Below are 57,671 nucleotides of genomic sequence, written 5' to 3'. Positions count from 1 at the left end.
GCTTCAACCTTCGCACGTGCTACCGGTGGTATTGATGGTGATTGGTACTATTATGCTAACGTTCAACCAGGTACAAATGCCTATCCTTTTTCAGGCGTTGCTGATGGTAACTATATCATCCATCCAGATCTGCCTTCTCAACATGAGAAAAGCGACACTGAAGATGCTACCAAAATCAGCTACTACACACCACGTATCGCTGGTTTCCAAGCTGGCGTGAGCTACACCAATGATCAAGGTGATGCTGGAACAGCTGCTGGTTTCTCTGCAAACGACGACTCTTTCCAATATCATAACGTGTGGAGCGGTGGTGTTAACTATACCGGCCAATTCAGTGATGTTGGCGTTGCTGCGTCATTAACTGGTGAAACAGGTAAAGATGAAAACAATGATACTCGTAGCTTGAAAGCTTGGGCTGCTGGTGCTAACGTTTCTTACATGGGCTTCACCGTTGGTGGATCTTATGGTGATTGGAACAAAAGCCAGATCGTAGATGCTCCTGCTTTCAACGGTCTTGATGCTAATTACTGGACATTGGGTGGTGCTTACGCTTTTGGCCCTGCTGCTGTTAGTGTTACCTATCTCGACAGTGAATATGCCGACTCTGCTGGCTTTAACAACAATTTCCAAAATTTAGTTCTTGGCGCTGACTACCAATTGGCTCCTGGATTCGTTCCTTATGTTGAAGTTAGCTTCTTCAACACCAAAACCGATGCGAACGGTGCTGGTGGTGATAACGACGGTTCAGTATGGTTAGCTGGTACAGAATTGACCTTCTAATTTAATAGAATTGTCGACGAAAAGGGCAGCTTCGGCTGCCCTTTTTTATTTGTACTTAAAAATCTGCGTGACAAATCGGAGATATTTCGGTATGTATGGGGGATATGAAAAGATTATTTGCAATTTTATCCTTAGTTTTTGCGATGCACACATTGATTGGTTGTTCAACAGCCGATCTTGATGTCAGTCATTCCTATCCTCAAGACCCAGAAGATGTTCGCCGCTTACGAAACGGTAAGCTTACTGGGGATGAAGGAATAAGCTTTGGCGGCAAGAAAAAACGTGGAGATAGTGGCACAAGCAGTGGTCCTTCTATCGGCGTTAACAGCTATTTGTGGCGCGCAACGTTGGATACGATTTCTTTTATGCCATTAGTTTCGGCGGATCCGTTTGGTGGCGTTATCATTACCGACTGGTATGAAGATCCATCGACTCCCAATGAGCGTTTCAAATTGAATATTGCGATTTTAGATAAACAACTTAATGCTAATGGTGTTAAGGTTTCTGCTTTTAAGCAGGCATTGGATGATAAACATAATTGGCGCGACAGTGCTGTTGACCCGTCTATTTCGGGAGATCTTGAAAACAAGATACTAACCAGAGCGCGTGAATTAAGAATCAAAGATATCAATAGCAAATAATCCCAGATCAACTCCCTGTATGTGATCGATAATAGATAAACGTCTTTAGGGTGTTCCTGGATGGATCTGTTCAAAAGGTAATATATGGCAGTTGTTGAGAATTACAGTTTTCGTGAAAATGAAAAAAAATGGCAAAAGGCCTGGGACGATAAACAGGTTTTTACCGTTGATGAATCGGCGGACAAACCGTCCTATTATGTGCTGGAAATGTTTCCGTATCCATCCGGAAAAATCCATATGGGCCATTTACGTAATTATGCGATTGGCGATGTCGTTGCCCGTTATAAAAAGGCAAAAGGATTCCAGGTGCTGCATCCGATGGGATGGGATGCATTTGGCTTGCCGGCGGAAAATGCCGCCATTGAAAATAAAGTCCATCCGGCTCAATGGACATTCAGTAATATTGCGCATATGCGCCAGCAGCTTAAATCGATTGGCTTTTCCTATGATTGGGATCGCGAAATTGCCACATGTGCCCCTGAATATTATCAACATGAACAGAAAATGTTCCTGGCTTTTTATAAAAAAGGCTTAGCCTACCGTAAAGAAGCAACGGTCAATTGGGATCCAGTTGATAACACTGTCCTGGCCAACGAACAGGTGATTGATGGGCGTGGCTGGCGGTCGGGTGCTGTGGTTGAGCAGCGCAAATTAAAGCAATGGTTCTTACGTATTACCGATTATGCTGAGGAGTTATTGCAAGGGCTTTCTACCTTAAGCGGTTGGCCTGAAAAAGTGAAATTAATGCAGGAAAAATGGATTGGCAAATCATTCGGTGCTAAAGTCTGGTTTGTGGTAAAAGGCTGGGATGAAAAGCTCGAAGTGTTTACGACCAGGCCCGATACTCTTTTTGGTGCTAGTTTTTGCGCCCTGTCGCCTCAACATCCCTGGGCATTACAAATGGCCCAATCCAACCCAGAGCTTGCTGCTTTTATCGAAGAATGCAGTCGGCATGGTACAGCCACTGAAGTGATAGAAACACAGGAAAAGAAAGGCGTTGATACCGGCTATAAAGTCGTTCATCCGTTTGATTCTTCAATCGAACTGCCGCTGTATGTTGCTAATTTTGTCTTGATGGATTATGGAACCGGCGCTATTTTTGCCTGCCCTGCACATGATCAGCGCGATTTGGATTTTGCCAGAAAATATGGTTTGAAGGTCCTGCCCGTCGTTGCGCCCGTAGGTGTGGATCCTGCCTCTGTGACGATTGGAACAGAAGCCCATACAGAAGACGGCGTGATGATTCATTCGTCCTTCCTCAATGGGTTAACGGTAGAGGAAGCCAAAAAAAGAGCCATCGCTGAATTGGTTGCCAAACACCTAGGTGAAGAAACCATCCATTACCGCCTGCGCGACTGGGGAGTCTCTCGCCAGCGTTATTGGGGATGCCCCATTCCCATGATTTTATGTCCTCATTGCGGTGATGTGCCGGTTTCCGAAGATGCCTTACCCGTGACGCTGCCTGAGGATGTCGATTTTGAAGGCACAGGCAATCCCATAGCACGCCATCCTACCTGGAAGCAGGTGCGTTGCCCTCAATGTGGTAGTCAGGCAGAGCGGGAAACCGATACGTTTGACACGTTTTTTGAATCATCCTGGTATTTTGCACGTTTCTGTTCGCCTAAAAGCGATAAAGGAATTGAAGGAGAGCTGGCACAAAAATGGTTGCCGGTAGATCAGTATATTGGTGGGATTGAACATGCGGTACTGCACTTGCTGTACTCCCGTTTTTTCACCAAAGCATTACGTGATTGCGGTTGTTTTAACATTGATGAACCCTTTGCCGGATTATTGACGCAAGGGATGGTGTGCCACGAAACTTATAAAGACCCGCAAGGCAAGTGGGTATCACCTGATGATCTCAAAGGCGATGCTAAAACAGGTTATGTGCATCTTAAAACCGGTGAACCTATTACGGTCGGCCGCATTGAGAAAATGAGTAAATCAAAAAAGAATGTGGTCGACCCCGCCCATATCATTACCAGTTACGGTGCAGACACTGCGCGATTATTTATGTTGTCTGACAGTCCACCGGATCGTGATTTGGAATGGAGCGATGCTGGCGTCGATGGATGCTGGCGTTATGTCAATCGGTTGTGGCGTTTTGTGGCGCAATTGGTAGAGGAACATCCGCGTCCGATTATTGATATTGAAACCATCACGCTGGATAAGCATCTGGCTTTGCGAACCAAAACGCATAAAACCATTCATGCGGTATCGGAAGATCTGGAACAATTCCATTTTAACCGAGCGGTTGCCAGAATACGTGAACTTTCCAATGATGTGATGACCCATCCGCTTGAAGATGAACAAGCGCGCGCGGTTGTTTATGAAGCCATGGATGCCATTGTCCAATTATTTTCGCCGATGATTCCCCATGTGGCAGAAGAATTATGGTCGATGCTTGGTTACCGCGAGTGGCTGGTTAATAGCACGTGGCCAACAGCGAACCCAGCATTGATGGTGGATAACCAGATAACAATGGCAATCCAGGTGAATGGAAAATTGCGCGGTACGATTTCAGTGCCACCCAACACCGTTGATGCTGAAGTAGAAAAAGCAGCCTTTGCTGTTCCAACAGTGCAGGCTTTCCTCAGTGACAAGACCGTAAAAAAGTGTATCATTGTTCCTAATCGAATTGTGAACATAGTGGTGGTATGAAACCTTGTTTAAAAAGGCTTGTTGCGTTAGGGGGTTGCTTAATATTGACTGCTTGCGGTTATTTTGCGCCGGTTTATGGCACTCAATCAACAGATAGGGCATCGGTTGATAACGGTATAGCGGTCAATGAACTGGCTGCTATTAAGGTTAATCCCATTGCCGATAGAATGGGTCATAATGTGCGGACGCATTTAGAGGATCTACTTAACCCTCAATCGCTTGATGTTACACCCAAATATACGTTAGACATCAAACTTACCAGAACCGAAGATCCCTTTGCTATTCGTCCAGACCGAAGTGCGGCCAGTGTACAGATGCTGATTTTAGCGGAATATGTTCTTAAAAATAGAGAAACGGGAACCATCCTCGATAAAGGCTCCATTAAAACCAAAGGGAGTTATAACCGCCTGGAGTCGGAGTTTGGTACCTATACTGCCCAGGAAAATGAAACATTGCATATCGGGCAGGATATCGCCGAAAAATTTAGATTACGGTTGTTGTCGGTGTTTTATGATGAAAAGCAACGGGTGATAAAACAAGAGAACCATGTAAGTGGCGCGGAAATAAAAGAAGAAAAAGAAGAAAAAGAAGAAACAAGCGAAAGTGCTGAAGAAAAAACGGGAACGGTATCAGGGGGAGACTATGAAAATAAACCCTACACAAATTGAACAATTTATCGCATCACAACTTCACTCCATTAAAGTTGTATTGGTATATGGCCCTAATACCGGGTTGGTGAGTGTGCGTGCCAAAGGGATGATTCATAAAGTGATTGGCCAGGTTGATGATCCATTCCGTATGGCGACCATGACGTTTGATTCGATTAAAGATGATCCAGCAAGGCTTGCCGATGAAATGGGGGCTATCAGCATGATGGGTGGAAGACGTTTAATTCGGATTACCAATGCATTGCCTTCGTTATCTAAACCAATTCAGGAAGTGTTAGAACAGGTAAAAACGGATGCGTTGATTGTTATTATAGCCGGTGATTTACCGCCTAAGTCAACGTTGCGCAGCTGGTGTGAATCACAACCGCATGCGGCAGCGCTTGCTTGCTACCAGGAAGAAGGTGCAGCGTTGCGAAAAGTGATTGAGGATGAGTTGGGCAGTAAGGGGTATAAAATTTCAGCGGATGCTGTAACGTACCTCCAACAATCTTTTTCTGGTGATCGCTTGCAGGCGCTGAGTGAAATTGAAAAATTAATTACCTATAAAGGCAGCGAAAAACTGATCCAATTACATGATGCCCAGGCCGTGGTGGGCGATGCAGCAGAAGCAACGCTGGATGATCTCGCTGTTGCCGTTATGAAAGGCGAGCATGCCCAGGTTCAAACCATGTTATCACGTTTATTTTATGAGGGAATGCAGCCGATTGCTGTGATACGTGCTGTCTTGCGCTATGTTAATCGTCTTTTAGAAGCACGCTGCTCGATTGAGCAGGGGATTTCTGCCAAAGATGCGATAGCCCGCATGAAGCCACCCATTTTCTTTAAATATGCTCCCCAATTTCAAATACAGATTCAACGCTGGAAGGCGGCAACGTTAATTAAAGTGGTCCGCTCGCTGGTGCAGACCGAAAAAATGTGCAAGGAAACAGGAATGCCAGCCGCCTTGTTATGTCAGCAGATATTAATGAATATTGCATTGAAAGCCAATCCGGTCGGACGAAACGTTTAATTTACGCTCTATCAAAATGCCCAGTTTGTCTTAAGGCCTCCCCTACAACCATCGAAGCGGCAACGGCTACGTTGAGGGAGCGCATCTGGTTATACATGGGGATAATCACAGCATCATCCACATGTGCATGGACAGATTCTGGAACGCCAGCGGTCTCGCGGCCGACCATGAGGATATCACCTGGCTTAAATTGAAATTGACTATAGGGGGTGGTGGCCTTGGTCGATAATAAAATAATACGTGAATAAGCCGGCTGCGTGTTTCGCCAGGCTAGAAAATCGTTCCAGGAAGGATGGCGATGCAGCGCTGCATAATCGATATAATCCATACCCGCGCGTTTAAATTTTTTATCATCAAAAGGAAAGCCGCATGGTTCAATGATGTCCATAGGAATATCCATACATGCAGCAAGGCGAATTAAAGTGCCCAGATTTTGTGGGATATCAACTTGGTAAAGGGCTAATCGGATCATAAATGTGCGTGATAGGTTATGGGGAAAGCAATAGACTAAAAATTGCTCAAAACAGAACTAAGATCAAGCAAATTCAACGAGTAAGCCAGGTTAACTCATAAGGACCGTTCAACTGGTGATGGTGATTTACGGCCTTCTGCCACGCTGGTTTGCCAAAGAGGGGGGCGTTCCTCAACTAAAGGTGGTAGTTTCTCAATTATTCTGGGCCGCGTCCCTACAGATTCTAGAATTTCTGAAACGGTATCAATCCAGGCTGTTAGGTCTGAAATCTCTATTATCGTTTCTACAAAACACGTCATTGATTCTTTAATATTATCAAATGAACGAAAAAGAATGGTCGAAGCTTCGTCGCTGTTGTTGTGTATGCGGGAGCAGGTGCGATTAAAAATATCCTCACTTATGTTTAACTGAATTAATTGACAACAAAGAGCAAGGTTATCGCGAATCAGTGATTCAAATGGCTTGTTGATAGACTCATCGGCTAGAGGGATTTTGGCTAAATCATAATAAGTAGGAAGTTGCCCTACCGTTTCTCTCAGATTAGGAGCCTTTCTGTCTAGTTTCCTCGGCGTTGTAAGGTTAGGATTAAGGCAATGGCATAATAAAAAAGTATGGTTAATAAAGTTAAAAACCTGGGGCGCTTGCTTAATCGCGAACGCATTGATATTATAAGAGGAAATGCTTTGATGTTGTTCATCATTCTTTAGAAAGTCATGGAAAGACTCATTAAATTCTTTGATAAATTCATCATTGCCTTTCAAGATTTTTCTCTCCGTGAGTTGGTCTAAAAAGGGTTTGGTTTGTTTTTGAAGGGGCTGGCAAATAGACTTGAGATCTGTAATATATTCCTCAAGCAATTGCTTGGCGCTGCCGAGGATGCCTTGAATCCCTTCTAGCGTGACCACATGCCGAAGGTGAGGTTTGCAAATATATTCAAGCATCTCTACATCGTAAATTTCAAGACAAGGCAGTGAGCTGTTAATTAAAAAGAGTGTTCTAACGGGTAAGTTAGGGGTTTTGGCTGCTTTTTCTAACACATAACTCACCATATGATTCCATGTTGAAGCGTGACCCCTTTGTCGGGTATGTTTAAGCTGATAGGCCACTGCTTCCAGTGGAAACTTATTAAGAAAGGTCGAGCACTCTATGTGGTAGTTGGAAATATCTGCCATGAACATTTTTTTTAGGGCCAAATCTGAAATTCGTGCGTGCAGCGCAGGATTCTGATTGCACATGACGATGGCATCAATGGTCATTTGTGGATTATCGGTTTTTTTGACAACTTCTTCGATTAAATCAAGATTTATATCAAGCTGTTTTCTTTTAAGAGCATATCGTACCGCATGTTCAAGCACTTCAAAGTCACAATATTGCCTAAGTTCATTAGGAAACATGTCAAGAAGCAACATAACCTTGTCAAGTTGGTTACGCTTTGTGTGTGCATGCAAGGCATATTCAATGGGATGTGATAGGTCGTGATGGTTAATTAATTGATTGTCCCATAGGCCTTTTATCAACACATAATTAGAATCTTTTGCCATAAGATCTTGAATAATGTCGCGTTTGTGAACTTGGAATAGCGTGCATGTTTTTACATAATTCCAGTTTTTTTCTTCAATAGCATTCCTAAGAATCCTAAGGGAGAAATCTGTATCAACGCCGTTTTCCAGAGCAGGAGCGGAATGGGATCTTTCGCGTGTGCTGGTGGTAAGGGGGGGTACGTTAGTGAGGTCTTCGAGGGTCCGGGATTGTTTCATGCGATAGGTTCTACATAATTAGAATTGATTTTAAAGGTATGCTGTTTTGTACTACAAAGATAAATGAAAATTAATAGTTCAATGTTAGGTTTATACTAAAAGTTATGGAATCTATGCGCCAAATTAGCAAAAGTAAAGTCGTTTCATCGAGGGGGAGAGCTGCTTAATGATGAATAAGTGGGGGTGGTAAGTGAGTTTTTGCTAGATTTTTGTCAATTTATTGAATATAAATCCACTTAGAACTTATCTAATCTAAGATCAAGAGAAATTCGATGTCACAAACTCCTACACTCAATAAACCGACTCGTCGGGATTTTATCGTTTTGACTGCTAACACCATGGTTGGTATGGGCGCTGCAGCTATGGTATGGCCGTTGGTTGATTCGCTCAGCCCCTCTGCCGATGTGCTAGCATTGTCTTCAACCGAAGTTGATATCAGCTCTGTGCCTGAAGGCCAGGCCATTACCGTTATGTGGAGGGGGAAACCCGTGTTTATCCGCCATCGTACTGCTGCTGAAATTAAAGCCGCCCGCGAAGCTCCCCTTGCTGGAATGATCGATCCGCAAAAGGATGAAGACCGCGTTAAAAAAGGCAAGGAACAATGGTTAATCGCTGTTGGTGTTTGTACGCATCTTGGCTGTGTGCCGGTTGGGTATGCTGGAGATTATAATGGGTGGTTCTGCCCGTGCCATGGTTCCCAATATGATACTTCCGGAAGGATCCGCAAAGGCCCCGCTCCTAAGAATCTTCTGGTTCCAGAGTATCAATTTACTAGTGATAATGTAATTCGTATAGGTTAATGATCCATGACAGCATCTCATCAGCACGTTTCTAAAAATGGAAAAGGCATTAAAAACTGGATAGAAGATCGTTTTCCGATATTTGGTTTTATGAAGCACCAGCAGGAATATCAGGTTCCTCGTAATTTAAATTATGCTTATAATTTTGGCTCCTTAGCCGGTATTGCGTTGGTACTTCAGATCGTGACCGGTATTATTCTGGCTATGCAATATACTCCACATGTGGATCATGCGTTTGACAGCGTTGAGCGGATTATGCGTGATGTAAATTATGGGTGGTTGCTGCGCTATATGCACGCCGTGGGTGCATCGATGTTTTTCTTGGTGGTGTATGCCCATATTATCCGTGGCTTATATTATGGTTCCTATAAATCGCCGCGCGAATTCATATGGTGGTTTGGTATTATCATTTTTGTGACGATGATGGCTACTGCATTTATGGGATATGTGTTGCCGTGGGGACAAATGAGTTACTGGGGGGCTACTGTAATCACCAATTTATTCTCGGCGGTGCCAGTGATAGGCGATAAAATCGTTACCTGGTTGTGGGGTGGTTTTTCGGTTGATAATCCGACCTTAAACCGGTTTTTTGCCCTGCATTATTTGTTGCCATTTGTTATTCTAGGCCTGGTTGTCTTCCATGTGATTGCTTTGCACGTCCATGGCTCTACCAATCCAACCGGTGTTGAAGTGAAAACGCCTAAGGATACTATCCCGTTCCATCCTTATTACACGATCAAGGATTATTTTGGAATTGGGGTGTTCTTGTTGCTGTATTTCTATTTTGTATTCTTCTCACCCAATAGCCTTGGGCATCCAGACAATTATATCCCCGCTAATCCGATGGTAACTCCGGCGCACATCGTCCCTGAATGGTACTTCTTGCCGTTCTATGCGATTCTGCGTGCAGTTCCAGATAAGCTGGGTGGTGTTATCATGATGTTTGGTGCCATTTTGATTCTGTTCTTTATTCCATGGTTGGATCGATCGAAAGTACGCAGTGGCCGTTATCGTCCAATGTTGAAGCCGTTCTTCTGGTTATTCATCGCTAATGGTATATTGCTTGGGTATCTGGGCTCGCAACCGCCTGAAGGAATCTTCGTTCTGATCGCGCGTTTGGCAACCGTCTATTATTACGCTTATTTCCTGGTAGTCTTGCCGTTCCTGCCTCGTATTGAAAAAACAAGGCCGGTACCAGAATCCATCAGTGCCGATATTGAAAAGCGTAAAGCAAATAAGAAATAATTGAGGGTCGTATGAATAAGAAAGCCAGAATTCTGGTAGCAGTTGCCGCATCGTTAGTTGCTATACCTGCTATTGCTTCCACCATGAGCCATGCCTTGAAACCAAAAGAGATACAGTGGTCTTTTAAGGGTGCATTGGGCAGGGTTGATAAACAAGCTGCCCAACGTGGGTTTCAGGTTTATAAGGAAGTGTGTTCTTCATGCCATTCACTCAAACGTGTGGCTTTCCGTAATTTAGCGGATTTAGGTTTTTCAGAAGATGAAGTGAAAACCCTTGCTGCAACGTATAAAGTTCAAGATGGGCCTAATGATGCCGGAGATATGTTTGATCGCCCTGCACGCCCATCGGATCGTATTCCTGAACCGTTTGCTAATGAGAAGGCCGCGCGTGCAGCCAATGGCGGAGCCTATCCTCCTGATTTATCGTTGATGGTGAAGGCGCGTCATGAAGGTGCTGATTATATGTATTCGTTGCTGACCGGATTCCAGCAGCCGCCTGCGGATATGAAAATGAATACAGGCATGCATTATAATCCATATTTTGCAGGTGGCCAGATTGCTATGCCAGCTCCCCTTGCAGAAGGGGCGGTTACGTATCAAGATGGGACCGTTGCAAGTGTTGATCAAATGGCACAGGATGTTGTTAATTTCCTGCAATGGACTGCCGAGCCCGAAATGGAACATCGTAAAAGCCTTGGTTTAAAAGTCCTGCTGTTTATGGCTCTATTCACCATTATGTTCTACGTTGCTAAAGTGCGCGTGTGGTCTAAGGTTAAATAACGTAGCCAAGTAGGGTCAAATCCTGCCATAAACGCTGTGGGGAGGTTTGCGGGGCATTGCTCCAAACTCCCCGCTTCTTGCACCAAGCGCCTCCATCTTCGGCTCAAACGCCGTGCTTTTTCTCTATTGCTGCAAGTGTTGTTAAGAAGCCGCTGGGTCCCCAGCCCAAGTGAGCTGAGGACGATGGAATTTTGTCGTGGCGGAGAACAATGATTATGACCAATAAACTGCTTATTTACGCTTGTCCATGCCAACATAGGTGCGTGGTGTAGCGCCGCAGAATAACTGGCGTGGACGGCCGATTTTTTGCTCAGGATCTTCAATCATTTCTTTCCATTGAGCAATCCAGCCTGCTGTACGGGCTATAGCAAAGAGTACCGTGAACATTTGTGTCGGTATTTTCATCGCACGGTAAATGATACCGGAATAGAAATCGACGTTTGGATAGAGTTTCCGAGAAATGAAATATTCATCACTGAGAGCTATTTCTTCGAGCTTCATGGCAATTTCAAGCAAAGGTGATTGTGCATCACCTGTTTCCTTGAGAACCTCATAGCAGGTTTCACGCATTACTTGGGCGCGAGGATCATAATGTTTATAAACGCGATGGCCAAAACCCATCAGGCGGAAATTATCATTTGGATCTTTAGCTCGTTTGATAAATTCAGGGATGCGGTCAACGCTGCCAATTTCTTCAAGCATGTGGATTACAGCTTCATTAGCCCCACCATGCGCTGGTCCCCAGAGTGATGCAATACCAGCGCCGATGCAGGCAAATGGATTGGCGCCTGTAGAACCAGAAAGGCGTACGGTTGATGTTGAGGCATTTTGCTCGTGATCGGCATGCAGGATAAGGATAGTGTCCATCGCACGGGCTAATACAGGCGATACCTCGTAAGGTTCACACGGAGTACTAAACATCATATGGATAAAATTAGCGGCATAACCAAGATTATTTTGCGGATACATGAAGGGTTGTCCTTCGGAATATTTATAGGCCATAGCAGCCAGCGTAGGCATCTTTGAAATCAGTTGCAATGCTGACAATTCGCGGTGACGGGGATCATGAATATTAAGCTGGTCATGATAAAATGCAGATAACGATGCTGCTGCTCCCACCATGACGGCCATTGGGTGGGCCGATCGGGGAAACGCCTTAATGAGAGAATGGATTTGATCATGGGCCATGGTGTGGCGACGAATATGATCTTTAAACGGTTTAAATTGGTCTTCCGTTGGCAGCTCACCATAATAAAGCAAATAAGAGACTTCCAGGAAATTACTGTTTTTAGCAAGATCGGCTATATCATAACCACGGTAACGCAAAATGCCTTCATCCCCATCAATATAAGTGATGTGTGAACGGCACGATGCGGTTGACATAAAGCCAGGGTCATACGTGAAATAGCCGGTATCCTTATAGAGGTTGCGTACATCAATGACATCAGGACCTTCGGAGGCTGTGTAAATAGGAAGTTTGGCAACTTTGTCGCCAATGGTTAACGTAGCCGTCTGCTGTTGAACATTTGAATCTTTTTCTTTTACTTGTCCTGGCGCTGCGCTCATAACTGTCTCGTGTTTTCAATGAATTTCAAATCATTTTGTGCATTTTCATTTCATGCACAAACTCCCTTAGTCAAGTGTAAGAGAATCAACATCAAACCGCAATGGGTTTATTAAATTGGGTAGGCAGCTGTTTGTCTTTTGAAGCGTTCTAAAGAATTGAAAAAACAAGTGGCTTCCAATCTTAACGATCCATTAACACACTTTGGTGATACTGATTCAACGTCGTTTTGTACAGAGGGGGGATTATGGACTACAGTAAAAGCATGATTGGCGATACATCGGAAGTATTTATTAAAGGCAAATTTACCTTTGCCGATCACCAGGTGTTTCGTTCAATGTTTTCGTTATTGAATCAAAAAGATGTCAGAAATTTGGTTTTTGATTTTAAAGAAACCGAGTTTATTGATTCGGCGGCTTTGGGAATTTTGCTGCTTTTACGTGATGAAGCAGAAAAAGTATCCGTTGGCTTGACCTTGCGCAACCCAAATGGTCAAATCAAGAAAATGTTTAAAGTGTCACGATTTTATGATTTGTTCCAGATTGTGGAATAGATTGGTAGAGGAAATTCTATGCGTCTTCATAGTTATCACGTAGATGACCAGACTATTAAAGCCATTGAAAGCAAATGCACGCGCGTTCAAAAAGAGTTGCCGGGACTTTCTGAAGGTCGTGGTCGGGTGGTTTTGGTTCCGCAAATTACCCAGCGTGATTTATTGCGTTTGTCGCAAATGGCATTCAGCGGTTATGTGGAGGTGGGAGGTGATGCCGATAAAGTATCACAAACCATTAACCAGTCTCTTCAAAATTCGGTGAATAGTATTACGGTTTGCCTGACAACGCGCACGTTTACAGCCATCGATGCTGCTCATGTGCTGATTGATCAATTTGAGGTTGGCTTTGCCTTAAATCCCTTAAAGCGGGAAAAAATAATTACGGCGTTGCATGAAGGTATATTGCGAGGGATTATCTATAATCTTGAATTATGCCCCTGGGCTAAAGAATTATCCGACTTGCCTATCTTTTTTGACATGTTCTACACGCGTATAGCTGATATTGGATATGGTCGAAGAAGAATCACTGTCGTGATCGACGGCGATGCTGAGAATGTTAGCTTCACCGTAGCGATTGATCCTGCAGTTAGGGTAGAAGAAACCGATGATGAAAAACGCGCTCTCATTGAAGCGGTAGCAGACAAGGTTTCTATTTCCAATAATGGGCAGGCTATTACCGCTACCTTTAAAAATCATAATTAATCCAGCAATTGGTGCTTATGCTTCGCGATCTTTCTATTCTTATAGCCAGTCAGGATGACCAGCAGCTTATCCTTATGAAGGAGGCGCTTATTGAAAAAGGCTTTTCCAAGATTTCCATAGCCACATCAAGCAATGAAGCGCTCGACAAACTCTTTGAATACCATGTTGATCTGGTGTTTATCCAATCAGGATTGCCCCAGATTGATTTGGGATTATTTGTTCATCTGGCAAGGCAGCATCGGGATGCAAGAAAGATTGGCATTATCGTTATGTTGTCCCCCGAATATCCAACAAGTGAAAATATATTTTCCTTAGAAGTCGATGATATTATCAACATCATGCCAAGCAAAGAAGAAATAGGCTTCCGTATTGGTAAATATGTTGAAGTCCAAGCCATAGGTGAAGAGCTGGATTACGCCAATTATATGCTGAAAACCGAAAGAAATGAAGCTGGTTATCTACAGGAATCACTCTTGCCTGATGCCGCATTCTTGCAACGGCTTCGTGATGAATATGCTGTTGATATGGGAGTCTATGTTGAGCCTTCAGCCATATTGGGAGGTGACATGTGGGGAGCTCAGACTCTCACTGCAGAAAAATTAGCGATTTATATGGTGGATTTTTCTGGCCACGGAGTGATGGCCGCCATTAATACATTTAGACTGAACACGATTTTGCAAGAACATCCAAATGTAAATGATGATCCAGGCGCCTACCTGACACAGATTAATACATTGCTGTTGAAGATTTTGCCCAAAGGAAATTTTGCTACGATGTTTTATGGCGTTCTTGATATTGCCACTCATCAATTATCCTATGCGTGCGCGGCGTCGCCTAATGCTTTTGTCTGGTATGAGGATAAAGGCCAATGCCGTGTACTTGATGGTTCTGGATTTCCTCTAGGCATTACTGCTTCTGCCAATTATCAGACGCAGCAGATTGAATTCCCTAAAGGCAGTAGCTTAATGCTCTATAGTGATGCGCTGATTGAAACAGAAGACAGCAGGGGTATTTATTTTACAGAAGAAAAAATCCAACACTATATGGAGCAGTTAGTTCATGGAGAACTTAAAGTGACCACCAAACAAGCGCTGGATCTATTAATCCAGCACTTCCAGGATTACTACAGCAAGAAACTGGAAGATGATTTAACCGTATGCTTGTTGCAGCGGAGCTTGTGAACGGTTATACTCATGCAAGAATATTCATCCCATACATTGTCTCAATAGGAAAAACGCTATGTGCGGTATTATCGGAATTGTCAGTAATAAAAATGTAGTTCAGGCTGTTGTGGATGGACTGAAGCGCCTGGAATATCGGGGATATGATTCAGCAGGGGTAGCAACGTCTGCGGGGGGATATCTGGTCAGTCGGAGGATGCAGGGAAAATTATCAGCGCTTGAAGCGTTGCTGGTTCAAGAGCCATTACAGGGAAGTATAGTGATTGGCCATACACGCTGGGCTACTCACGGTGCACCGACCATTAACAATGCCCATCCACATAGCTCGGAGTTGGTATCTGTGGTGCATAATGGAATTATCGAAAATCATCAGGCATTACGGCAGGAATTAATGGCTAAGGGCCATCATTTTAACAGTGATACCGATACCGAAGTTATTCCTTACCTGATTACTCAATATATCAAAGAGGGAAAGTCACCCATCGAAGCGGCACAGGCTGCTTTGGCCCGATTACAGGGTGCGTTTGCTGTGGCGATCCTCTTTCGAGATGATCCAGAATTATTAATTGGCGCACGCCGTGGATCGCCGCTGGCGGTTGGTTATGGTGAAGGCGAAATGTATGTGGCGTCTGATGCCTATGCGCTAGCCCCTTATACCAAACGTTTGTCGTATCTGGAAGAAGGCGATATGGTGGTGGTACGCCGCGATTCGGTGCAGTTTTATGATGCAGCCGGTAACAACGTTCAGCGACAGGTGCGTATGTCATCCGTATCGGGTGACATGGTGGGCAAAGGAAATTACCGCCATTTTATGCAAAAAGAAATCCATGAACAGCCAACCGTTGTTGCTGAAACACTGAGTTATTACCTGCATCCAACCAGTGGTGAAATTGCCCTGCCAGTATTACCTTTTTCACTTAAAGATGTTGATAGGGTAACGATTGTTGCCTGTGGAACATCGTATTACGCAGGATTGGTGGCTAAATACTGGTTGGAGTCGGTCGCTAAAATTCCGGCTTCAGTGGATGTTGCTTCTGAGTTTCGCTACCGATGCCCGCCGCTATCTCCTGGAGGTTTGACTGTTTTCATTTCGCAGTCGGGCGAAACCGCCGATACGCTGGCTGCCTTGCGTTATGCCAGAGAAAATAAACAGCATGTGTTAGTGGTTGTGAATGCGGAAGAAAGCACCATGGCTCATGAGGCTGATGCTGTCTTGCGTACCCTTGCTGGGCCTGAAATTGGCGTTGCTTCCACCAAAGCTTTTACCACACAGATGACCGTACTGGCATGTTTAAGTTTAGCTATCGGTCGCGAACGTGGATCGTTATCGCCTGCTGAGGTAACCGAATACCAACAGGCTTTGGTAGGAATTCCTGCTAAAATGAGTGAAATTCTCAAGCGTGAAGATGAGTTTGTTGATATCTCACGTGCATTAGTGGATGCCTATAGCGTTCTCTATATTGGCAGGGGCACGTCCTATCCTCTTGCGTGTGAGGGAGCGCTTAAATTGAAAGAGCTTTCGTATATCCATGCGGAAGGGATTGCTGCTGGTGAATTAAAACATGGACCAATTGCGCTTATTGATCCCTCGGTACCGGTGATTGTGGTTGCCCCACACGATGCGTTATTTGAAAAAACCCTGTCTAATATTCAAGAAGTCGTAGCGCGTGGCGGCGATGTTATTGCGTTGGTGGATGAGCGCGATGTTTCTGCGTTTGAAGCATTGCCAGTCTGTCCGGTAGTTTTGCCGCAGATGCATGCGTTTATCACCCCGATTGTGTATGCAATTCCGGTGCAGTTGCTGGCATACCACACGGCGTCCTTTAAAGGAACCGATGTCGATCAGCCGCGTAATCTGGCAAAATCCGTGACGGTTGAATAATGTTTATTGAGGACGAGGCGATCGTCCTTTCAACGTCCAAATATGGTGAAAGTTCGGCTGTGCTAGTGATGCTGACCCGTGATCATGGGGTGTTTCATGGGATGGTTAAATATGTCCATTCCAAAAAAAATCGTTCTCTCTACCAGCCGGGTAATCGGCTGCGGATTCATTGGCAGGCCAGGCTTTTGGAACATTTAGGAACCATCAGCGCAGAAATGGTGGAGGACATTGCTTCGTGTGTCCTGGGGGATCATCAAGCTATACATGTGCTTGGTTCGATGGCTGCCTTATTGGCAACCGCATTACCTGAGCGTGATCCTAATCCTGAATTATTTGAAACGTCTTGGGCGTTGTTGAAGGCACTTAAAACACAAAAGCGATGGCCATCTTCTTATGTGGAGTTGGAAATGAAATTATTGCAAGATAGTGGCTTTGGTTTGGATTTAAGCAGTTGTGCTGTAACAGAAAAAACCGATGATTTGGTCTATATATCGCCTAAAACAGGACGTGCCGTCAGCCGTGAAGCGGGCAAGCCGTATCACGATCGATTGCTGCCTTTGCCCCGCGCCTGTATAGACATCTCATGCGCAGATGAATCGCAGGAGCAGTTGCGTGAAGCATTATCCGTGATGGCGTTCTTTTTGACAAAAAATATTTACATGCCACGCAACCGCGAATTGCCGTTGGCGCGGATGCGTCTTCAGGAAATGGTGAAATAATATGAGTAGGCATTTGCAAATGCCGGCTCATTATGGGATACTGGTAGAACTTCACAACAAAGGATTCTTATGCAAACATCTCATATCCCTTTAGCCGTTGCGTACGGTGATGGTATCGGCCCCGAAATTATGGAGGCAGTACTTGATATATTAAGTTACACCCAGGCACCTGTGCGCATTGAAACCATTGAGCTGGGCGAAAAATATTATCAGCGCGGTTATAGTTCGGGTATTCCAAAGGAAGCCTGGGGAATTATTAAACGCACAGAAGGCTTGCTGAAATCGCCGATCACGACGCCACAGGGTAAGGGATATAAAAGTTTGAACGTTACGCTGCGCCGGACCCTTGGTTTATATGCCAATGTGCGCCCGTGCAAATCCTATCCGTTTGTGGATACCAAACATCCCACTATGGATTTGGTGATTGTGCGTGAAAATGAGGAAGATCTCTACGCAGGGATTGAGCATCGTCAAACGGCTAATGTTTATCAATGTCTCAAATTAATTAGCCGCAGTGCCTGTGAACGTATTGTGCGTTATGCATTTGAGTATGCCGTCCAAAATAACCGTAAAAAAGTGACCTGTTTTTCAAAAGATAACATCATGAAAATGACCGATGGTATTTTTCATAAGGTCTATGATGAAATTGCTGTGGAATACCCATCTATTAAATCGGAACATTATATCATCGATATTGGCACGGCACGTTTGGCCACCAGACCGGAAATCTTTGATGTGATTGTTACCAGTAATTTATATGGTGATATTATTTCAGATGTAGCAGCAGAAATTTCAGGCTCGGTAGGGCTTGCAGGAAGCGCCAATATCGGCCCTAACTATGCGATGTTTGAAGCGGTGCATGGATCGGCTCCTGATATTGCTGGCCAGAATATGGCAAACCCTTCTGGTTTATTACATGCACTTATTATGATGCTGGTGCATGTGGGATTGCCGCAACAGGCAACCACCATCCACAATGCGTGGTTACGTACGATGGAAGAAGGTATTCATACCGGTGATATTTATAATGCTAAAACCAGCACTCAAAAAGTTGGAACCAAAGAATTTGCGCAAGCGGTGATTAAGCGTATTGGCCAATTGCCGCAAACATTGCCAGCGGTTCATTATGAAGATGCGCCGAAAAGGGCTAAAGAAGCTCCAACAACTCCGGGTATTACGAACGTATGTACGGGGCCATCGTGTGCCAAAAAATTAGTAGGTATTGATGTATTTCTGGATTGGCAACAAGGTGGGCCGGCCGATTTGGCAAATATGGTTACGCCATTATTGAAGGATCGTTTAAAACTTCAGTTTATTGATGTAAAAGGATTAATGGTCTGGCCAGGCGAAGCCCCTGATAATGTCAATGGGGACCATTGGCGGTTACGTTTTGTCAGAGAAGGCGAAGATAAACATGCTGCCACGGCCGACATCCTTCAATTGCTGAATTCGCTCCATGAAGGCGGACTTGAGTTTGTGAAGACAGAACATTTATATTTGTTTGATGATGAGCTTGGATTTACGTTGGCACAGGGTGAATAGGTTTGAGTTTGTGCGTGACTGCCCGGATATTTCATGAAGCAGTCCATTGCTGATTAATTCTGCCAAATGTGCGGCTGTTTGGTTTTGTTTTTAATAGAATCATTTAATGACAGCATGTTGCCTTCCCACCTTCCCGGCCTTCGGCCACCCCTCCTCTCCGGAGGAGGGTCAGATTCATGCCCTCTTTGGCATGAATCTGGGGTGGTGGGAAGGGGCTCCGGACAGGTATGAGCGCTTGGCCTTCACACCTCCCTTCTCAGCAGAGCCTCAACTGTTTCACCCTGCGCAACCTACTGTTTCGACACCCTTATAGGTCCCTCGGAACTTTTCTATAATCGGGATACGAAGGCTACCGACCAAATCTCTGCGGGACACCCAAATCGAATTTTCTCAATCAATAACATATTGATTTATAATGATATGAGGTTTCAAATCTCAGTAGCCGACTAAAACAAGAAAAAAGCTGCCGCATCTGGTTATGGCAGTTCATTTGTGAGTATATCCTTGGTCAATATTTATTTAAAAAGCACTTAAACTTAATAATAAAATAACCTCTGTATATTAATATTTGTGTATAATTAACAATATTAATAGATCAAATGGCAGATAAAATTACTTCAGAAAATTTAAATGACTTCACTCCTGATGTTCAGTCCGTAGCTCAGTTTCATATGAATCGTGCCCAGCGGTTGGGTAGTGAAGTGTCCCTGCAGAAAGCTGATAATGGTGCGTTGGAGGTTAGTTATTCTAAAAATGGCCAGGCTCAACCTGAATTAAACCGCCAGTATGACAATAAACAATTATCACAGACTGCAGAAAATATCCGTTTTAGCCTGGATAATCCTGAATTAGTTAGTGATTTTAAAGAGTATCAAACGGCACAACATAAGAAATTAGGTCAAACGATCAGTATCTCATTCAGTGATGATCAGCCTGGATTTAAAATGGCGTTTAAAGAGGATGGGAAAACCGTAGGAGAAAGTAATATTGGTTATGACCAAGTGGTTAAAGATGGGCTTAAACAGAAATACATAAAAGCGGCTGGTCGCGCTCGAGCCGAGATAGAGATTAATGAAAAGGAAAATGGCAGTCTGTCTATTAAAGCCTATTATAGAAACGGTGAAAATGAACGCGTTCGTGTGCCCCAATTATCTGCCGAATTTTCTGCAGACCACATTACCAGCTTACAGGACCCTAATAATGCATTAAATGATCCAAAGGCTCTTAGGGAATTCCAAGAGTTTCATAAAGGCGTAGCCAAAGAAAAAGGGCTCACGGCGACCTTTCAGCAGACACCGGATAAATTAGTGGTTGTGAGTTATAAGGATGAAAATGGTAAAATCAAAACCGAATATCAACAGAAATATGAGGCCAAAGAGTTAAGAAATCCTGGTCAAAGTTTTACCAATAAGACCCATCCTGAGATTGTTAAATATCATGAGGAAAAAGCTCAGGAAGATGGGCTCACGGTTTCTTATAAATATGAAAAGGGTAATACCAAAGTGTCTTATACGGATCAAAATAATAAAAGTGTCCGTGAGTTTAATTATACGCCCCAGAGCATGGATGCGGATAATGCATCGCTTATAGGAAAAGAATCATCTAATGCATCGCTTATAAGAAAAGAATCACCGGCACAAAGATCCGAGGCTTTTTTGGAAGAAAAGGCAAAATTAGAAGGGCAGGCAGCGCGCATTGAACAGACCAAGGATGCTTTAAAAGGGTATAAAGCATTTAATCGCCTGAAAACCGAGGGCCGTCCTGTTGATTTTGCGAGCATGAGCGATCAGGATGTGAAACTTATTTATGAGCGTACCGCAGCGAATAACGCGTTTAATATGTTACCGGATACCCATCCCAACTCCGTTTTAAACATTGGTGAAAGGCGAGGAAATGGCGATGAAAAGAATCTCAACGTGGAAAAAATGAGGGAGACCTTAACGGAAATTTTTGATGATCGTATGAAAAAGCCTGATGCCAAAATAACATTTTCACCTATTGATATTGAAACAAAGAAAATTGATTTAATGCTAGGAGAGGCGGGTCGTTACGATGCGGAATTATCAAATTTTGATGGCGACCGCATGAATAAAAGAGAAGCAAAGGCCATATCCAAGGATGAAGATGAAAAATTGAAGGAGTCTATCAAAGCTAATAAAGCTAGTCTTCAGTCGATGGATGGTAAGCTTGTTGAAAAGAACAAGAAACTGGAAGGATCGCGCCAGGAACTTTTTAGCAGCTTAGAAGGACAACAAGGACGCATGGATTATTTAGAAAAAAGCGGCATTGCCAGCCGACTTGGCGTAGAGAAACCAGGTGACGAAAAAGCCTATATTAATCGTATAGGAGAAATCGATAAAAGCCTTATGGCTGAAAAGATTAAACTCGATGAAAATAAAGCACATATGTCTGCGGAAGAAATTGATTTTTCAAAAAGAGGAATTGAATTATTAAATAAACAAAAATATGTTCTTTCAGAAACGATTGATGATAAGAAAACCGGAAGGTTTGATGATGTTCGGCAAGAAAAAGGCGAAGGCAAGTCCGGAAAACCTAAGGAGGTCCTGCATGAAAAAAGAAAAGGCGAAGAATATTCTACCTCCGTTCATCAATTTGCCAGGGTTTCTGTAGAATATGAGCAAATGGCAAAAGAACTGGGGAAAGAACCGGTATTGACCAAACTTCCTGAAGGGCGCGAGCCTAAACCGGTGGCGGCAGCAAAGCAGCCAGACAAGCAAAGCGCATCGCAGGAAGTGGCTGCCAATCCCAATCAACCTAAGGGGGCTTCACAGCAACCTTGGAAAGCGGCGGTTCGATCAACGACCTCTGATGCTAAGAAATCTCCAGCAGCAGAGATAGGAAACAACCGCACGCAACAAAGCGATAGTGCGAAAGAACAAACCAATCCGTTGGAATCAAAAGAATCTAAATCTAAAAGCAGTAAGGTTAAGGAGGCTAATAAGGCGATCAAAAGCCAAATAGATAAAATTACAGATAAACTTCCTAACGGGCTTCAGAATCTTTCACAAGAGGTTAAGCATCAAGTGGATAGGATTAAGAGAGATATGAGAAAAGAGAAATTTTCGGCAACGGATGCGCACGTTAAGTCCAATGCCACTGAAGTTAAGTCGACTGCGAAGAAGTCTTCTGCTAGTAGATGAGGTCGAACCGCCTAATCTTTTTCTGAAGCAAGATTGAGCCTTCCATGATGGTAGACGGCCATGACATCACCATGGATGCCCATGATGATATCAACATTCTTTCCAGCCAATTACAGGCCGGGCATGATGTGATCCTCAACAGTGATAATAACATTAACCTGCTGGCACTGAATGCCGATAACAGTTACGCCGAATCGCATAAGATGAACAGCATTGTATGAAGAATGGCATCACAAAACCACCGGTATTTCTGGTCCGGCAGCGACTGCGATTGCGTTGGCTGTTGCTGTAGCCACCGGTGGTATGGGCGCTCCTATGGTCGGTGCGGCAAATGGGACAATGACAGCGGCGATGGCTAATGCTGGGTTTTCTACGTTGGTAAGCCAGGCAGCAGTCGCCCTTATCAATAACAAGGGTAATATTCTAGGTGCTTTAGAGGATATGGGTTCTTCTGAACATTTAATCCAATTAGCAACATCCATTGTGGGTGCGGGTATCACCGCGGGTATAACCAATGCTGCCGGATTAAGTAATGGTGTTAACGCATCGCTCCCCAGCAAAATAGGCTATAACGTTACCAGTTCTGTTGTTGGCAATACCGTCAGTAATGCGCTGCATGGAGAAAACCTGCTGGATGGTTTGGATAAATCGGTATTAGAAGGTGTTGTGACCTCATTTGCGCAAGAAGCATCGCAATATATCGGCAGCGAATATAAAGACAGTATCTTAAAAAATGGTGGTGAAACACCTGATGCGTTTTTAGCCCAAAAAATTGCCCACGGTTTAGTGGGGTGTGCAACAGGTGCTATTTTAAGCCAGAATTGCCAAGCAGGTTCTGTTGGCGCCATAACGGCAGAAACGGTGGCTGATCTTTTATCCTATTCTGAAATGCAGTCTTTGTTGAATGACCCCAACATGGATGCCAAAGCATTTGCAGATGGAATGACAAAGATTGAAGACAATGCTGAATTAACTGGAAAACTAACCGCAATTGGGGTGGCGTTAGCCACAGGGGAAGATTCCAACGGCATCTCAACCGCTAGCAGCGCGGCCAACACGGCTATTGATTATAACCTGATCCCATTATTGGTTGGAGTCGGATTGGTTGCATTATCAGCGTACAATGTTTATGATGCCTATAAGACAAACGGTGCCTTAGGAGCTTTAAAAGCCGCCGGAGTAGAACTCGGTATGTACATGGTTGGTGGCGTACTAGTCAAAGGATTCATGGTAGCTGGCAAGGTCTATAAGGCTACACAAGCGGGTGAAGCGTTCGCTGCTTGGCTCGGTAGTGATTCAGTTACGGCTAAGTTTGTTGCTCAGTTTGTTAGTAATGGAGAGGAGACAACAGGTAGGGTAGTTGGTGAAATTTCCAGTACATCAGGTAAAAACATCATCTCTGGAACTATAAGGGTTGGTGATGATTTTGGAAAACTTGGAATTGCCGTTGAAGACCCTCAAATTGTTATTACAAGCTTAGATAAAGGAGGGCATTTTCTATCAGCACAAATCAATCGAGGCGTTAAGGTAGAAGACATTTATAATACGATTAAAAAACCAACTCTGGTATTTGAGCAAGCAAATGGCAGGTATCTTTATTTAACCCAAACCACAGCGGTTGTTATTAGTGATTCTGGTAAGCTCATAACAACGTATGGCAGCAATCTTTTTGATGCTTCAATAAAAAATATAATTAATTTGGCTAAGTGATTTTATGAACAATGAGAATGATATAAAAGCAGCTCGGTGGCTTTGCCCTCTACTTAAAAAAGAAATAAATGAAGGAACATGTCTTGATATTAATTATCAAAGATTAGAATTATTTAAAAAGGATATTCTAAAAGATATTATGAAAGAAAAAAGATATACACTATCCGATGTTAATAATACGTGTGAAAACTGTCCAAATCTCCCCCTATAATAGTATTACATGGTGATCATCGCACCCATTACGCCAAGAAACGAAGCAAGGAATGTATCCGTCGACATCAGCACAATCTCACTAATGCCGCGCATCATATCGGTTACTTTATTGGAAAGGCTACCGGCAAAATTATTTTGAAAATAAGTATAGGAATGTCCTTCCAGATACATCAGCATTTGCTGCTGGATATCCCGCCTCAGATTCGGCAGTAATTTAAGCACTATATAATCGTAGAAACGAAACGTTACACCAATCATCACAGACAGACCTATATAAGCACAGACAGGACCAATCACCGCATGAGGCAAGTGCTACAGGTCGTTTGAATATTGGGTTACGGTATCGATCAATAATTTTAGCACATAAGGCAATAGCGAGACATGCGTCGCCCACGAAAGAGCAACCATAAAAAGTCCGCCCAAATACCATTTATAGGGCTTCATGAAATGAAGAAAAAAGGGAAATAAACGTTTGGGTAGTGCTTCCATAAGAATGCCTCTAAGCCTTTGGTTTTACTTGATTTTAAGAAAGAATGGTTTATAATTAGCCATAGGTAGGGGACACCACGTAAGTGGCGTCCCCGGTTAGTTAGAATGACTTCAGAGTTTTTAATATCTCTAAAATCAGTCTTAGTAACAGCAAGGCTAGCTTCAATAGCCTTGCTGTTCTTTTTTGAACTGGTTCTGACATAAGTTTTTCCTATATCTGATTATCCAGCCCTGCCAAGAGGCAAAGACTACGGCTTAGCCATAGACCTATGGTCCTGCAAAGCAGGACACCTGTGGAACATCCACAAGTGGAAAAAACTTATCATATTTGTATTTATATGCAATGCATTTAAATTATAAAAAATATTTCATGCAAATATACCAACCACAGGATTTACTATATTTGTCAGGATGATCCGCTTCAGCGAAGTATGCGAATGATTTGATCTTCCGTGTAACGCTTTTTCATAGTCTGCTCCTTTTAGGTTAAAGTTAACAGACTCTACTTTTTTGTGGACCAATTTTTGGGGAGCACGTCATGTGCGGTTTACTTTTATTGCGTGAGATTGAGGGTGGCGAAAATACCTCAGATGATTCTGCTTATTGCAGGAACAGGCGGTACGCCAGGTTATTGGTTTCATCTACATAATGAAAAGCTAGGGTTTTAAGGAAATCCTGAAAAGCTTGTTTCTCGCTCTCGGGCACTTGCATGCCCACTAAAATCTTACCATAGTCGGCGCCTTGATTACGGTAGTGAAATAAACTGATATTCCAGTTTGGATGCATGCTGGAGAGAAAGCGCATTAACGCACCCGGACGTTCAGGAAATTCAAAGCGGTATAATTGTTCATTACCGGCCATGGGGCTTCTGCCGCCAACCATATAACGCACATGCTCCTTCGATAAATCGTCATCTACTAAACTGATGGTGGCAAACCCATATTCTGTGAACAGAGTGCTGATATCGGCGACTTCACTGTGGTTTTCGGTAGCTAGGCCAATAAAAACATGCGCCTCCTTTCCGTGTGAAATACGGTAACTGAATTCGGTAACACTGCGCTGGCCGATGATTTCGCACATGCGTTTTAAACTGCCATGCTCCTCGGGAATGGTAACAGCAAATAGAGCTTCGCGCTCTTCGCCAACTTCTGCGCGTTCGGCAACAAAGCGTAAGCGGTTAAAATTCATATTTGCACCACAGGTAATGGCAACCAGCGTTTGGTCTTTAAGTTTGTGCGTGATGGCATATTGCTTTAACGCGGCAATCCCCATAGCGCCGGCGGGCTCCATTATTCTACGGGTATCTTCAAAAATATCTTTAATAGCAGCGCAAACGTCATCGGTATCAACCAAAATAAAATCATCCACCAATTCACGGGTCATTCTAAATGTTTCTTCACCTACTAGCTTGACGGCCGTGCCATCAGAAAATAATCCAACATCTGTGAGCTGTACGCGCTTGCCTGCTTTGACCGAGCGCACCATGGCATCGGAATCGGTCATCTGCACGCCAATAATTTTAATGTCAGGTCGAACCGCTTTTATATAAGCGGCGACGCCAGAGATCAATCCACCGCCGCCGATGGCCACGAACACTGCATGGATAGGGTGTTGGTGCTGGCGAAGAATTTCCATGCCAATGGTTCCCTGTCCTGCGATGACATCGGGATCATCAAAAGGGTGGACAAAGGTGTAATGGTGTTTTTGTTCAAGTTCAAGTGCGTATAGATAAGCATCGGAATAACTGTCGCCCTGTAATATGACTTCACCGCCCAATGAACGCACGGCATCGGATTTCAACTTCGGCGTCGTCACGGGCATCACAATCACAGCTTTACATCCCAAACGCTTTGCACCCAATGCAACGCCTTGGGCGTGGTTGCCTGCGGATGCACAAATCACACCACGGGACAATTGCTCCTGCGAAAGCTGGGCCATTTTATTGTAGGCCCCGCGTAGTTTAAAACTGAAAACGGGCTGGACGTCTTCGCGTTTAAGCAAGATAGTGTTGCCTAAACGTTGTGATAATTTAGGGGCAATGTCTAATGGTGATTCAACAGCGACGTCATAGACTTTGGCTGTTAATATCTTTTGCAGGTAGTTCATTAATACTGTGTTCATCCATAGGCTCCAGGATGTATTTATCCAACGCATCGCTGCTATCTTAGCGTATTCAATTAAAATTAGGTAAGCAAAAATGACTAACCGGACATATCGTCCATCCTGACCCTTGGCTTCCCCTCTTATTTAAAGAAGGGAAGCGCTCCTGTATGTGTCATTTATCTTAGTGCGATACAACCAATTTTATGGGATGATTCAGATGCTTCCTGTGTCAGCAGATGGTGCCATTTTTTGCCATGCAACACATTCATAGCGACATCCGTTGCGGGTTGGCATGGGGAAGAGTTGTCTTGCCTGTCGATACGGTGAAGTAAGTTATGGTGCAATTTTTCACCAAGGATTAATTGTTGTCCAGGCCAAAGAGGAAAGCGGTTAGTATCGCGTATAGTGTCGATTTTGCCCTCCCTCGTTGCTTTGAGGAATTCATCAACACTGCATGTCCCAAATGCTTTATTGACGGTGCCATCGCTATTGAAAAGTAAACGATAAAGTTTGAGTGTGGCTTCGAGATTTGTCGTATCCGTGACCCTTTCAAAGGTTTGTGCAAGTCTAAATGCGGTTAGTAATTGTTTGGCTGCGTTTAATACCTGTGCTTCTTCGCCCAGCAACGCGCCAATTTGTGAATCACAATCACCTTTACCTAATCCGCCTTCGATAATGGTGATACCCGTACGCTGCGCGATATCTTCACTGACGCCGTTATACCACATACCAGTACCAAACCAAGATGGGGTGGCCGTGCCTTCGGGTAAACTCACATGTTTAGAATTGATTCGAAAATGAGTCACGCGTTGGTGGGTGAGTTCATTTAGTCGGCTGATATCTGTTTCGGTCAGACCAAAAAGGTCCATTAACAAGGATTGCGGTGTTTGACCCTGGCGAAACGCAGTTAAATGCGTATTCAGTATGGGTAAAGAAATGCGTTTGCCGGTGATTAGCTCAAGGACTTTTTCTGTCACACCATGTTCAACTTGAATGCGGGTGTTGACTTCCAAAATCATCACTTCTTCGCTTTCGGGCAAGACCAACATCTCTAATGTGCCAAGGCCATTATACCCATCAGCAGCTAGTTTCTCGGCAATATCTTGGGCAGCCTTATTGATTTTTGAAATCAGTTCGGCAGAATAATCACCTGTGATGACATTCATTTCAGCAAATTTCTGTTTATCAATTTGCGCGGTGCAGTTTCGAATCCCTAACGTAATTGCCTGGGCATTGGTAGCGGCAAACTGTACTTCAATGTGGTGAGAATTCCCACGTAAGCAGCGTTCGGTTAAAACCTGGCCATCGTCAAACAGATGTTCGCCATCACGTATGGTTTGATAAACCGTTTTAACATAAGAGTGATAATTATCGTCAGGGAGGAGTGAGCCATCATATTTAAAATTATAAATGCCTCGTCCACCGCCACCGGCAATGGCTTTAACCATGACATCACCCCCCATTTCCAGGACTTCCCGGAAATAGCGAGTATATGGCTCATGAAGGCGATGGGTATCACAAAAGCCACTTTCGATATAGTCGCTTAGTTCTTGGGTAGTTACATTGTCGTTTTTAATATATTTTGGGTTAAAGTCAGGCGCAACCTGGGCGACTAAATCGCGGAAACTTGCTTTTCCACCAGCTTGTTTCATTGGCCTACTTGCTGGACCAGCAAACACAATATCATCATCGGCTACTTCGTCTTCCATTCGCTTAACGAAATCATCTTTCTCTGATAAAAATCCCCAGCCAGGATGAAAAACAATGGTCTTCATTGGATTTGCTTTGGCCAGTTGTTTAAGTACTCCAAGAATTTCATCCTGGTTGGTATAACTGGAAACTTTAATGGTTGTGCCGTCTTCAGCATGCTGGATGATGGGAGTGGTAATGTCGCCTGGAGTATATAATACCCGCACATCATAGCCATATTGTTTAAAATCGCCCAGAAGTTTTACGGCGCAACCTGAACGGTTGCCAATGACATGAATAGCGTTATTATTGTCATGGCCTGCACGTTGTCTGAGAGTGAGTTGAGCGGTGTGATAGCCTTGTTGTGCTTGCTTGGTTAGAGCAGGTTTGGAAGCCGGCGTTTCAGAAGATGATTCGGGCTGTTGTCCGATTTGTGCAATCCTATTGTTTACCTGCTGAATGTGATCGTCAAGCCGTGCAAATTCGCCTTTAAAAAAGGCATCTATTTTTTCTGGGAGTGGCGATCTTTGTTGTGCATGATCCGCATGTTCAATTAATTTCATATCCTGAATGTCGTTTTGCTGGAATTGAATGAGCGGTTTTCCAATGCTCACATTATCGCCCTTTTTCACTAGCACATTAGACACAACCTGGTTTTTGTCGGCCCGTGCTTCAAGCTGCATTTTCATGGCCTCTATCGTATAGAGCAAATCGCCTGCTGATACGCTTTGGCCTGGCTCAACATGTACCATAATGATCTGTCCAGGCATTTTTGAACAGGAAGTGGCGCTTTCAATTTCTTTTTTCACTTCATCGATGATGCTTGATATTTCATGCTGCAACAGAGAGGGAGCAATAGCAGGATTCATTCTTGTTATGATCGCAACCAGATAAGATCTAAAAAATGCTAAGGCATTATCAATTCGTTGCCCTTGAGGGAATAGAAACTGAGTGCCGTGTAGTGATAATGAGTCATTGACCCACCCCTTTTGCTGTTCATAAAGGGTGTGTATAGCCTGAATGAATGGCCCTTTTAATGCAGCGGCATTGGGATGGCGACCTTCTGCCAAGCATAATTCTAAAAGAGAGCCGGCCATATGATAGACATCTTCCTGATGATTATGGGCATAGTCTAAGACGGAATATTGAATATCCAATCCCTCCTTTGCCAGCAATAAGGCTGTATTTTCCTTTGTTTTCTCTAAATCCTTTTGGCTCGATACCCATTGTTGACGAACGAATTCCACGCTGTCAGGTTCGCTGCTTAAGCCTTTTTGGAATTTGCTAAGTGCGCGGTTATACTCACTGCGGTTTGCATAAAGAGAAGGATCCGGTTCGTGGAACCAAGGTCGCATGACCCGATGGGTGTATTCGCCATGTCCCAATATGATAGCGCAAAAAATGCCGCTGTTGATGGTTGTTTCCTTCAGCTCGTCAACGAGCTGGTCAATCTGAAAGGCCTCGCAATCGAGTATCTGTTGTCCGTGTAGAGACGATAAGGCTTCAACGGCACGAGTAGTCCATTGGGGATCTTTGATACCATCTGGCTTTTCATGGGTAACATTACATTTATTAAGACAGGCTAAGAGCTCCGCCAGTTTCTCTTGTTCATTGCCTGGAGTGATTGCTTTTTGAAGGATGGAGAGTGCCTGAAGTGGTGTTGGTTTAATGAAGCCGTCTTCTTGCAGGCGTGTAACGACTTGTCTTGTTGGGGGCAGCGATGAAACGAGTCCATCTGTCAATAACCCCTCACGTAATGGTAGGGCGGCTCTAACAACGTGATGGACGGGCGAAGGCATCTGCCCTTTAAGAAACTCTTTAACGACATCAGTTAAGCCCTTTAGGAAATAAGTGGATACTTCTTCGTCTGTCAATAGTGAAATAACTTTGTTATTTAATGTGTTAGAATCCTTGCCCTTTTGCAGAAATCCCTGTTGGATCATGTTTTTCAGAAGGTTTAATGCGGCAATTTGTTTGTTTTGAAAACCAGGTGTTACGGCAAAAGGATTTCCCATTAAACGACCAACTGCAATGAGAGCATGGCCGGCCAGCTTGACGGCTTCGTCATGAGAAAGTCCTAGTTGATCAGAAATTCCAGCCGCCTGTACTGCGCTTTCAAAACTGGCAAGCCCACCTCCTGGAATTTTGAAGAATCTTAAATCCTCACCGCTGAGGTTAACCTGGACGCGCCTTACCCGGTAAGCATCCATTAGTTGGTCGGTGATCTCACCTATTTCGGCAAGCTTGATCTGTTGTTCTTCCGTTAGGCCAAGATATATATTATAGGTTTCTTTTAACACGTTGCATACATCAAGCGTGCTAGCGAAACCGGTTTCAGTCCCACGTCTTTCTACGGTATCGATGGCAATGGGCCAGTCTTGCTCGTGGCACACATGGATTGCAGCTGCATAGGCGTCTGCAGCAAGGCCGGTATCATGCAGATGTAAGCCAAGCTTGGTCGTAAGGCCTTCTTCTTTGAAACGGCTAATAATCTTTGAGAACAGCCGCGCAGATGAGGTGGAGTCCAGTTCGCCTGCCATATCTTTCAGGCTGATCCTGAATGCATGCTCAGGAATGTTATATTGTTCTGCAAGTTTGGCTGCGGCCACGACTTTTTCAATGTAGAATTCGTCTGGGTACGGGTTAAAATCTTTTTGCAGCGGATCGCACTCCGCCCCATTTCCGTAAGGAATGGCGACTTCAATGCTTATTGGAAAGCCGTGATTGCGAAGCTGGGAGACCATGTGTACTGTTGATTCTACTTCGCCTATGACTCCTTGGGAGTCGAATGCCTTAATGCGCAATAATTCAGGGTTGTCACTTTTTAAATGGGAGCCTGCGGTATTTTCAGCAAGCTGGGTGAGGATAAATTGGATTTCTTCCAGGCTTTTGGGACCAAGATTAAACCCGTTAGCGCCACGAAAGAGTGGCCGTTGTGTACAATCAGTGGCGGCCTGGCGAACCTGGCGCATGACTTCGAGTGCATCCGTGTTGCGAAAAACTAAATCTACCTGCGGTTGGGCTCCTCCTGTTTCGATGGTACCAAAGGCAACCATTCCACTCGGGGATTTTAATTGGCTTAAGCTGTTCAAACGTGCAAACATCTCGAGTGCATTTGGGTCATTGAGCGGAATGCGGTTTCCGTAAAGCCCCTGACTGCAATCTCTAAAAACATTAATAACCTCTACTGAAAACTTTCCCATGTGAATATCCCATCGTCTAAAAATTGAACCGCGCCGTTTTTAACGTATTTGTGACAGCAAAGCAACTGGAAGATGGTTAATAAATTTTATTCAATTAGAGATTGAATAAATTTAAAGATAGATGAGATAAATAGATCATCAATAATCCTCTATCATAATGCAAAAATAGGTGATCATTCCAAGTGGATTCAAGGCAAATTTCTGCTTTTATTTTTTATTAAAAGTTGATTTTAATAATTCAAATTAAGGTTTCATGGAATGCTAAATAATTGTCACAATAGCCTTGAAAATTATTTTTGAATCGAGTAGAACTCCGTCACAAAATTTTCATATTTAGGAGGGACATCGATGACAAAATTAAATTTTAATGAAATGACTGCGGATGGGATTAATCATCAACTGATGAGTCTGTTAAACGAGGCTATTGGTGCAGAAGTAGTTGCACTTGATAACGCATTTAGAAAGTTAAGAAGCCCTCAAGAGAAGCATGAATTTATTGACCGGCAATTTTCTGAAAACGGATATCAATTTGAACGCTGGATGCGCTATTGCTGGTTGAGAATGGAGTTGACGTATTTGGGCAATCAAAAGGAGCTGCATAATGCTATTAAAGGTGAACGTCAACGATGGAAACAGAATGAATCGGGGACACCACTCCCTTATTCGATCGCCAGTACGATTGCCCAGGCGAAAGAGCAAGGTGCACCATTTGAGGATGTGTTACACCACATCGCGGCCTTACGTTTGTGCGTGGTAAACACGGAACATCCAACAGATCCTATGTCTCAGCATGCACGCGATATCCTTGCTGATATTGCTAAACAAGTGGAATATGGTGAAGATGCCGAATATGGGCTGATGGACAACGTGAGAGCGTTACTGAATGTCGACTCCATCCCCCATTCGAAACGCACCATCGAAGAAGAAGTGAATCGTGGAATAAAAGTGATTCAACCACTATTTGAATCCCTGCCGAAAACCGTGAAAGAAGTACACCGTGCGCTTAAACGCTATTATCCAGAAGCATACAAAGACAATATCGAATTAGTATGGAAATCGCTGGAAGGTAATGGCAATCATCATGCCTTTATAGAAGATGCGTCATGGCCTGGGTTTGATGCCGATGGTAATACGAATGCAACACCGGAAGAATTATTAAATGCTATCAGGATCCATCGTTTGCGAGCCGTAGAGCGTTATAAAATCAGAATTGATGAAGTGATAGAAGGGCATGAGAAAATTAAAACTGATGCGCAGGAGACGCTCATTGGTTTCATTTTTGATTATGCTTACAGCGTTTCAAACGATAAGCGAAAAGAAGTAAGAAGTAACTTTAAAGCGTGGATGACCCACCATCAAGACAGTCAAAAAAATATTGAAAATTATGAGGCGATGAAGAATTACCTTCAGACCGGTGGCGTGAAAGAGAGTTTTGTTTCTGAGATGATACAGTGTTGCGATCAATTAATCGCATTACAGAAATTCAGAGGCGATTTTGAAAAATTAAAAAAGGAACTGGATACCTATCGTACCAATATTTTAAGTGACTCCAATCGTATTTATATTGGGGAACATTATGCGGTTAACTATTTTATTCAGAAATATGCGACGCTGGTTGCAGAAAACAAAAGCCTGCTTGATCAACATGAAAAGCTTGCGTGGGATGTGCGATTGTTGGGAGTGCAGTTGCGCAGTTATGGGCTTACCCTGGGTAAAGGGCATATTCGTCAAGATTCTGGAGAATTTAAAAATACCTGGAATGCCATCATCGGCGATTTAATTACGCATAAAGAATTAGGGCATAATCGTTTATTAGAACCATTTAGGGTGCGTGCTTATAACCATGTTGAGGCGAAGTTGCGTTCTCATTTTCATCAGCAACTCTTGTCTGGCTCTGATGAAGCGAATCAACTTCTGGATCAAATTTATAAACTTTATAATACTGGCCAGTATCTCAATGGAGATAAATATAAAAATCATCCAGATTTCAAAGTGGTGCGCCGTGAACTTCACCGTATGGAAATTGCCGTCATGCACCATGATATGGTGGATAATTTGATTATTTCCAATACCAGTAATGTATCAAGCATTGGCGAGGTAGAATCACTACGTGAGATTTTTATCCACGGTGGTCATTTACAGGAAAAACGTGATCATATGCCTCGGGTAGTCCCGCTGCTTGAAGAACGCGAAATCCTGGCTGAGTATGAAACATTGCTGTCGGATGCGATACGCGCGCGCATTGCACGAGAGCTTGTCAGATTTAAAGATCATGAAGCGGTAAAGCCAGTCATTGAGACGCTTCAGCTGAACCAAGACGCAGCCATTCAAACTCACTTTTTAACATTATCCCGTGATGGTTATAAAGAGCTTTTAGCACTGCACAGCGACTTAAAAGCTTTCCTTGCTGCACGTATTGAAATGGAGGTGATGCTTGGCTATTCCGATCCAGAAAGGGTATCAGGGATTGCTGAACTTCCCCATATTAAAGAAACGGAAGAAAATATTTCACAGTTAATCGCTGATTTTGGTGTGAGTGAGCGCCGATTCAAAGGACCAGGCAGTGATGCCAACCGGGGAGGCGAAGGTATGGTGTCGGGCAAAATGACAAAGCAGGGCGATGGACGAAGCCGCCGCCTGGGAACGCCCCGTTCTGCAAAATATTTTCGCTCAGAGCAATTTGCACTCACCTTTGTCGAGAAAACATCGCAAAGAAATACGGAAATAACCTTACTTGATAAGGAAACCAAAGCACTCATTGAACAATTAAGCCAGATAGGAACTCAGCGCTATGAATTTGTCCATAATGCTAAAGGCGGGCTTGGCAAAATTCTCGGGTATTTATTTGCTCAGACAAACTGGTTGGTGACTCTGGGTAATTCGAGTTCTAGGGCAACGCAACGTGGTATCAGAGAAGGCAGCGGCGACCGTACCGCTTCGGTTCAGACCAATGGAGATTCGCCCATTGCTTATGTTGATCCTGCGAAGCCACGCGCAATTACTGCTACCCAGCTCAAAGATATTATGCGTGATAATATGCATTTAATATTGGGATCAGTGCTCTCCTTCATAGAGCTAGAAGCCCAACGGGAAGGATCAGTAAAAAAGGTGTATGATGCATCTTCTGCTGTTCGTGATATGTATCATAAAACGCTGCTTGGTCTTGCCCGTTCGGATATGGAATTTCTGAGCTATTCGATGTTTCATGCGTATCCAGCAATCCTAAGTCATCTTACGGATCCAGTCGAACGAGCGCGTTATGCTGAAGAGGCTCGTACCTTAGTGGATACGCATTTCACTAAGGGTGGCTTGAAAGATTTAAGAATGGAAGACTTGATGAAAGATAGGGATGGCCAACTGGCTGCAACGGAGATGTTGGCAAAATTAGTTGCTTTATTATGGGTAGAGCGTGATCGCGGGCTTGAACAATTATTTGAGCTTAATAAACAACTATTTCCTCAAAAACAGCCACCTGAACGTTGGGGGCGTCCATCTGATATTTTATACCCATTTGAAAAGCTACAGAAACAGGAAAAAACCCTTGCCAAACAACTGGATCCAGTTAGTTATGCTGTGTCGCATGTCATCGCTGATGTGAGGGAGGGAAAGAAACTGGATCAAACTATTCCGGGTCTCAATGGCAGCCATAAGGAACATCAGCAACACTCTGAACTAAGTGGGGTTGCTTCGATGTTAGGTGATTTAGTTTGTGCAGCAGCGGCAGGCCGTGCGCTTCCTCCTTCGTTTTATTCACCACTTCTGTTGGATTGGCAAAAATCTGAGGTTAACAGGTAGGCAATAAAAAAGAAGGGAGTGTTAGAAAAATCTAACACTCCCTTTGCATCATCATGACGTGTATGCATAAAAATATCTTTAGGTAAAAGGGGGGGGATAGGTATGAGAAGTCATGTTCCGGTCGCTCATCCTCTCTAACCAGATTTCTTCATAATCAATCCGCATCATTCATGTGAGCAGTGAATAAACCGTGGTTTGTCGATAAAAAATAATTTATAAGAACATGTTCATTTGGCAAAACAGGGAGAAAAGCCTATGGATATTTCATCATTCGCCATCAGAAAAGCTACCGCAACGGACCGACCCGCAATTTGGAATATTTTCCACGAAGTAGTGAAGGCGGGAGATAGCTATACGTTTGATCCCGCTATTTCAGAAGAGGAGGCCATGGCCTACTGGCTAGGTACAGACAAACAGACCTATGTGGCTGAAATAAACGACCAGATTGCGGGAACCTACATCCTCAAATCTAACCAGCCTGGCCTGGGGTCGCATGTTGCCAATGGCAGTTACATGGTGGGTGGACATTTCAGAGGGCTTTCGGTTGGAAGGAAATTAGGGGAGCATTCTTTAATAGAAGCACGAAAGATGGGCTATCTTGCCATTCAGTTCAACATCGTCATCAGCACCAACACCCCCGCCGTGGAATTGTGGAAAAAATTAGGTTTTAACATTGTTGGTACCCTTCCAGATGCGTTCTGGCATCAGGGACTTGGGGCATTTGTCGATGCTTATGTGATGTATCGGAAGTTGTAGGTGAGTGTGTGAAGGAAAATCCAATAACCCGTGTTTCGCTTTTTACCTGAAAAGGAAATAGAGAATTTTTCCAGAAACGTTTAAATAATTCTAGCATGAGGTTGGAGTGGTTCAAACTTTTCCTGCTTCGCTGAAGCTACGCAGGATTACGCAGGATTACGCAACACCCTGCATCGCAAAACCTTCAACGGGCAAAGCCCTGCGAAGCTTTAGCGAAGCAGGGTGGCTGGGGCGGGAGGATTCGAACCTCCGCATGACGGTATCAAAAACCGTTGCCTTACCACTTGGCGACGCCCCAACAAATAAAAAAATGCTTAGTGGGATTACCACTATAATCGAATGCGAATCTTAATACAATACCTTCGATAAAGAATCAAGTGCTTTGCCCCATCGACTGCATTTTTATCCAGGAAAGGAAGGCGGAATGGCCTTCCTGTATGGGCAGAGCAACGATACACGGGCACTCATAGGAGTGAAGATCGATCACGCGTTGCTCGAGATCGCGATAGGATTTTGCGGTAGACTTCAGGATCAAAACCGTTTCTTCCGTTTGCTCCATCGTTCCCTGCCACTCGTAAACAGAAGTCGCTTGCGGCAGAATATTAGCGCAGGCGGCTAATTTTTCCTGAATAACGCTTCTGGCGATTAACAATGCTTCCTCTTTTGTCGGCACTGTAATATAAATAAGATACGCTAAATGTTCTGGTGGGTATGCCATATGATGTTCCAGTATGTAGTTAAACGACTGCTGTTAATGATACCAACGCTGCTGGGTATCATGATACTAAATTTCGTAATTGTCCAGATCGCTCCTGGAGGCCCCATAGAAAGGGCAATTTCAATCATGAAGGGGCATAATGATGGAGCATCAGCACATATTTCGGGAGCCAGTTCGGACTCGTCGTCTGCACCTTCGGTACAAGTGCAATCCGTGAATGATACCTATCGCGGTAGGCAGGGAATTGATCCTGAATTAATCGCCGAACTGCAAAAAATGTATGGGTTTGATAAGCCAGCTTCAGAGCGGTTTTGGAAGATGTTGAAAGGCTATGCCCAATTTGATTTTGGTCAGAGTTTTTATCGTGACACGTCGGTGATCGCCTTGATCAAAGAAAAATTACCTGTTTCGATCTCTATTGGCATGAGCAGTACCTTGCTTATTTACCTGATTGCAATTCCACTGGGTATTGCCAAGGCCCTGCGCGATGGCAGCCGTTTTGATGTATGGAGCACGGTGGTGACCACGGTAGCCTATGCGATTCCAAGCTTCTTATTTGCGTTGTTACTCATTGTGCTGTTTGCTGGGGGCAGTTTTTGGCAGATATTCCCGCTGCGCGGGCTTACGTCTGAAGGCTGGCATCAAATGGGGTTGGGGATGAAAATACTGGACCTCATCTGGCATATTGCCCTACCGGTGATGGCCATTGTGATTGGCGGTTTTGCTACGCTGGCAATGCTGACCAAAAATTCGTTTATGGATGAGATAGGCAAAGCTTACGTGGTGACAGCCAGGGCAAAAGGATTGACGGAAAAGCGCATTTTATATCACCATGTCTTTCGTAATGCGATGTTGATTGTGATTGCTGGTTTTCCTTCAGCCTTAATTGCTGCCTTGTTTACCGGGGCCTTGATGATTGAAGTGATTTTTTCGCTCGATGGCTTAGGGCTGCTAGGCTATGAATCGGTGATTAATCGCGATTATCCGGTGGTGTTTGCCACATTGTTTATCTATACATTGATAGGCTTGTTAAGCAATTTACTGGGTGATTTAATGTACAGGGTTGTTGATCCGCGTATTGATTTTGAAAGCAGGGCATAAGAGTCGCGTATGAAATTTTCTCCACTGACACAGCGTCGAATCGCTGCCTTTAGATCCAACCGTCGCGGCATGATAAGCCTATGGGTGTTTGTCTGTTTGTTTGGTTTGGCGCTGGTGGCAGAGCTGATTGCAAATGATAAACCTGCCATGGTGTATTATGAGGGAACATTTTATTTCCCTATTGTTAAAACCTATGCTGAAACCACGTTTGGCGGCGAATTTGAAACAGAAGCCAATTATCAGGATCCTGCCGTCAAGGCGCTGATCAAGGAGCATGGCTGGATGATTTCGCCGATTATTCCTTACAGCTATCAGACCATTAATTATGCGTTGCCTAAACCTGCGCCAACACCGCCTAGCGCGCAAAATTGGTTAGGGACCGATGATCAGGGGCGCGATCTCCTGGCGCGTTTAATTTATGGATTTAGAATTTCAGTGTTGTTTGGTTTGATCCTTACCCTCGTTAGCTCCCTAGTTGGTTTATTTGCTGGAGCGATTCAAGGATTTTATGGCGGTTGGGTGGATTTATCCTTCCAGCGTTTTATGGAAATCTGGTCGGGTTTGCCGGTATTATACGCGTTGTTGATTCTTTCAAGTTTTGTAGCCCCTGGCTTTTGGTGGCTGCTTGGCATTATGTTGTTATTTAGCTGGATGAGCTTGGTTGGAGTGGTGCGCGCAGAATTTTTGCGGGCACGTAATTTTGATTATGTTAAAGCAGCAAGAGCATTGGGAGTGAAATCAGGACGAATTATGGTGCGGCATGTCTTGCCCAATGCGGTGGTGGCCACATTGACCTATCTGCCGTTTATTTTAAGTGGCGCCATTACGACGTTAACGGCACTGGATTTCTTAGGTTTGGGAATGCCCGTAGGTTCGCCCTCGCTGGGTGAGATCCTGTCCCAGGGAAAAGAAAATATTCAAGCTCCCTGGCTAGGGATTACTGGCTTTGCTGTCCTTGCGCTCATGTTGAGTTTGCTAGTGTTTATTGGCGAAGCGGTCAGAGATGCATTTGACCCCAGAAAATCTCTGGCGTAACGAGAGGGCACATTAGCCTTTAGCGTGTAGCGGTAGATCGACATTAAAGGCGATGGATAAACGTTCAGATGTCCCTTTAAAGGGCATAACATAATGTTCCATGTAACTTGGGAACATTAATAACAATCCGGTTTCAGGTTTGATGACCAAGGTGTTGCCTTGCCCTTTCAGTGGAACCACAGCGGCGCGTGGGCGGGGGTCGCACAGGATAAAGCATCCTGCATTTTTAGAGGTATTGAGATCATCGGGGATTTCGGGGTAATACACACCGCTTACCATGCAATGCGGGTGCATGTGTGGAGCGCTGATACTCCCTTCTCTCAAAATGAGCGACCAGCCCCAAAGCTGTAATTTGAGATCACCCAAATCAGCCAAAGGAAGAGAGCTTTCCGATGACCAGTATTGCCGAAGATAATGCTGGAGATTTTTAACCAGCAGCGCGTGGAATTGTTTAACGGCAGGGCGATCAATCGTAAAAAAATCACTGGTGGAATGGAATCCTTCTTTGACCGAATTAGGGTATTTGGCTTCACGCCCTTGTTGTTCTAATTCACGGATAATAGCACTTAATTCTTTGTTCATGTCGTCAACCCCTTCGTGACGTGCCTGATAACACAGGGTGGGGAAGGTCGAAAGTGCGTGGCAATCGGCTTTGATCTGTGGGGTGATATCAAGTTTTGACTTCTTGCTAGAAATGATTTTGGTCGTGCTCATAATCGTGATATCCTTTTTCGCGTGTGTCACAGTATGCCAAACGAGAGTAACCAAAATCTTAAGAGAAGACGACGTAATTTTATGCGCAAAATAAATATCCATCTTATTTCTGATTCTACCGGTGAAACAGTAAGCTCGGTCGCACGAGCCACGCTTGCCCAATTTGATGGGATTGAAGTGGAAGAACATTTATGGCCACTTATCCGCACCACCAAACAGCTGGATCATATTTTGACGATGATTGAAGATGGTGATGAATTGGTGATGTATACGCTGGTAGAAAAAGAATTACGTGAACATCTGGCGGGAGCCTGTCTTGAAAAAGGCATTACCTGTATTCCGGTGCTGGCCAGGGTGCTTTCGGATTTGTCGGCATTTTTTGGGGTAAAAATTAAACAACAACCTGGAAAACAACATGAATTGGGAGAAAAATATTTCTCGCGGGTAGAGGCAATCAATTACACGTTGGCGCATGATGATGGTCAGGCGGTTTGGGACCTGGACGAAGCTGATGTGGTGTTGATAGGGGTTTCGCGTACGTCTAAATCGCCTACGTGTGTGTATCTGGCCTATCGTGGGTATCGGGCGGCCAATGTGCCTTTTGTCTCGGGTATTTCTTTTCCCGATGAAATCTTGAAATTAAAAAAACCGTTGATTATCGGACTAACGATCAGTCCAGACCGTTTGATTCAAATCCGTAAAAACCGATTGCTTGCACTGAAGGAATTTGAAAATACGTCCTATGTGGATAATGAAGAAGTGAACAAGGAAATTGGTGAAGCACGGAAATTATTTGCCAAATTAAAATGTCCGGTTATTGATGTGACCAGACGTTCAGTTGAAGAAACGGCTGCTAATATTATCCAACTTTACCAGGAGTTGCGGGGGGGCGACCAGCATGCTCGTACTACTGTCACCGGCTAAAACACTGGATTATCACCAGCAGGCTCCGTTTAAAGATCATACATTGCCGGATTTTTTGAAGGAAACATCCTCGCTGGCCTCTGAGCTAAAACGCAAAAAAGTAAAAGATTTACAGGAATTGATGGGCGTAAGCGAAAAAATTGCGACCGTGAATGTCGAACGCTTTAAGGCTTTTAACGTTCCTTTTCCAGAAACTGAGGCTAAACAGGCGATTTATGCTTTTAATGGTGATGTGTACGCAGGATTAAAAGCGTCTGAATGGTCGTATGAGCAATTGTTGTTTGCGCAGGCACATCTGCGTATTTTATCAGGATTTTATGGCCTATTGCGGCCGCTTGACCTGATGATGCCTTATCGACTTGAAATGGGCACTAAACTCAAAACAAAACGTGGCAAAGACCTCTATCAATTTTGGGGTGATGGAGTGACGCTTGCTATCAATGGCGATCTAGAAAAACAACAAAAGGAGGACAAGGTCATCATTAATCTTGCCTCGCTGGAATATGCCAAAGTAGTGAGCCCCAAAGCGCTCATAGCAGCAAAAATCGATATTGAATTCAGGAATAAGGTTAAAGGTGTTTATCAGGTCGTAGGGTTACATGCTAAATACGCCAGAGGGTTAATGGCCAGTTATATCTGTAGACATCAGCTCACACACCAGGAGGCGCTTAAAGATTTTGCTGAAGAAGGTTATCGGTATGATGCGGTACAATCGACCGACACCAAATGGATTTTTCTGGGTCAATAAGCTAGTGTGTTGTAAGGCTGTCTTTGACGATGGTTACCGTTATGATGCCCGCAAAATCTTCGGGCCGTTTGCCTTCGCGCTTGGTTCCCGTAATATCTTTCTCAGCCTTAGGTGACCCGTGGCATAGTAGGCACGATTGTGCATAATATTCCGGATATGCCACACGCACGATGTGTTTGCTGCCATCTTTTAAATGGTCAACAACCGGCTTTCCCTTTGGATAGAGGGCGCCTTGAATACGTTTTTCAATGGCATATTTTTCCCATTTATCGGGCCGGTTCCAGAAACTTCTGAGTGAAGAATAGGAATTGGTGATATGGATCTCGACATTGTCCTTCGTTTTAGCAGCAAAGGCTTTCGCTACTGCTTTGGTAAACTCGTCCGGGCCAAATTCTTTATAGGCGACTTCCTTTTTGTTAATATGGGGAAGGTTTTTATCGATGGTTTCTTTCATGGTCAGTAAGAGGCTGTCTAGTTGAAAGTAAAGAACCGATCCATGATCAAGCTTATCCATTTCATACCCTGAGATAACAGAAAACTGATCGCTGATTTTGTCTGTCACGACCGAACTATCAAGCCCTTTATCCCCTTTTTGGGGGTCATTTATGATGATCTGCTGGTCGGATATAACTAATCGTCCGGCATGAAGCAGTTCAGCAAGTGCTATGGCTATAGCGGAATCCCCTTGGTCTTCTATGCGATTTTTAGAAAATTCAGCAACGGCATAAGCCTGGGATGGATTTAAACTTCCACAGCTCAGTAGGAAAGCAAGAAAAGCGACTAATGGAAAACAAGAGGATTTATGAAAAAGGCGCATACAGAGACCTGGTTGAGACGACATTAACAGTACATCCCAAAAGGCTAATACCTAAACGTTAACAGACCCATAAAATGAAAGCGGTTATTCCCGTTCGTCTATCCATGCCAGCTGAATGGCTTCTAGGATTTTTTCATTGCACCGATTGGGATCGTCACTAAAGTCTTCTAGGTCCATAACCCATTGATATAGATCAGTAAATCTTAAATTGAGGTTGTCGACCTGTGGGTATTTTTCCTCCAGGGCAATTGCGATATCATAAATGTCGGTCCACAGCATGGTTATTCCTAAAATGAGATTGATTAAAGATGCCGATAAAGATAGTATAGCGGGCTTGATAGTAATACCATTATAGAGGCTTTCGATGCAACTGGATTTCCGTGAAATTGATCCGTTATTGGATCAGGCATTAATAGAAGATATCGGGCGTGGGGATGTAACATCCAATGCCGTTGTCCCTGAAGATGAGCGTGCAAAATTTAATATTGTCAATAAGCGACCGCTTATTGTGAGCGGCTTGACGGTGATTATCCGTGTGTTCCAAAAGATTCAGCCGGATATCATCATCGATATCCATAAAAATGAAGGCGAATATGCCGAAAGTGGGCAAATACTAGTGTCGGGCGAGGGCTATGCAAGGGCTATTTTAGCCGCAGAGCGGGTGGCTATTAATCTGCTCCAGCACATGTGTGCTATTTCTACTTTAACTAGGCAATATGTTGATGCCGTTTCGGGGACGCATGCTACGATTCTTGATACTCGAAAAACGACCCCTATCCTCAGAATGCTAGAGAAATATTCTGTTAAGGTTGGTGGAGGGGCTAACCATCGCTACCGTCTTGACGATGGTGTGTTGATTAAAGACAATCATATCGTGATTGCTGGAGGGGTTAAAGAGGCGGTGAATCGCGCGCGCGCGGCTTCTTCGGTGATGGCTCGTATTGAGGTGGAATGTGAAACCCTTGAGCAGGTTCAAGAAGCTCTCGATGTTAAAGCTGATATGATTATGTTGGATAATATGTCTGTGGAACAGATGGAGCTCGCTTGCCGTATGGTAAAAGGCCGGGTACCTGTAGAAGCTTCAGGTAATGTGACTCTTAAAACCGTTAAGCAAATTGCTGAAACCGGTGTTAACTTTATCTCAGTAGGTCGCTTAACCCACTCTACGCCTAGTGTTGATATCAGTCTTGATTTGTTTAAGTTCGATTAAAAACAGCACGCTTTGTCAATTTACTTGTTTTGCCCAGACAAGTGCTGGTGGGGAGCGGGGGGGGTGACTTCCTAGCTCCCCTTTTATTAGGGGGCAGGGCAAAAGAAACGGTGGTGGGGGTGCAAGGCACTCCTCCTCACATTTACATATTAAACTCCATAATATTAGCCAAATATCAACCACCCGTGTGTAACATGAAGCCATATAATGAGGTTGAGGGCTCCGACGATGGACACAGATATATATGGATTTCAGCAATTGCCTTTAGCTAAAATGGAGTTGGTCAATAAGAATGACCACCAGTTTCGTGTCTATGATGCTTCTGGGAAATTTATTACTGTTGAAGCCCATTCGGTTAGAGAGGCTTTGGAATTGGCTAATGTAAGTAAGCCTACACAGATCATTCCAGTTAATATGTTGATCAGTGATCTGCTGCAAAAGGCTGAAATTCGCCCTATAAATCAGAATTTTTAGTTTTTTTATTCAATTTTGCGCGGATCAGCCCTTTTTCTGTAGTGAGGGTCAAAAAATAACCATTTGAAATATAATGAGTTTTGAAAAAAAATCAAAAAAAATCAAAAAAAATCGCTTTTAGCTGTTGACAGTGGGGAAAGAGTTGGGTATACATATTAACCCGCACTGAACTGAAATTGAAAGTGTGGAGCTGTTTGAATAGTGAAGAAAATTCTATTGTTTTTCCTAACAATTAAAAAAAGTTTGTTTGAAATAATAACAAACTCCGCGAGTATAAATTTTACTCTGCATATGAGCCATAATCTCAAGTGTCGATTGAACATAATAAGGGCATTTGGTGGATGCCTTGGCATTAGAAGGCGATGAAAGACGTGGCACGCTGCGAAAAGCCTCGGGGAGATGCGAGCAATCGTTGATCCGAGGATATCTGAATGGGGGAACCCACCTGTTTATCAGGTACCCTGACATGAATACATAGTGTCTGGGAGCAAACCCAGTGAACTGAAATATCTAAGTAGCTGGAGGAAAGGACATCAAACGAGACTCCGTTAGTAGTGACGAGCGAACGCGGAACAGGCCAGTGGCCTAAGGTGGATAACTGGAACAGAATGGAAAGTCTGGCCAAAGAAAGTGATAGCCTTGTACAGGTAAATAACCTTAGGTCCTTGAGTAAGGCGGGGCACGTGAAACCCTGTCTGAACGTGGGAGGACCATCTTCCAAGCCTAAGTACTCTCTAATGACCGATAGTGCACAAGTACCGTGAGGGAAAGGTGAAAAGAACCCCGATAAGGGGAGTGAAATAGAACCTGAAACCAAATGCTTACAAGCAGTAGGAGGGGACATTGATCCCTGACTGCGTACCTCTTGTATAATGGGTCAGCGACTTAGTCTGTCTAGCAAGCTTAAGCCGTTAGGTGTAGGCGTAGCGAAAGCGAGTCTTAAATGGGCGTTAAGTTAGACGGATTAGACCCGAAACCGTGTGATCTAGCCATGGGCAGATTGAAGGCGCAGTAACATGCGCTGGAGGATCGAACTCATTACCGTTGAAAAGGTACGGGATGACCTGTGGTTAGGGTGAAAGGCCAATCAAACTCGGAAATAGCTGGTTCTCCGCGAAATCTATTTAGGTAGAGCGTCGTATGTTTACCCTCGGGGGTAGAGCACTGGATGGGCTAGGGGGTCCCAAAGACTTACCAAACCTAACCAAACTCCGAATACCGAAGAGTATAGTACGGCAGGCAGACCATGGGTGCTAAGGTCCGTGGTCGAGAGGGGAAGAGCCCAGACCGCCATCTAAGGTCCCCAAATCATGACTAAGTGTGAAAGGATGTGAGGAAGCCATGACAGTCAGGAGGTTGGCTTAGAAGCAGCCATCCTTTAAAGAAAGCGTAATAGCTCACTGATCTAATCAAGCTACCTTGCGCCTAAGATGTAACGGGGCTAAAGTCATGTACCGAAGATGCGGATTCAGGAATTCCGCGTGAATTCCTGAGTGGTAGCGGAGCGTTCTGTAAGCCTGTGAAGGTGTACCGCGAGGTATGCTGGAGGTATCAGAAGTGAGAATGCTGACATGAGTAGCGACAAAAAGTGTGAGAAACACTTTCGCCGAAAGTCCAAGGGTTCCTGCGTAAAGTTAATCTGCGCAGGGTTAGTCGGCCCCTAAGGCGAGGCCGAAAGGCGTAGTCGATGGGAACTAGGTTAATATTCCTAGACCTGTGGGTAGTGACGGATCCCGTATATTGTGTGTGCTTATTGGATTGCACATGCTATGAAGGGGTTCCAGGAAATAGCTCCCACGTATAGACCGTACCCGAAACCGACACAGGTGGACTGGTAGAGTATACCAAGGCGCTTGAGAGAACGATGCTGAAGGAACTCGGCAAATTGCACTCGTAACTTCGGAAGAAGAGTGGCCTGCATTTGGGCAACCAAGTGTGGGTGGCACAGAGCAGGGGGTAGCGACTGTTTAACAAAAACACAGGGCTATGCAAAATCATTTAAGATGATGTATATGGTCTGACGCCTGCCCAGTGCCGGAAGGTTAAAAGGAGGAGTGCAAGCTCTGAATTGAAGCCCCGGTGAACGGCGGCCGTAACTATGACGGTCCTAAGGTAGCGAAATTCCTTGTCGGGTAAGTTCCGACCCGCACGAATGGCGTAACGACTTCCCCACTGTCTCCAGCATCGGCTCAGCGAAATTGAATTCTCCGTGAAGATGCGGAGTACCCGCGGTTAGACGGAAAGACCCCGTGCACCTTTACTACAACTTTGCAGTGATATTAGAGATAGTTGTGTAGGATAGGTGGGAGGCTATGAATCAGTGGCGCCAGCCATTGTGGAGCCAACCTTGAAATACCACCCTATTTATTTTTGATATCTAACCACGTCCCATGAAACTGGGACTGGGACCCTGCATGGTGGGTAGTTTGACTGGGGCGGTCGCCTCCCAAATCGTAACGGAGGCGCGCGAAGGTAAGCTCAGGCTGGTCAGAAATCAGCTTTTAGAGTGCAAAGGCATAAGCTTGCCTGACTGCGAGGAGTACATTCCGAGCAGAGACGAAAGTCGGTCTTAGTGATCCGGTGGTTCTGTATGGAAGGGCCATCGCTCAACGGATAAAAGGTACGCCGGGGATAACAGGCTGATGATTCCCAAGAGTTCATATCGACGGAATCGTTTGGCACCTCGATGTCGGCTCATCACATCCTGGGGCTGGAGCAGGTCCCAAGGGTTTGGCTGTTCGCCAATTAAAGTGGTACGTGAGCTGGGTTCAGAACGTCGCGAGACAGTTCGGTCCCTATCTGCCGTGGGTGTAGGAAATTTGAGAGGATCTGCCTTTAGTACGAGAGGACCGAGGTGGACGTACCTCTGGTGCACCTGTTGTCACGCCAGTGGCACAGCAGGGTAGCTATGTACGGTCGGGATAACCGCTGAAAGCATCTAAGCGGGAAGCCTCCCTCAAAACTAGATTTCCCCATTAAGATCGTGGTAGACCACCACGTTGATAGGCTGGGTGTGTAAGCGCAGTAATGCGTTAAGCTTACCAGTACTAATAATCTGATTGGTTTAATCGCTTTAATCTGAGATTATGAGTTTCATATGCAGATTAAAGTTTATACCCCACATTAGGAATAAACTTAGAATTTTCTTCACGCTCAGCTAATCAAAACACTTGGTTAGCCTGGTAGTTCTAGCTAAGGTGACACACCCGATCCCATTTCGAACTCGAACGTGAAACCCTTATGCGCCGATGGTACTTCGTCTTAAGACGCGGGAGAGTAGGTCGCTGCCAGGCTTACCAAGTGTTTTTTTTATTTCAGATTATCAAAAAAATCTGGCCGGCTGTTTGTGTTAGTGACTTTAACATGAGGGAATATTATGGCCAAAGCGCTGAATAAGAAGCGGATGCTTCACTCAAAATTAGCAATCATTGTTGTTTTTTTCTTAGTTATTTTCTCGAAAACATGGGATGATACTGAGAGCCCCTTGCATGATGCTCTCGATCTTATTGGCTATGGACTGATAACCGTTTGTGCCTTAGGACGCGTTTATACCAGTGCATTTTTAGGGGGCTTTAAAAATGCTGAACTCATTCATTATGGACCTTTTTCAGTTGTGAGGAATCCACTGTATTGTTTTTCACTTTTGGGTGTTACGGGCATTGCCTTTATTTCTAATCATCTGGTTATTATTCTTGCTGTGCCTCTTTTCTTTTTATGGATGTACCATCTTCTTGTTAAGCGCGAAGAAGTGTTCCTAAAAGAAAAATTTGGGCAAGCGTATATTGATTATATGCAAACGACTCCGCGCTTTTTTCCTAAGTTTTCTTTATATACGGCTCCAGAAACGGTGTTAATGAGTCCACACTTTATTAAGAAAGCGTTTGGAGATGCGTTAAGTTGGTTTGTCGCGTTGCCGATAATCGAATTTATTGAATACCTTCAGACTAATCATATTGTGAAACCACTCTTCACCCTGATCTAAACACATCGCTGCTTTTTGCTTTATGCTCCGTCCAAGACGTTAATATTATTTAACTTTCAATGTGTTGCGAATTTTTTTTTCTTGGATTATAAAAGCTCTAAATGAAATAGAGGTTTTATGTCTAAAGCAAGCCAGTGGGTAAATAAGGTTGGTGGTCCACAGAGCAATCGTCAACATGAAGGTTTTAAACCAGGATATAGGTTTCCATTTGCAGAGCGCGCGTTGGTTAAACGTAATGCCATTCGAGCGATGTTTGATGCACAAGGTATTTTAGATCAGAAATTAATATCCGCCAACTTGCCTCCAGTAAATAAATTTAGCATTGGACAGCCGCATTTACCGCCCTCATTTTACGATCAGTCATTGAAGCCTATGAATGCTATTGCTGCGCGTAGAGGTTATAGTAGTGAAATAGGAGAGAGGGAAATAAGAACGGATGCTGCCGCTTATGTAGTAGGACACTTTCCGCAACTGAAGGAGATAACGGATTATAGTAATATTGTTATAACCGCAGGTGCATCGTGTGGCCTAACGTTAGCAATTAAATGTCTTATTAATACTGGGGATAAGATTTTGCTTTTTGTGCCTTATTTTGCAGCCTATGGAGGCCATATAGACCAAAATGTGGATGGGGCCACCATTCTAAAGTTACCTACCCATACAACTGGTTATAAGCCAGACTCTGAAGCGTTAAGAAAAATGCTGGGAGAGCATCAGCCAAAAGCGATTATTTTTAATAATATTTGTAATCCAACGGGTGTAGCGCTAACTGCGACCGAAATGTCGGCGTTTGCCGACGTATTAAGAGCCTTTCCAGACACTTGGATAATCTCCGATTTAACCTATGCGGATTTGGCGACCGATCCCAACCTGGGAATTAGCTATAATGACACTACATCGCTTTGGGAAGCGGACACGAGCGGAATGCCGGAACTACTGACGGTTGCCCCTGATTTGGCCAGACGGACGATGTGTGTATTTTCAAATTCCAAGGGACTTACCGGTGATCCTGGAGCACGATGTGGTTTTATGTGGGCTCCGCGTTTTGCAACCTATGTTGATGGCAGTGATGTAGTCGACCCCCGGACGAATGAAAAATGTGATATCCCAAAGATGCTTTCTACCCTTCAGCTTCATATGATTACCTCTGTTTCTAAACGGGAGCAGGCAAGTTTATGGAGGACATTACAAGCCGAATTAGGCCTCGGTTCTGAATCTGAGAATAAGCAGCAGGCGCTTGAGAGATCAAATCGCCTAAAGGCATACTGGGATTTATCTCAAATTATGTCGGAGGAAATTCCTAAGGCTGGGTTTAGGCAATTGTCTAAGCCTGCCGGTGGATTTTTTACCTTTATTGAATTATCAGATCTTCAGGGTAAGGTTATGCCGCAATCGGTACGCAGCTTCAATGGTCTAGTGATAGAAGACTTACACGCTGAGCTTGATAAAAAAATTATCGAAACAGATGTGGATGCTTGTAATTTTCTGTTATTTGTGGCTAATGTGAGTGTTGTTGCTGGAAGCGGTTTTGGAATGGATCCTCTGGCCATGACTGCACGGGTAGCCTTTGCCACAGAAACAGATAAAGCACTTCAATTTTCTGAACAGGTCAATTATGCAAGAAACCTATTATTAAAGGTGAATATAGGGGTAAATCATCATGAATGCGCAATGTCACAATGAGGGAAGAGTTACGTAAAATAGGCATTCTTCATGGGGCTTTCATAAAAAGTTGATGAAATTACAAAATTCAATTGCTATATACAATGGGGATGATACAATTCAGTCCGCTGATGTTTGTTTTTATTAATCATTTTTGTATTAATCGATTGAATTAAAAGGATTTTTTATGACTTTTCCTACTGCGCCAACTCCGGCTTCATACTTGATGAGTGGCTATTCATGGACAGGAACGGCTGGTAAATCTGCTGATGTCAGCTTTTCATTTGCTGATATGGCAGGAGACAGCATGAGTGCGTTTACGTCCGAGCAAAAGACCTCAGCGATTGCGGCCATGCAGGCCTGGGCTAATGTTGCCAATATCACCTTTACCGAAAACAATCTCCATAATGGTGCGTCCGCTAATATTTTATATGGTAAGGAAGACCTTCCGCCATATGTATTAGGTGAAACAACACGCTATAGCTATGGCAATAATAAGCTCGCTTTTGCGGATGTGGCGATTGATATCCAGGAAACAGGGTTTACGCCAGGAGGTTCTGGTTATCTTACCATGCTTCATGAAGTCGGCCACGCGCTTGGTTTTGATCATCCTGGCAATTATGGTCAAGGTGAAACCCCACCATTTGCACCTGTGGCAGAAGATAGTACAGACCTTACCGTGATGTCGTATTATAATGGAACCTATACGCATTATAACGATATCAATCCAACAGGACCTATGCTTTATGATATTGCGGCCATGCAATTTTTATATGGGGCCAATCATAATTATCACAGTGGTAACGATACGTATGTGATGGATGGTCATAAAGCTGCCTATGCTCTGTGGGATGGTAATGGTGTTGATTCATTGGATGCTTCCAGCTATTTAGGCGATAGCGTCCTAGACCTGCGTGAAGGTAAGGATAACGTTAATCATCTGGGACAATCAGCTGTGTGGTGTGCATTTGGGGCTAATATCGAAAATGCTACTTCAGGGGCAGGAAATGATCTTATTAATGGGAATAGCCTCAATAATAGCCTTTCTGGAAATGCCGGTAATGATACGATTTCAGGTAATGAGGGGAATGATACCCTTTCGGGTGGCATAGGTAATGATAGTCTGCAAGGAAATGCGGGCAATGATTCTCTTTTAGGAGGCGATGGGAATGATTTCCTTCGTGGAGGTAAAGACAATGACTTCCTTCAGGGGAATACGGGTAATGATATACTCTATGGCGATATCGGCAATGATACCGTATTCGGTGGTCAGGGAAATGATATGCTTCATGGGGGTGACGGTATTGATTTTTTGTATGGCGATAAGGGTGGAGATACCTTATTTGGTGAAGCCGGGAATGATTATTTTGTCTTTAATAACGCCGATGGAGGCCATGATTATATTCAGGATTTCGCCGGAGCTGGTTTCGCGTTAGGTGATGTGATAGAAATTTCTTCGCAGCTGGTAAACAGCATCGATATGATCATGCATGATATCAGTTATAATAGCACCGGCGCTGATATTAATTTGGGTAATGGTAACATCATTACCCTAATTGGCGTTACACATGGCCTGACAAATAGTGATTTTATGCTTATTTAAAACGGTCATTGTTCCTGGTTTCGTCTGCCCCTCAAGGCGAAGGGGTGGACGAAAGGGGGGGGTGAAGTTAAATGGGTTGCATTGCCGGTAAGCGCGTCAAGAACAGGCTCGGCTTGTGTTCCTTTTAAATAGGTTAGTGTTGTTTATTTAAGGTTTTTCAATCTTCTTTCGTTATGATCATACATGAAGAAGGAAGGAGTGCGCCATGGGATTTTTTGATGGACCCTATTACGTTGATGCGTTAATGGACAGTATTTCATGGACAGGAACAACCGGCGCTCCTGCCACGGTCAGTTATAGTTTTGTGAGTTCGCCTTTTATTAGCGGCACGCCACTTACGACAAACCAGCAATCGGCAGCACTTGCTTCAATGGCGTTGTGGTCAAATGTAGCGAACATCACGTTTGTGGTGGATGACAGCAATCAAGGCGGAAATGCCGATATTTTATTTGCTCAATCCCAATTGGGTGGCTCGACCCTTGGAGTAACTAGCTATACTATTTCGGGAACAACCATTCTAGGCGTTGATATCCGAATGGATGTTGATGAAACGGGCTATACTGCAGGGAACTCCGGCTTCTTGACGGAAATGCACGAAATCGGCCATGCGCTTGGCCTTGACCATCCGGGGCATTATGGTGGAACAACGTCTCCCCCATTTTTATCGGCTGCTGAAGATAACAGCGATCATTCGGTGATGTCATATTTTGATGGTACTTATACAAATAGTGTTTTATTTCCCAGTACACCCATGATTTATGATGTTGCGGCAATTCAATTTCTTTACGGAGCCAATACATCCTACCATTCCGGCAACGACACGTATGTACTGGATAGTAACGCGGCGGGTTCTTGTTTATGGGATGGTGGTGGCAATGATACACTGGATGCCAGTGCGTATAGCCTGGGTGCCACGATTGATTTGCGGGCCAGTATTAACAACGTGACCAGCATAGGTGCAAACCATATGTGGATGGCACTTGGTGCTAATATTGAAAATGCTACGGCAGGAAACGGGAATGATACGATCCATGGTAATGAGTTAGCCAATATTCTCCATGGTGGTGGTGCGAATGATAGCCTGATGGGAAATGAACAAAATGATCAATTGTTTGGCGATGCCGGACGTGATTTTCTTCAAGGAAATATGGGCAATGATGTTCTCTTTGGTGGAGATGATAATGATACTATTTGGGGCGGAAAAGATAATGATGATCTAGAAGGTCAGCTAGGCGCCGATAGTTTAAGTGGGGATTTAGGCAATGATACCATCAATGGTGGAGACCAGAATGATTCCATGTTAGGTGGAGCCGGTCGTGATGTGATGAATGGCAATCAAGGTAATGACACTATTTTGGGTGGCGATGACAATGATGATATCCATGGCGGTCAGGGCAACGACAGTCTCAATGCCGGTACTGGCGTTGATACGATTGCTGGTGATAAAGGCAATGATATCTTGGTAGGTGGTACAGGTAATGACAATTTTGTCTTTTCCACCGAGAGTGGCATCGATACAGTTCAGGATTTTGTTTCTGGTGATCATCTTTGGGTCAGCAGTGCCGTTTATGGAAGTGCATCAACGGTGATAAGCCATAGTACGGTGGTTGGCAGTGATACGGTCATCGATTGGGGGGTAGGAAACCAAGTCACGCTGATTGGCTATACCCACCTAAGCACAACGGACATCTTTATTATTTAGGCTATTGTTTGTTACGCGAGTGCGGCAGCAATAGATTGAACCAATTCTTCTATGGGTTGGATGGCTTTTTGCGGTGAAGCAAGATTCTGTTCAATAAACGCAACCAATGCAGAGCCAACCACCACGGCATCGGCGGCATTTTTAAGGGCAAGGGCTTGATGCGGGCCTTTAATGCCAAAGCCAACGGCAACCGGCAACGTTGTATGGTGTTTGAAATGCTGGACAGCGCGTTCAATGGATTCGGTCGAGGCAATTTTAGTGCCGGTAATGCCAGCAATTGACACATAATATAAAAATCCGCCCGCATGAGGCAAAATCACTTCAAGGCGTTTTTCATCTGTGGTTGGTGTTACTAATTTAATTAAGTGCAGACCATATTCTCTACATGCGTTGAAAAGCTCATGATCTTCTTCTGGTGGCACATCAACAACAATAAATCCATCTGCACCCGCCGCTGCTGCATCGCGCACGAATGGCTCTACACCATAGCTAAGGATCGGATTGTAATACCCCATCAAAATTAAAGGAGTGGTAGCGTTTTCACTGCGGAAAGCACTCACTAAATTCAGTACATGATGAAGATTAATGCCTTGCTTAAGTGCTCGTTGCCCGGCTAATTGTATGGTTGGCCCATCGGCTGCTGGGTCAGAAAACGGCATGCCGATTTCGATCATGTCCGACCCTGCTTTTGCAAGAGTTTTGATAATCTCTAAAGAAACATCAAATGAAGGGTCTCCTGCCATGGTAAAGGTGATAAGGCCAGGGCGACCTTGTTGTTTGAGTTGGGAAAAACAGGTTTCAATCCGGTTCATGAGAGTGTAATCCCTAAAGCGTTAGCGACCGTGAAAATATCTTTGTCACCCCTGCCGCAGACATTGACGACCAGTAGGTGGTCTTTGGGTAGGGTTGGTGCAATTTTAATAACATGCGCTAAGGCATGGCTTGGTTCCAGAGCCGGAATAATACCTTCCAGACGAGAACATTTTTGAAAAGCATCTAATGCCTGGTCATCGGTTGCTGTGGCATATTCAACGCGTCCACATTCATGTAAGTAGGCGTGTTCAGGGCCAATTCCTGGATAATCAAGGCCGGCTGAAATCGAATGAGTGTCTTGAATTTGTCCATATTCATCTTGAAGGTAATAAGAAGCATTGCCATGTAGCACACCCAGGCGGCCCTGGTTAATGGAAGCGGCATGTTCTTGATTATCTAATCCTTTTCCTGCGGCTTCTACGCCAATCATTTTCACCGTGGAGTCATCGATAAAAGGATAAAAGAGTCCCAGGGCATTTGAGCCGCCGCCAATACAGGCAACCAGCGTATCGGGAAGTCGGCCTTCTAATTCATTCATCTGCGTGCGGACTTCTTTGCCGATGATCGACTGGAAGTCGCGTACCATCATCGGATATGGATGAGGGCCTGCTGCGGTGCCAATGAGATAATAGGTGTCTTCAACGCGCGACACCCAGTGACGTAATGCCTCATTCATGGCATCTTTCAACGTAGCAGTCCCAGATGCAACACTTTCTACCTGGGCTCCTAAAAGTTTCATGCGGAATACATTGGGTTTTTGCCGTTCGACATCTTTAGCGCCCATGAAAATAACGCATTCCATATTAAACAAGGCGCATACGGTGGCCGTGGCAACGCCATGCTGACCTGCACCCGTTTCGGCAATGATGCGTTTTTTGCCCATAGCTTTTGCCAACAGGATTTGTCCGAGGCAGTGATTGATTTTATGGGCGCCCGTATGGTTAAGCTCATCTCGTTTAAAGTAAATTTTAGCCCCGCCTAAAAAGTCGGTTAGTCGTTTTGCATAATAAAGTGGGCTGGGCCTGCCGGTAAAGTGGCGGTTATAATGCTCCAGTTCTTTATGAAAAAGCGGGTCATTTTTAATCTTGGCGTAGGCTTTGTCTACCTCAAGAATTAGGGGCATGAGTGTTTCGGCAACGTAACGACCGCCGAAGGCACCAAAATGGCCGTTAGCGTCAGGTTGATGATAGGGTGTGGTTAAGGTCTGTTTTGGCATGGGCTTATTATAGGTATAAACCATCAAAACGCCAGCAGAAATTATGCCTTAACTGCCGCAATAAATGCTTTTATTTTTGATAAATCCTTGATGCCGGGTGAACTTTCAACCCCCGAAGAGACGTCAACAGCAGGGGCATCGGTGAGGAGCAGGGCTTCTTTCACATTGTCAGCATTTAACCCACCGGAGAGCATCCACGGAATCGAAGGCGTACTATTTTTCAGTAAGTTCCAGTCAAAAGACAGGCCCATGCCTCCAGGAAGTGTCCCTGAGGGTGTTTTGGCATCCAGTAATACGATGTCGGCAGCTTTATCAAAGAGGTCTATATTTTTCAGATCACTTTTTGCGGCAATGGGTAAGGCTTTGATGATTTGGCAGCCCGTTAAAGCGCGTATATGGTTTAGGCGCTCAGGGGATTCGTTGCCATGAAGTTGGATAAAATCTGGTTCAAAAATCGATTTCATAGTAAGCAACTGGACATCGTCAGGATTAACCATAACCGCAACGGATGGAGTCGAGGGAGGCAATAAGCGTGCCAGTATGGCTGCTTGTTCGTAGGAGATGTTTCTGGGGGAGCGAGGAAAAAAAACAAAACCTACGTAATCAGCGCCTGCATTACAGGCGACCTCAACGCTCTGGCGGGTTGAAAGCCCACAAATTTTGACGAAAGTCATAGGTTTATTTCCTGGAAAATAAGTGACGCTTGCTAACAAAGGCCTGTTGTTGTGGAACATACGTGATCATCCAATCGACGATCTCTTGTTCTGTGCGTATAATTTGTTGATAGGTAATTTGGCGGCGATTCTTATGTTGCGATGAAGTGCGCTTTAACAGGTGAAACGATCGTCCTGCCAAAAAACCGCTTAGTAGGGTGCTGCCGAGCAACAGCGATAGTGGAATGCGGTGCAGACTGGCTGTAAAATGGTCGGCCAGGACGCAGGCTGCCATGAGTAGGGCAATGATTAATAAAAGGAAGCGGCTTAATATAACACGCATGAAGAAGGTTACCTGTAAAAGAATGCCTAGAAAACGCAGTCCACTTGTTTGGGACATTGTCTCTATCGGTTTCATTTTAACTTCTTTTTAAGAAAAACCAAGACCATTTAATGATTGTTAATCATTATGTAGTAATATCATTTATTAGAAGTATTTTTAAGAAAAATGGGAGGAACTATGAGTAAAGTATGGGTAGGGATAATGTTGTTTGTGGGTACATTAGGATATCTTCATTATCAGTTTTTGATGATGAATCAGGATATGGTAGATGTAAAAGATCAGCTTAATATCATGGAACAGCAAATGTATCCGGGTGCGGATGTCGCAAAATTACATGCTGTGCTGAGAGAAAAACAGGTGGATCGCGAGAAAGAACATCGCTTGATGAATCTGATTAAAGAATCGATTGCTAAAGCAAAAGAATATATGAAAGATACATTGAAAATGACAGAACAAGAAATCAATGAAATCTTCCATAGAGATGAAGCTTCCGATGATGCCACTGCAAAAGACGACGTGAAGAAGGACGTAAAGGACAAATATGAAGATGTTAAAAAGGAAGTCAAAGATGATGCTAAGTCGGTTAAAAAAAATGTGAAAGAAAAAATCGATAGCATGAAAAAAGACGACTAGCAACACTCGACGTGCGAGGGTATACATAATAAAAAAGCCAGGATACTAATCCTGGCTTTTTTTATGGCGCATAGCGTTTATGTGTGTTTAAGCCTCAGCCAAAATTCGAATCAACGCATTGACTGCGTCTTGATAAAGCGGTTTGCGAATACGCATGAAATTGCGTGCAACTTCTAGACACATGCGTTGATGTTCATCAGGAATAACGGTATTACCGTCTGCATGATTCTCAAAGAAATAGCGCACTTCAACTCCAAGTGACGATGAAATGGCGGCCAGGCGACTCGCTGCAATGCGATTGGATCCTTTTTCGTATTTCTGCAATTGTTGATGGGTAACACCTACCTTATCAGCCAATTGTTGACGCGAAAGACCTTTGGCCATACGCAGTTCTTGAATGCGTCGGCCGATTTCTCTATCGATGTCATTAATTGAGATATTTCTACTAAATTTTCTGACAGGCTTTTTTAGTTTTGTCATAGCTTTTCCATCACGAGTGTTAAATTCTGTTCACTATTTATAATACAAATAGATATTAATTTCAATACAAAAGTTAGTTAACATACTAAAATATATAGATTTTTTCGTTCTCTGGTTTCGTGTTAGTGCAGATTTTATCATGAGGGCTATAATAAAACTCTAGGTTGAGGAATTCCCTGTTTTGCTTTGTCAGGCTTTATGTTATAAGGATGGTATGATACGTAACACCGATATTAATTTCTCTTTACGCAAATCTATCAATGTCCAGCAGCTGGAAATTGAAGATTTTTCTGCGGAGCATGCTGGCCATAACGCTGATGCTAAAATGGGCGGCACGCATTTTCGAGTGGTCATTGTTTCTCGCCTGACTTGGGGGCTTTGAAGCGGGCGAAACGCCACCAGCTGTGCGGTGGATGATGCATTAAAGACTTACTGGCGCAAAAGCTTCATGCTTTAACTATCCAGGCGCTTACTCCCCAGGAGCGGCACGACCAAGGACGCTGATAAGTGTATCAAAGCTAAGGTTGCCTTCTCGCACCATTTTAAGAGTGTCCGTGGTCAAGTCGATCACGGTGGACGCCTGTTTAGAGAGGGGATAAGCAGATGAAAAGACGGTTTCCACTGTAGGAAATGTTTTGCAAATCGCTTCGGGATCATTCAGCGGTGGCTGGCCGGAGAGGTTAATGCTTGTTGCTACCAATGGTTTACCCCATTGTTTAAGGAGTGCCGAAGCTTCGCTATGATCGGGGATACGAATGCCTAAGGAACC

The 57,671-nt window shown here is 44.2% G+C and carries 48 protein-coding genes, 1 tRNA gene, 2 rRNA genes and 1 pseudogene (1 of these 52 running past the window's edge); 34 read left to right on the top strand and 18 right to left on the bottom strand.

Annotation, left to right across the window (positions count from 1 at the left end; genetic code table 11):
• The 5 genes from IPP74_05015 to IPP74_04995 form a co-directional block, all read left to right on the top strand.
• A protein-coding gene (locus IPP74_05015; GenBank protein ID MBL0318636.1) for a porin crosses the window boundary here: on the top strand, positions 1–780 show its 3' portion. Its footprint begins 387 nt before the window's first position; 780 of the gene's 1,167 nt are visible here — the last part of the coding sequence; its start codon lies off the left edge, out of view; its stop codon occupies positions 778–780.
• Between the two features lie 104 nt (positions 781–884).
• Positions 885–1,421: a DUF3576 domain-containing protein gene (locus tag IPP74_05010; GenBank protein ID MBL0318635.1), complete on the top strand. Its 537-nt coding sequence runs from the start codon at positions 885–887 to the stop codon at positions 1,419–1,421.
• A gap of 84 nt (positions 1,422–1,505) precedes the next feature.
• Entirely contained in the window at positions 1,506–4,082 is a 2,577-nt protein-coding gene (locus IPP74_05005) for a leucine--tRNA ligase (protein ID MBL0318634.1), read from the top strand.
• A 44-nt stretch (positions 4,083–4,126) separates the two neighbouring features.
• On the top strand, positions 4,127–4,750 hold the full coding sequence (locus IPP74_05000; GenBank protein MBL0318633.1) for a hypothetical protein: 624 nt from the start codon (positions 4,127–4,129) through the stop codon (positions 4,748–4,750).
• Positions 4,725–5,759 carry a DNA polymerase III subunit delta gene (locus tag IPP74_04995; GenBank protein ID MBL0318632.1) on the top strand — a complete coding sequence of 345 codons (1,035 nt, stop codon included), beginning with the start codon at positions 4,725–4,727 and terminating at the stop codon, positions 5,757–5,759. The genes IPP74_05000 and IPP74_04995 overlap by 26 nt, the downstream gene beginning before the upstream one ends.
• Position 5,760: 1 nt before the next feature.
• Here the strand turns inward: IPP74_04995 and IPP74_04990 are convergent, their stop codons facing one another.
• Positions 5,761–6,231 carry a tRNA (cytidine(34)-2'-O)-methyltransferase gene (locus IPP74_04990; protein ID MBL0318631.1) on the bottom strand — a complete coding sequence of 157 codons (471 nt, stop codon included), beginning with the start codon at positions 6,229–6,231 and terminating at the stop codon, positions 5,761–5,763.
• A 95-nt stretch (positions 6,232–6,326) separates the two neighbouring features.
• On the bottom strand, positions 6,327–7,988 hold the full coding sequence (locus IPP74_04985) for a hypothetical protein (GenBank protein ID MBL0318630.1): 1,662 nt from the start codon (positions 7,986–7,988) through the stop codon (positions 6,327–6,329).
• Positions 7,989–8,260: 272 nt separating this feature from the next.
• Between IPP74_04985 and petA the strand changes: the two genes are divergently transcribed.
• Genes petA through IPP74_04970 form a run of 3 tightly spaced genes read left to right on the top strand, consistent with a single transcriptional unit; the run spans position 8,261 to position 10,812 of the window.
• Entirely contained in the window at positions 8,261–8,788 is a 528-nt protein-coding gene (gene petA / locus IPP74_04980; GenBank protein MBL0318629.1) for a ubiquinol-cytochrome c reductase iron-sulfur subunit, read from the top strand.
• Between the two features lie 6 nt (positions 8,789–8,794).
• Positions 8,795–10,033: a cytochrome b N-terminal domain-containing protein gene (locus IPP74_04975; protein ID MBL0318628.1), complete on the top strand. Its 1,239-nt coding sequence runs from the start codon at positions 8,795–8,797 to the stop codon at positions 10,031–10,033.
• An 11-nt stretch (positions 10,034–10,044) separates the two neighbouring features.
• Positions 10,045–10,812: a cytochrome c1 gene (locus tag IPP74_04970; protein ID MBL0318627.1), complete on the top strand. Its 768-nt coding sequence runs from the start codon at positions 10,045–10,047 to the stop codon at positions 10,810–10,812.
• 231 nt (positions 10,813–11,043) lie between these two features.
• Here IPP74_04970 and IPP74_04965 read toward each other — a convergent pair whose 3' ends face one another.
• Complete coding sequence (locus tag IPP74_04965; GenBank protein MBL0318626.1) at positions 11,044–12,378, bottom strand: citrate synthase; 1,335 nt, start codon at positions 12,376–12,378, stop codon at positions 11,044–11,046.
• 245 nt (positions 12,379–12,623) lie between these two features.
• Here IPP74_04965 and IPP74_04960 point away from each other — a divergent pair, with 245 nt between their 5' ends.
• The 10 genes from IPP74_04960 (at position 12,624) to IPP74_04915 (ending at position 24,037) form a co-directional block, all read left to right on the top strand.
• A complete protein-coding gene (locus IPP74_04960) occupies positions 12,624–12,929 on the top strand; it encodes an STAS domain-containing protein (GenBank protein MBL0318625.1) in 306 nt (101 codons plus the stop codon).
• Between the two features lie 18 nt (positions 12,930–12,947).
• The gene (locus IPP74_04955; GenBank protein MBL0318624.1) at positions 12,948–13,631 is read left to right on the top strand and encodes a hypothetical protein; all 684 of its coding nucleotides are present in this window, start codon (positions 12,948–12,950) and stop codon (positions 13,629–13,631) included.
• A 17-nt stretch (positions 13,632–13,648) separates the two neighbouring features.
• Entirely contained in the window at positions 13,649–14,812 is a 1,164-nt protein-coding gene (locus tag IPP74_04950) for a fused response regulator/phosphatase (protein ID MBL0318623.1), read from the top strand.
• 58 nt (positions 14,813–14,870) lie between these two features.
• Positions 14,871–16,694, top strand: coding sequence for a glutamine--fructose-6-phosphate transaminase (isomerizing) (gene glmS, locus IPP74_04945; GenBank protein MBL0318622.1), 1,824 nt, complete (start codon positions 14,871–14,873; stop codon positions 16,692–16,694).
• Positions 16,694–17,413 (top strand): DNA repair protein RecO, encoded by a 720-nt coding sequence (gene recO / locus IPP74_04940; protein MBL0318621.1) that lies wholly within the window; start codon positions 16,694–16,696, stop codon positions 17,411–17,413. The genes glmS and recO overlap by 1 nt, the downstream gene beginning before the upstream one ends.
• Positions 17,414–17,482: 69 nt before the next feature.
• Complete coding sequence (locus IPP74_04935; GenBank protein ID MBL0318620.1) at positions 17,483–18,955, top strand: NADP-dependent isocitrate dehydrogenase; 1,473 nt, start codon at positions 17,483–17,485, stop codon at positions 18,953–18,955.
• A gap of 599 nt (positions 18,956–19,554) precedes the next feature.
• A complete protein-coding gene (locus tag IPP74_04930; GenBank protein MBL0318619.1) occupies positions 19,555–22,116 on the top strand; it encodes a hypothetical protein in 2,562 nt (853 codons plus the stop codon).
• A gap of 44 nt (positions 22,117–22,160) precedes the next feature.
• Positions 22,161–22,337 (top strand): hemagglutinin repeat-containing protein, encoded by a 177-nt coding sequence (locus IPP74_04925; GenBank protein ID MBL0318618.1) that lies wholly within the window; start codon positions 22,161–22,163, stop codon positions 22,335–22,337.
• Positions 22,330–23,826, top strand: coding sequence for a DUF637 domain-containing protein (locus IPP74_04920; protein MBL0318617.1), 1,497 nt, complete (start codon positions 22,330–22,332; stop codon positions 23,824–23,826). Before IPP74_04925 ends, IPP74_04920 begins: the two co-directional genes overlap by 8 nt.
• Positions 23,827–23,830: 4 nt before the next feature.
• A complete protein-coding gene (locus IPP74_04915; protein ID MBL0318616.1) occupies positions 23,831–24,037 on the top strand; it encodes a hypothetical protein in 207 nt (68 codons plus the stop codon).
• Between the two features lie 5 nt (positions 24,038–24,042).
• Here the strand turns inward: IPP74_04915 and IPP74_04910 are convergent, their stop codons facing one another.
• From IPP74_04910 to IPP74_04895, 4 genes are all read right to left on the bottom strand, one after another.
• A complete protein-coding gene (locus IPP74_04910) occupies positions 24,043–24,300 on the bottom strand; it encodes an ABC transporter ATP-binding protein (GenBank protein ID MBL0318615.1) in 258 nt (85 codons plus the stop codon).
• Positions 24,301–24,351: 51 nt separating this feature from the next.
• Entirely contained in the window at positions 24,352–24,528 is a 177-nt protein-coding gene (locus IPP74_04905) for a hypothetical protein (GenBank protein MBL0318614.1), read from the bottom strand.
• A gap of 600 nt (positions 24,529–25,128) precedes the next feature.
• Positions 25,129–26,649 carry a threonine ammonia-lyase, biosynthetic gene (gene ilvA, locus IPP74_04900; protein ID MBL0318613.1) on the bottom strand — a complete coding sequence of 507 codons (1,521 nt, stop codon included), beginning with the start codon at positions 26,647–26,649 and terminating at the stop codon, positions 25,129–25,131.
• Between the two features lie 158 nt (positions 26,650–26,807).
• A complete protein-coding gene (locus IPP74_04895) occupies positions 26,808–31,523 on the bottom strand; it encodes a hypothetical protein (protein ID MBL0318612.1) in 4,716 nt (1,571 codons plus the stop codon).
• A 348-nt stretch (positions 31,524–31,871) separates the two neighbouring features.
• Between IPP74_04895 and IPP74_04890 the strand changes: the two genes are divergently transcribed.
• Positions 31,872–35,318: a phosphoenolpyruvate carboxylase gene (locus tag IPP74_04890; GenBank protein MBL0318611.1), complete on the top strand. Its 3,447-nt coding sequence runs from the start codon at positions 31,872–31,874 to the stop codon at positions 35,316–35,318.
• 255 nt (positions 35,319–35,573) lie between these two features.
• Positions 35,574–36,074: a GNAT family N-acetyltransferase gene (locus IPP74_04885; GenBank protein ID MBL0318610.1), complete on the top strand. Its 501-nt coding sequence runs from the start codon at positions 35,574–35,576 to the stop codon at positions 36,072–36,074.
• A 223-nt stretch (positions 36,075–36,297) separates the two neighbouring features.
• On the opposite strand, the gene IPP74_04880 is transcribed toward IPP74_04885, so the two are convergent.
• A tRNA-Gln gene (locus IPP74_04880) sits at positions 36,298–36,372 on the bottom strand.
• Between the two features lie 75 nt (positions 36,373–36,447).
• The gene (locus IPP74_04875; protein MBL0318609.1) at positions 36,448–36,792 is read right to left on the bottom strand and encodes a divalent-cation tolerance protein CutA; all 345 of its coding nucleotides are present in this window, start codon (positions 36,790–36,792) and stop codon (positions 36,448–36,450) included.
• A gap of 3 nt (positions 36,793–36,795) precedes the next feature.
• On the opposite strand from IPP74_04875, the gene yejB reads away from it, so the two are divergent.
• Positions 36,796–37,893, top strand: a complete 1,098-nt coding sequence (gene yejB, locus IPP74_04870) for a microcin C ABC transporter permease YejB (protein MBL0318608.1) — start codon at positions 36,796–36,798, stop codon at positions 37,891–37,893.
• Between the two features lie 9 nt (positions 37,894–37,902).
• Positions 37,903–38,928 (top strand): ABC transporter permease, encoded by a 1,026-nt coding sequence (locus tag IPP74_04865; protein ID MBL0318607.1) that lies wholly within the window; start codon positions 37,903–37,905, stop codon positions 38,926–38,928.
• A 12-nt stretch (positions 38,929–38,940) separates the two neighbouring features.
• On the opposite strand, the gene IPP74_04860 is transcribed toward IPP74_04865, so the two are convergent.
• Complete coding sequence (locus tag IPP74_04860) at positions 38,941–39,642, bottom strand: hypothetical protein (GenBank protein ID MBL0318606.1); 702 nt, start codon at positions 39,640–39,642, stop codon at positions 38,941–38,943.
• A gap of 81 nt (positions 39,643–39,723) precedes the next feature.
• Here IPP74_04860 and IPP74_04855 point away from each other — a divergent pair, with 81 nt between their 5' ends.
• Positions 39,724–40,566: a kinase/pyrophosphorylase gene (locus IPP74_04855; GenBank protein ID MBL0318605.1), complete on the top strand. Its 843-nt coding sequence runs from the start codon at positions 39,724–39,726 to the stop codon at positions 40,564–40,566.
• Positions 40,541–41,314, top strand: a complete 774-nt coding sequence (yaaA, locus tag IPP74_04850) for a peroxide stress protein YaaA (GenBank protein MBL0318604.1) — start codon at positions 40,541–40,543, stop codon at positions 41,312–41,314. Before IPP74_04855 ends, yaaA begins: the two co-directional genes overlap by 26 nt.
• Position 41,315: 1 nt before the next feature.
• Here yaaA and IPP74_04845 read toward each other — a convergent pair whose 3' ends face one another.
• Both IPP74_04845 and iscX read right to left on the bottom strand, forming a co-directional pair.
• The gene (locus IPP74_04845) at positions 41,316–42,131 is read right to left on the bottom strand and encodes a DUF3365 domain-containing protein (protein MBL0318603.1); all 816 of its coding nucleotides are present in this window, start codon (positions 42,129–42,131) and stop codon (positions 41,316–41,318) included.
• Between the two features lie 84 nt (positions 42,132–42,215).
• The gene (gene iscX / locus IPP74_04840; GenBank protein ID MBL0318602.1) at positions 42,216–42,410 is read right to left on the bottom strand and encodes a Fe-S cluster assembly protein IscX; all 195 of its coding nucleotides are present in this window, start codon (positions 42,408–42,410) and stop codon (positions 42,216–42,218) included.
• A gap of 85 nt (positions 42,411–42,495) precedes the next feature.
• On the opposite strand from iscX, the gene nadC reads away from it, so the two are divergent.
• The 8 genes from nadC to IPP74_04800 all read left to right on the top strand — a co-directional run bounded on the left by nadC (position 42,496) and on the right by IPP74_04800 (position 52,764).
• The gene (gene nadC / locus IPP74_04835) at positions 42,496–43,341 is read left to right on the top strand and encodes a carboxylating nicotinate-nucleotide diphosphorylase (protein MBL0318601.1); all 846 of its coding nucleotides are present in this window, start codon (positions 42,496–42,498) and stop codon (positions 43,339–43,341) included.
• 228 nt (positions 43,342–43,569) lie between these two features.
• Entirely contained in the window at positions 43,570–43,815 is a 246-nt protein-coding gene (locus IPP74_04830; GenBank protein ID MBL0318600.1) for a hypothetical protein, read from the top strand.
• Between the two features lie 313 nt (positions 43,816–44,128).
• Positions 44,129–46,887 (top strand): 23S ribosomal RNA (locus IPP74_04825).
• Between the two features lie 106 nt (positions 46,888–46,993).
• Positions 46,994–47,108, top strand: a 5S ribosomal RNA gene (gene rrf, locus IPP74_04820).
• 110 nt (positions 47,109–47,218) lie between these two features.
• A complete protein-coding gene (locus tag IPP74_04815) occupies positions 47,219–47,797 on the top strand; it encodes an isoprenylcysteine carboxylmethyltransferase family protein (GenBank protein ID MBL0318599.1) in 579 nt (192 codons plus the stop codon).
• A 117-nt stretch (positions 47,798–47,914) separates the two neighbouring features.
• Entirely contained in the window at positions 47,915–49,480 is a 1,566-nt protein-coding gene (locus IPP74_04810) for a pyridoxal phosphate-dependent aminotransferase (GenBank protein MBL0318598.1), read from the top strand.
• Positions 49,481–49,646: 166 nt separating this feature from the next.
• Complete coding sequence (locus IPP74_04805) at positions 49,647–51,062, top strand: hypothetical protein (GenBank protein ID MBL0318597.1); 1,416 nt, start codon at positions 49,647–49,649, stop codon at positions 51,060–51,062.
• A gap of 205 nt (positions 51,063–51,267) precedes the next feature.
• Positions 51,268–52,764, top strand: a complete 1,497-nt coding sequence (locus tag IPP74_04800) for a M10 family metallopeptidase C-terminal domain-containing protein (GenBank protein MBL0318596.1) — start codon at positions 51,268–51,270, stop codon at positions 52,762–52,764.
• Between the two features lie 11 nt (positions 52,765–52,775).
• Here IPP74_04800 and IPP74_04795 read toward each other — a convergent pair whose 3' ends face one another.
• From IPP74_04795 to IPP74_04780, 4 genes are read right to left on the bottom strand one after another with little or no spacing between them, the layout of a single operon-like run.
• Positions 52,776–53,576 (bottom strand): tryptophan synthase subunit alpha, encoded by an 801-nt coding sequence (locus tag IPP74_04795; protein ID MBL0318595.1) that lies wholly within the window; start codon positions 53,574–53,576, stop codon positions 52,776–52,778.
• On the bottom strand, positions 53,573–54,793 hold the full coding sequence (gene trpB, locus IPP74_04790; protein MBL0318594.1) for a tryptophan synthase subunit beta: 1,221 nt from the start codon (positions 54,791–54,793) through the stop codon (positions 53,573–53,575). Before trpB ends, IPP74_04795 begins: the two co-directional genes overlap by 4 nt.
• 41 nt (positions 54,794–54,834) lie before the next feature.
• Positions 54,835–55,467, bottom strand: coding sequence for a phosphoribosylanthranilate isomerase (locus IPP74_04785; GenBank protein MBL0318593.1), 633 nt, complete (start codon positions 55,465–55,467; stop codon positions 54,835–54,837).
• A gap of 4 nt (positions 55,468–55,471) precedes the next feature.
• Positions 55,472–55,864 (bottom strand): hypothetical protein, encoded by a 393-nt coding sequence (locus IPP74_04780; protein ID MBL0318592.1) that lies wholly within the window; start codon positions 55,862–55,864, stop codon positions 55,472–55,474.
• 102 nt (positions 55,865–55,966) lie between these two features.
• On the opposite strand from IPP74_04780, the gene IPP74_04775 reads away from it, so the two are divergent.
• Positions 55,967–56,422, top strand: coding sequence for a hypothetical protein (locus tag IPP74_04775; protein MBL0318591.1), 456 nt, complete (start codon positions 55,967–55,969; stop codon positions 56,420–56,422).
• Positions 56,423–56,509: 87 nt separating this feature from the next.
• On the opposite strand, the gene IPP74_04770 is transcribed toward IPP74_04775, so the two are convergent.
• Positions 56,510–56,902, bottom strand: a complete 393-nt coding sequence (locus tag IPP74_04770; protein MBL0318590.1) for a helix-turn-helix transcriptional regulator — start codon at positions 56,900–56,902, stop codon at positions 56,510–56,512.
• Between the two features lie 214 nt (positions 56,903–57,116).
• Between IPP74_04770 and IPP74_04765 the strand changes: the two are divergent.
• A pseudogene (locus IPP74_04765) lies at positions 57,117–57,319 on the top strand (BolA/IbaG family iron-sulfur metabolism protein).
• 52 nt (positions 57,320–57,371) lie between these two features.
• Here IPP74_04765 and IPP74_04760 read toward each other — a convergent pair.
• Positions 57,372–57,671, bottom strand: a 300-nt coding sequence (locus IPP74_04760) for a Sua5/YciO/YrdC/YwlC family protein (GenBank protein ID MBL0318589.1), incomplete at its 5' end; no start/stop codon positions are given.

The organism is Alphaproteobacteria bacterium (assembly GCA_016722515.1).
Classification (GTDB): Bacteria; Pseudomonadota; Alphaproteobacteria; order Rickettsiales; family JADKJE01; genus JADKJE01.
This window is presented reverse-complemented; position numbering and strand designations above follow the sequence as displayed.

Bases quoted from the DNA above. Each gene is read 5' to 3' on its own strand.
- IPP74_04885 (MBL0318610.1), top strand. From the start codon at position 35,574: ATGGATATTTCATCATTCGCCATCAGAAAAGCTACCGCAACGGACCGA.
- yejB (MBL0318608.1), top strand. From the start codon at position 36,796: ATGTTCCAGTATGTAGTTAAACGACTGCTGTTAATGATACCAACGCTG.
- ilvA (MBL0318613.1), bottom strand. From the start codon at position 26,649: ATGAACACAGTATTAATGAACTACCTGCAAAAGATATTAACAGCCAAA.
- IPP74_04810 (MBL0318598.1), top strand. From the start codon at position 47,915: ATGTCTAAAGCAAGCCAGTGGGTAAATAAGGTTGGTGGTCCACAGAGC.
- IPP74_04775 (MBL0318591.1), top strand. From the start codon at position 55,967: ATGAGTAAAGTATGGGTAGGGATAATGTTGTTTGTGGGTACATTAGGA.
- IPP74_04995 (MBL0318632.1), top strand. From the start codon at position 4,725: ATGAAAATAAACCCTACACAAATTGAACAATTTATCGCATCACAACTT.
- IPP74_04865 (MBL0318607.1), top strand. From the start codon at position 37,903: ATGAAATTTTCTCCACTGACACAGCGTCGAATCGCTGCCTTTAGATCC.
- IPP74_04970 (MBL0318627.1), top strand. From the start codon at position 10,045: ATGAATAAGAAAGCCAGAATTCTGGTAGCAGTTGCCGCATCGTTAGTT.
- IPP74_04925 (MBL0318618.1), top strand. From the start codon at position 22,161: ATGATGGTAGACGGCCATGACATCACCATGGATGCCCATGATGATATC.
- IPP74_04965 (MBL0318626.1), bottom strand. From the start codon at position 12,378: ATGAGCGCAGCGCCAGGACAAGTAAAAGAAAAAGATTCAAATGTTCAA.
- IPP74_04770 (MBL0318590.1), bottom strand. From the start codon at position 56,902: ATGACAAAACTAAAAAAGCCTGTCAGAAAATTTAGTAGAAATATCTCA.
- IPP74_04960 (MBL0318625.1), top strand. From the start codon at position 12,624: ATGGACTACAGTAAAAGCATGATTGGCGATACATCGGAAGTATTTATT.
- IPP74_04855 (MBL0318605.1), top strand. From the start codon at position 39,724: ATGCGCAAAATAAATATCCATCTTATTTCTGATTCTACCGGTGAAACA.
- yaaA (MBL0318604.1), top strand. From the start codon at position 40,541: ATGCTCGTACTACTGTCACCGGCTAAAACACTGGATTATCACCAGCAG.
- IPP74_04955 (MBL0318624.1), top strand. From the start codon at position 12,948: ATGCGTCTTCATAGTTATCACGTAGATGACCAGACTATTAAAGCCATT.
- IPP74_04935 (MBL0318620.1), top strand. From the start codon at position 17,483: ATGCAAACATCTCATATCCCTTTAGCCGTTGCGTACGGTGATGGTATC.
- iscX (MBL0318602.1), bottom strand. From the start codon at position 42,410: ATGCTGTGGACCGACATTTATGATATCGCAATTGCCCTGGAGGAAAAA.
- IPP74_05005 (MBL0318634.1), top strand. From the start codon at position 1,506: ATGGCAGTTGTTGAGAATTACAGTTTTCGTGAAAATGAAAAAAAATGG.
- IPP74_04915 (MBL0318616.1), top strand. From the start codon at position 23,831: ATGAACAATGAGAATGATATAAAAGCAGCTCGGTGGCTTTGCCCTCTA.
- IPP74_04805 (MBL0318597.1), top strand. From the start codon at position 49,647: ATGACTTTTCCTACTGCGCCAACTCCGGCTTCATACTTGATGAGTGGC.
- IPP74_04890 (MBL0318611.1), top strand. From the start codon at position 31,872: ATGACAAAATTAAATTTTAATGAAATGACTGCGGATGGGATTAATCAT.
- glmS (MBL0318622.1), top strand. From the start codon at position 14,871: ATGTGCGGTATTATCGGAATTGTCAGTAATAAAAATGTAGTTCAGGCT.
- IPP74_04905 (MBL0318614.1), bottom strand. From the start codon at position 24,528: ATGGAAGCACTACCCAAACGTTTATTTCCCTTTTTTCTTCATTTCATG.
- IPP74_04875 (MBL0318609.1), bottom strand. From the start codon at position 36,792: ATGGCATACCCACCAGAACATTTAGCGTATCTTATTTATATTACAGTG.
- IPP74_04860 (MBL0318606.1), bottom strand. From the start codon at position 39,642: ATGAGCACGACCAAAATCATTTCTAGCAAGAAGTCAAAACTTGATATC.
- petA (MBL0318629.1), top strand. From the start codon at position 8,261: ATGTCACAAACTCCTACACTCAATAAACCGACTCGTCGGGATTTTATC.
- IPP74_04985 (MBL0318630.1), bottom strand. From the start codon at position 7,988: ATGAAACAATCCCGGACCCTCGAAGACCTCACTAACGTACCCCCCCTT.
- IPP74_04950 (MBL0318623.1), top strand. From the start codon at position 13,649: ATGCTTCGCGATCTTTCTATTCTTATAGCCAGTCAGGATGACCAGCAG.
- IPP74_04780 (MBL0318592.1), bottom strand. From the start codon at position 55,864: ATGAAACCGATAGAGACAATGTCCCAAACAAGTGGACTGCGTTTTCTA.
- IPP74_04830 (MBL0318600.1), top strand. From the start codon at position 43,570: ATGGACACAGATATATATGGATTTCAGCAATTGCCTTTAGCTAAAATG.
- trpB (MBL0318594.1), bottom strand. From the start codon at position 54,793: ATGCCAAAACAGACCTTAACCACACCCTATCATCAACCTGACGCTAAC.
- IPP74_04795 (MBL0318595.1), bottom strand. From the start codon at position 53,576: ATGAACCGGATTGAAACCTGTTTTTCCCAACTCAAACAACAAGGTCGC.
- recO (MBL0318621.1), top strand. From the start codon at position 16,694: ATGTTTATTGAGGACGAGGCGATCGTCCTTTCAACGTCCAAATATGGT.
- IPP74_04975 (MBL0318628.1), top strand. From the start codon at position 8,795: ATGACAGCATCTCATCAGCACGTTTCTAAAAATGGAAAAGGCATTAAA.
- IPP74_04800 (MBL0318596.1), top strand. From the start codon at position 51,268: ATGGGATTTTTTGATGGACCCTATTACGTTGATGCGTTAATGGACAGT.
- IPP74_05010 (MBL0318635.1), top strand. From the start codon at position 885: ATGAAAAGATTATTTGCAATTTTATCCTTAGTTTTTGCGATGCACACA.
- IPP74_04815 (MBL0318599.1), top strand. From the start codon at position 47,219: ATGCTTCACTCAAAATTAGCAATCATTGTTGTTTTTTTCTTAGTTATT.
- IPP74_04785 (MBL0318593.1), bottom strand. From the start codon at position 55,467: ATGACTTTCGTCAAAATTTGTGGGCTTTCAACCCGCCAGAGCGTTGAG.
- IPP74_04930 (MBL0318619.1), top strand. From the start codon at position 19,555: ATGGCAGATAAAATTACTTCAGAAAATTTAAATGACTTCACTCCTGAT.
- nadC (MBL0318601.1), top strand. From the start codon at position 42,496: ATGCAACTGGATTTCCGTGAAATTGATCCGTTATTGGATCAGGCATTA.
- IPP74_04845 (MBL0318603.1), bottom strand. From the start codon at position 42,131: ATGCGCCTTTTTCATAAATCCTCTTGTTTTCCATTAGTCGCTTTTCTT.
- IPP74_04895 (MBL0318612.1), bottom strand. From the start codon at position 31,523: ATGGGAAAGTTTTCAGTAGAGGTTATTAATGTTTTTAGAGATTGCAGT.
- IPP74_04990 (MBL0318631.1), bottom strand. From the start codon at position 6,231: ATGATCCGATTAGCCCTTTACCAAGTTGATATCCCACAAAATCTGGGC.